The following is a 57,339-nucleotide window of genomic DNA, read 5'->3' as shown; positions in this document are numbered from 1 at the left end:
CAAGGCCGTGGGCAAGACGCCACTCAAGGCCGGTCTGCATATGGGCAGCTACCTCAAGGAGCTGCGCGATATCCTCGGCGGGACCTCCAGTGTGGCGCCCAATCCCAGGGACAAACGCTTCGCCGACCCGGCCTGGCAATCCAACTTCCTGCTGCGCGCCCTGATGCAGAGCTACCTGGCCGGCAACGACGAGATGAGCCGGTTTATCGCCTCGGCCAGCCTCGATCCGCTGGACAAGGGCCGCGCCCAGTTCATCGCCTCGCTGCTGGGTGATGCGCTGGCGCCGAGCAACCTGCTGCTGACCAACCCGACGGCCCTGCGCAAGCTGGTCGATACCGGTGGCATGAATCTGGTGCGTGGCGTGCGACAGTTCTCCCACGACCTGCTGAACAACCGCGGCATGCCGGCGCAGGTCGACAGTGAGCCCTTCAAGGTGGGCGAGAACGTCGCCACGGCCAAGGGCCAGGTGGTGTTCCGCAACAAGATGTTCGAACTGCTGCAGTTCGCCCCGACCACGGAAAACGTCCATGCCCGGCCACTGGTGATGTCGCCGCCGCAGATCAACAAGTACTACGCCATCGATCTGTCGCCGGATAAAAGCCTGATCCAGTGGATGCAGGACAGTGGCGTGCAGCTGTTCGTCATCAGCTGGCGCAACCCGACGAGCAAGCACCGTGACTGGGGACTCTCCGAGTACGCGCTATGCCTCGACCAGGCGGTCGAAGTGGCGCGGGACATCACCGGCAGCCCGGATGTGAACATGTGGGGCTCCTGCTCGGGCGGCATCACCCTGGCCGCCTATCTGGGCTGGCTGGCGGCGCGCGGCGAAGGCGAAAAGGTGGCCAATACCTGTTGGGCGGTGTGCGTACTCGACATGCCGGCGGCACTCGACGATACCACCCTCGGTCTCTTCGCCACCCCGGCTGCACTGCGGGCGGCCAAAGCCAGTTCGCGGCGCAAGGGGGTGCTCAGTGGCCAGGAAATTGCGCGCATGTTTGCCTGGATGCGGCCCAACGACCTGATTTGGAACTATTGGGTCAACAACTACCTGCTCGGCAACAAGCCGCCGGCGTTCGACATCCTGGCGTGGAACAACGACACCACGCGACTGCCGGCCCAACTGCACGCGGACTATCTCGATCTGGTGCGGCTGAACCCCTACAGCAACCCGGGGACGATGCAGATCGCCGGCATTTCGATCGACATGAGCAAGGTCAAGGTCGGCGCCTATGTGGTCGGTGGTAGCACCGACCACATCACGCCGTGGCAGGGGTGTTATGGCACTGCCCGGCTGTTCGGCGAGGACACGACCTACGTGCTGTCCAACGCCGGCCACCTGCAGAGCCTGGTCAACCCACCAGGCAATCCCAAGTCGTATTTCTACGCGGCGCCCGCGACCGCCCGCGATCCGGAAACCTGGCTGCAGAACGCCGGCGAGCGCCACAGCGGCAGCTGGTGGCTGCACTGGCGGGAGTGGATCCAGCAGCGTTCGGGAGCCAGCCAAACGGCTCCGCTGCAACTCGGCTCAAGCCAATACCCGCCCCTGTGCGCGGCCCCCGGCAGTTACGTACTGCAGCGCTGAAGCAGCCGGCTCCCATTCAAGCAGAGGAACTTCATGAACAAGATTTATCCTGATGCCCATGCCGCGCTGGCTGGCATCACCCACGACGGCATGACCATCGCCTCCGGCGGCTTCGGCCTGTGTGGCATTCCCGAGGCGCTGATCGACGCCCTGCGCGAAACCGGCAAGACCGGCTTCACCATCATCAGCAATAACTGCGGGGTGGATGACTTCGGTCTCGGCCCGCTGCTGTTCAGCCGGCAGATCAAGAAGATGATTTCCTCCTACGTGGGCGGCAACAAGGAGTTCGAGCGTCAGTACCTGGCTGGCGAGCTGGAGCTGGAGTTCACCCCGCAAGGCACCCTGGCCGAGAAGCTGCGTGCCGGCGGCGCCGGCATCCCGGCTTTCTACACCCGTACCGGCTACGGCACGCTGATCGCCGAAGGCAAGGAGACCCGCCAGTTCGATGGCCACTGGTACGTCATGGAGCGTGCGCTGACCGCTGACGTGGCGCTGATCAAGGGCGCCAAGGCCGACAAGGCCGGCAACCTGATGTTCAACAAGACCGCGCGCAATTTTAATCCGTTGGCGGCCAAGGCTGGCCGGGTGTGCGTCGCCGAGGTCGAGGAAATCGTCGAGATCGGTGAGCTGGGCCCGGATCAGATCCACCTGCCGGGCATTTATGTGCAGCGGCTGGTGCTCAACCGCCATCCTGAAAAACGTATCGAAGTCCGTACGGTGAGGAACTGATCATGGCCTGGACCCGTGAAGAAATGGCGCAGCGCGCCGCCCAGGAACTGCAGGATGGTTTCTACGTCAACCTCGGCATCGGCCTGCCGACCCTGGTCGCCAACTACATTCCCGAGGGCATGGATGTCTGGCTGCAGAGCGAGAACGGCCTGCTCGGCATCGGTCCGTTCCCCGGCGAGGAAGAGCTTGACGCCGACCTGATCAACGCCGGCAAACAGACCATCACCACTCTGCCGGGCAGCAGCTTCTTCGACAGTGCCGAGAGCTTCGGCATGATCCGCGGCGGCCATATCAATTTGGCCCTGCTCGGTGCCATGCAGGTGTCGGAGGAGGGCGACCTGGCGAACTGGATGATCCCCGGCAAGATGATCAAGGGTATGGGCGGCGCCATGGACCTGGTGGCTGGGGTCAAGCGCGTGGTGGTGCTGATGGAGCACACCGCCAAGGGTGGCACGCACAAGATTCTCGAGCGCTGCGACCTGCCGCTGACCGGTGTCGGCGTGGTCGACCGCATCATCAGCGACCTGGCCGTGCTGGATGTCACCTCGGACGGTCTGCGCCTGGTGGAAATGGCGCCCGGCGTGAGTTTTTCGGATCTGCAGGCCGCCACTGGCTGCGAGATCCGGCGTTAAGAGTCGCGCCCCGTTATTCCATGGCGGTGCGTGGCACTTTTCCGGGGGGGTATTTCCCCGGAACCTTTACGGCGGCTGTTTCGGCAGTCGACCGTTTTTTATTTCAGCGCGACGCCCCGCCTGGCGCGGCTTCGCCTTCATCCCGGGTCTGGCAACCGCTTGCCGTACCGCAAGCCAACTTCATTCACCACTGAGGGAGTAAACCGAAGCAACCGAACCGATTCGTCATAGCACCCGCCATAACAATAAAAAAGCGAGGAGAGGGAAGATGCGAACGATAGTGTTGGTGTGTCTGTTGTGCCTGCAAAGTTCACTGGCCTGGGGGGAGGGGCGCAGTATCCAGCAGTTGAGTGAACTGGGCAGTCGCAGCCAACTGCTGTGCGCCAGTGCCCTGCTGTATTTCAATCCGCTGGAGCGCGAACCCGATCCGCGCGGCCTGACCGCGGTGTTTTACCACCTGCAGAGCCTGGATACGACCATTGTGCAGCTCGGCCAACCGGCAGCGCTGGTGTCGCCGCTGCGGGTCATGCAACGCGTCTTCAGCGAGCTGGACGGCCTGCCCAGGAGCCAGCGCCAGCGCTATCCGCAGCTGGTTCAGGAGTTGCTGGCGCAACAGCGGCAATTGCGCAAGGCCGCCGCCGATCTCCAGGCGCCGCTGAGCCCGTCCGAGGTAGAGGTACGTCTGCCCCTCAACGCGCAGAGCAATGCGCTGGCCAGCTTGTTGCTGGATTACCAGCTGCGCCATTACCCCTTGCCGGACAAGATGCAGCTGCCCATGTCGGGCGAGGCGTTGCAGGCACTCGACCGGAGCATCGAACAGGGCTTCGATACCCTGCTGGCGCGCTATCCCGAGCACGTCGATGTGCTGCGCAAGCTCAAGAGCAACTACCATTTCGTGCGCGCCGAACTGCAGCAGAGCACGAGCCAGACCCATGGCGGTGCCGAATTCTATCTCGGGCGCGCCGTCACCGATCTCGATGAGCTGGCGCAAGCCGTGCTGGTGGCGGGGGAGGCGTCCGCCGTTGCTGCCCAGGCAGATCCGCTGCACCCGTCCAGCAACTGACAAGGAACCTATGCACGGATCGTTTTGTGCGGATTACCGGTGTGTCATCGGGCAGCGGTCTGGACAGCGCTCGCTCCCAGGGTAGCGGCGCCGTATCGCGGTCCAGGGGTGGCGCGGACTGAAGTCCGCGCTACGGCCTGCAAGTTCCGTTGGCGTTGTTCGGCTCGCCCTACTTGCGCGGCACGATCTTGTTCGCGTTACGCCAGGCCGCGGGCGGCATGCCGAACTGCGAAATGAACCAGCGGGTAAATGAGCTCGGCAAGGAGTAGCCGAGCATGTCCGCGATACTCCCCAGGGAGTAGCCGGGGTTTTCCATGTAGCGAATCACCAAATCGCGGCGCACGCCATTGATCAGTTCGCTGAAGGTGCTCCCCCCTTCTTCCTCCAGACGACGTTGCAGGGTCCGCACGTTCATGCCCTGGGCCTGGGCAATCTGTTCGATGGTGGCACGCCCCATCGGCAGCAGCAGGTAGATGGCCTTGCGCACGTCCAGCTCCAGCGAGTGTTCGTTGGTGCTGTTCAGTGAGTCCAGGTAGCGCTGCGCATGCCGTGCCATGGCCGCATTGGCCAACGGGTTGGCGGCGTCCAGGTTGGCGGAGGGACAGACGATGCCGTTGAACTCGCTGCCGAACTCCAGCTTGCAGGCAAAGATACGCCGGTGCACGGAGAGATCCGTGGGGGCCTCATGGGTGAAGTTGGCGCTGGTCGGATGCCAGTGCGCGCCCAGCAGAGCGGCGCAGAAGCGGTACATCACGCCGATGGCCAGCTCGATGGCCTGGCGGCTATGCGTGGGGTACTCGGTGACCACCTCCTCGCGAATGATCACCGTCTTGCCGGCTTCCTCGATGAAGATCGCCAGCGAATCATTGAGCAGATGACGGTATTGCACGATTACCTGCAGGGCTTCGCGCAAGCTGTGTTGATGGCTGAGCAGCAGGCTGACCTCGCCGAAATCGGAGAGCTGGCGCAGCTCGGCCATGCGCAGGCCGAAGGTTTCGCAACCGCTCTGGCGGGCCGACTCTTCCATCAGGCTGACGGCGGCCTCGACCGGAATGCGCTGCTTGGGGTCGTTCAGCATGGCCAGGCTGAGGCCTGCCTGGGACAGCAGCGGTTGCACGTTCAGGCCGCAGTGGCGGGCCACTTCCAGGTAATTGGTCAGTACGGCGGAACGGGCTAGGACGGTCATGGTGTGGCTCGCTTGCGGGAGGTTACAGATCAGTTCGCAGGAATCGGACGAGCTTTTAGTTTATAGAAGCATTGTCGTGAAATGAAAAGTGTCTGACAGCAAAAGCGAAGCGAGCGGGTAGGCGCGTTTTTACACTCCAGAACATTCTGCTGGGTTAATCCCCCCGGCATAGCTAGCCCCAGGAATCCGCTGATTCGTGATTTGCCCTGCCTTGCGCGGTTCAGTGACGGTTGGGCCGTGCTTCGAGAATGTCATCCCGATGGCCAATACCGCGGCCCCATTCCAGGAGTTCAGATGCGCATCAACATGCCCCTCAGTGGTCGGGAATGTACCTACCCGGTCAATCAACGTCTGATTTCAACCACCGACACCCACGGCAAGATCACCTATTGCAACGACGAGTTCGCCCTCGTTAGCGGCTTCAGTCGTGAACAGCTGATTGGCAGCCCGCACAACCTGGTGCGCCACCCGGACATGCCGGCACAGGTGTTCGCGCAAATGTGGGAATACCTCAAGGCGGGCAAGAGCTGGATGGGGATCGTCAAGAACCGCTGCAGCAACGGCGACCACTACTGGGTCAATGCCTACGTCACGCCGATTTTAGACAACGGTCGGGTGGTGGGTTTCGAGTCGGTGCGGGTCAGGCCGGATGCCGATCAGGTGCGCCGCGCCGCAGCCCTCTACGCCCGCCTGAATCAGGGGCGGCCAGCGGCGCCGGCGGGGGAGCGCCTCGGTGTGGCGGCGCGCTTCTTGTTGCTGCCCCTGCTCGCCCTCCTGCTGGGGCCGGCGCTCTACACCATAGGCCATGCGGGGCTCGGTGTCGGTCTGCTGGTGTTGATGACGCTGGGGCAGACCATGGCTACCCTGGGTTTCGTCAAGCGTGCCCTGCGCCGGGTGGCCCTGGCATCCCCCAAGGCCTTCGACAGCGAGCTGGTGGCACGTACCTATACCGACGACACCGGTGCCGTGTCGCGTCTACAGCTGGCGCTGATCAGCGAGGGTGCGCGGATCCGCACGGCCCTCGGTTTGCTCGGCGACTGTGCCACGCGCACCGCCAGCCAGGCCTCGCAGAATGGCCAGCTGGTGCAGCAGGCCGAGCGGGCCCTGCAGGCGCAGCGGGTCGAGGCCGACATGGCGGCTACCGCCATGCAGGAGATGGCCGCCTCGATCAGTCAAGTCGCCGTGCATGTGCAGCAGACCGCCGAGGAGGCGCGCCAGGTCAACCAGCTGTCGCTCGATGGCGCCCGCCAGGCGCAGCAGAGCCGCACGGTGGTGGAGAAGCTCGCAAACACGGTGGAGAGCATCAGTGCCTCGGTGGAGGGCTTGGCCAGCGAGGCGCGGTCGATCCAGCAGGCGGCCAACATGATTCGCGCCATCGCCGAGCAGACCAACCTGCTGGCCCTCAATGCCGCCATCGAGGCGGCGCGTGCCGGCGAGCAGGGCCGCGGCTTTGCCGTGGTGGCGGACGAGGTGCGGGCGCTGGCGTCCAAGACCCAGGAGTCCACCGCAGTCATCCAGAGGATCATCGCCAGCCTGCAAAACGTTGCCGGCCAGGCCGTGCAGATTGCCCGTCAGGGTAGCGAAGAGGCGCGCTCCGGTGTGGAGCGGGTGGTCGAGACCGAGGCGGCGCTGGGTGGAATCACGGCTGCGGTCGAGCGCATCCATCAGATGGCCGAGCAGATGGCTGCCGCCGCCGAGCAGCAGAATCTAGTGGCCGAGGATGTTTCGCGGCAGATCAACACCATCTCCATGGCTTCCGAGCAGAACGCCGAAGTCACCGCGCGTTCCGCACACCTGGGGGGCGAGCTGGAAGCCACCGCACATTCGCTGCACGCGCTGGTCGCGCGCTTCAATACTTGAGTTGGCGTCGATCATCGATAGGCGCATGACGCCCGAGGGCGCCGACTTCGGTCTGGGGCTGGCCAGTGCAGCCAGTGAGCGCCGCCCCCTGTTGACTCGGCCGACCAATCCTCACACGCGTGGATGCTCATTTGAACGGCGCATGGCCGGCCTGGTTGCGGGGCTGCGCGCTACCGCTAGTCGGCGAGGTGCGCTGTCGTTGGGGGTATTTGACGCTTGTCATCAAATGAAAAGCGACTGACGTTCAATGAAAAGCGCGCCTGTAGAGGGGGCTTTACTGTCAACACTATGAAAGGTGCTGGCGACCCAGTCAGCCGAGTCATCGAAAAGGCAATGGTGCTGAAGTGGATAAACAACAAACAGCCGCAACTGTTCTGATCGTGCCTGGCCTGCGTGAGCATGTCGCCGAGCATTGGCAAACGCTGCTTGAGGCTAAGTTGAGCAAGGTGCGCAGCGTGCCACCGCTGGAAGCCGACAAGCTCAGCTGCGCCGCTCGGGTCGACGCTATTCAGCGCGAGTTGGAGCAGATCGAAGGGCCGGTGATTCTGGTTGCGCACAGTGCCGGTGTACTGATGGTGGTGCACTGGGCTGCCCTGCACAACCGCCCGATCAAGGGTGCCTTGCTGGCCGCTCCGCCGGATCTCGATGCCAGCTGGCCGGAAGGTTATCCGGCCCCGGAAACCCTGCGCGCCAATGGTTGGGATCCGCTGCCGGACAGTGCGCTGCCGTTCCGCAGCGTTGTCGCCGCCAGCACCAATGATCACCTGGCCAGCCTCGAGGCGGCCACCCGCATGGCCAAGGACTGGGGTAGCGAACTGGTCAACCTCGGTGAGGTCGGCCACCTCAACCCGGCCTCCGGCTATGGCGAATGGTCGCAGGCCGAGGCGTTCATTCGCGAACTGGATCGCTAAGGCGAATAGGGCGCGACACGTCAGTCGTAGAGCTTTTCAAGCATGGCGCGCCAGCGTCTAAGGATGGATCAGATCAGTAGAACTCACACCTCACCTATAACCGGGTGTGAGTAGTTTTTAGAGCCATATCCACAACAAGCGGAGACAACCAGTGCACAACAATAATAAGAGTCACAGCCCCATATCCTGGCGTCGCAGCCTGTTGGCTACGGCCATAGTGGTGGCGTCCTTGCCGACTGCCCAAGCCTTCGAAATCGATACCGGTAGTGAGGACTGGGCGGTGCGTTTCGATAACACCGTCAAGTACAACTACGGTGTACGCACTGAAAGTGCCGACAAGCGCATGCTGGGCACGCCGAACAACAACGACGGCGACTACAACTTCCGCAAGGCCGGCACCAACATCACCAACCGGGTCGACCTGCTGACCGAGATGGACGTGGTCTACCAGGGCAGCATGGGTTTCCGTGTCAGTGCTGCCAGCTGGTACGACAAGGCTTACGACAACACCGGTTCCAACTCCAATCCGTTCGTCAACGGTAACGGCGCCTATTCGAAAATTGCCGGCTTCCCCAGTACGAGCGATCCCGATTTCGGTAGCCCGCACCTGAGCAACTATGCCCAGCGCTACTACAGCGGCCCATCCGGTGAGATTCTCGATGCCTTCGTGTTCTATAGCACCGAAGTGGGCGAAGAGTCCCTGCTTGGCGTCAAGGCCGGCCAGCACAACGTGTTCTGGGGCGAGACCCTGCTCAACCCGGTGCACTCGGTCAGCTACGGCCAGTCCGGCCTGGATCTGGCCAAGTTGGCGGCGTCGCCGGGTACCGAGGCCAAGGAGCTGTTCGTTCCGCGCGACCAGATTTCCACCTCCTTCACCGTCAATCCCGAACTGACCCTGGCGGCGCAGTATTTCTTTAAGTGGGATGCCGCCCGTCTGCCGGAGGCCGGCACCTATTACGGCGGTTCCGATCTGGTCGGCGAAGGCGCGCAGTCGTTCCTTCTGGGCCACACCGGCGGTCCGGGGCTGGCCGGGCCGAATGGCACGTTGAGCAATATCCGTCGTGGCGATGATCTCACTCCCGATGACCGCGGCGACTGGGGGCTGATGGCCAAGTGGTCGCCGGAATGGCTGGACGGCACCCTGGGCGTCTACTACCGCAATACGTCGGATATCTTGCCGCAAGCCGTACTGGATGGTCGCGGTTTGACCCGTGTGGGGCCGTTGGGGCCTGTTGGTAACGTGCAAAACTCCATCAGCACGACCTCTTACAACTTCGCCTATGGCGACGATATCGATATCTATGGTTTGAGCCTGTCCAAGGATGTCGCCGGCGTCAGCGTCGGCAGCGACCTGAACATCCGTCACAACATGCCGCTGGCCAGCATTCCGGCCATTCTCAGCGCCAGCGGTCCTGGGGGCCTGCAGGCCGGCCTTGGCTTGCTGCCTGCACGTATTCCGGGTACCGGCGTGATTACCGATGTGCCGCGCGACGGCGACAGCCTGAGCGCCACCGGCGATACCCTGCACTGGACCCTCAATGGCCTGATGACTATCGCCGACACGCCGCTGTTCGATTCGGCTGTGCTGCTGGGCGAGTTGTACTACAGCAACCTGCTGGAGCTCGATAGCCATAACGAGGCGCTGTACAAGGGCAAGGACACCTACCGCGGCGTCGACAAGCCGACCCGCGACAACTGGGGTCTCGCCGTCAACTTCACGCCGACCTGGTACCAAGTGTTCCCGGGTGTCGACATGAGCATGCCGATGTCGGTCAACGTCGGCCTCGACGGCGTTTCGCCGGTGGCGGGTGGCGGTGCGGAAGATACCGGCAACTATGCGGTCGGTGTTGGCGCGGCCATCTACAACCAGTACTTCGTCGACCTGAAGTATGTGGATGCCTTTGGTGAATCCGATAAGTGCGAAAACGGTGCGACCGACGGCTCCACGCCGAACGCTCTTGATGCCACCCAGCGCTACACCTGCTACGCCGGTGGTTACTCGGCCTTTTCCGGTGGCGGCGCCACCACCGAAGACCGCGGCGCCCTTTACCTGACCCTGAAAACCACCTTCTGATTTACGAATTGCTTAGTAAGTAAGCAAGGAGATAAACACGATGAAATTCGTACAAACTCTGCTGGCCGCTTCACTGACTCTGGCCGTTTCCGGCCACGCCCTGGCGGCAGTATCCGCTCCGGAAGCTGCCAAACTGGGCAGCAGCCTGACCCTGCTCGGCGCCGAAAAAGCCGGCAATGCCGATGGCTCCATCCCCGCCTATGAGGGCGGTCTGACCACCGCCCCGGCCAGCTTCAAGGCCGGCGACAGCATGCGCCCCGACCCCTATGCCGGCGAGAAGCCGCTGCTGGTGATCGACGGCAAGAATGTCGACCAGTACAAGCAAATGCTCAGCGCCACCACCGTGGAGCTGGCCAAACGCTTCCCCAGTTACCACGTCGACGTCTACCCGACCCACCGTAGCGTGGCCATGCCCCAGGCTGTGCTGGACAACAGCGTGAAGAACGCCACGGGTGCCAAGTCCTCCAATGGCGGCCTGGCGATCGAGAACGTGCTGCCGGGTGTGCCGTTCCCGATCCCGCAGTCGGGTAACGAGGCGATGTGGAACTTCCTGCTGCGCTTCCAGGGTGTGACCATCAACTCCAAGTACGACTCCTGGAACGTGGATTCCGCTGGCGTGCCGAGCTTGGCCACCACCGGGCAGGCGTTCATCAACTACCCGATCTACGAGAACATGTCGCAGCCGATCAACAGCTCTGACGTCTACTACCAGATGAAGCTGTACTACACAGGCCCGGCGCGCCGCGCCGGCGAGGCGATCATGCTCAAGGACGCCGCCGACGCGGTGGAGCAGCCGCGCCGCGCCTGGCAGTACCTGCCCGGTCAGCGCCGGGTGAAGCTGGCACCGAACCTCGCCTACGACACCCCCAACCCCGGGACTGCCGGCGCCGGCACCTACGACGACGTGTTTGTCTTCAACGGTGCACTGGACCGCTTCGACTGGAAGCTGGTGGGCAAGCAGGAGATGATCGTCCCCTACAACACCTACAAGCTGACCTACGCCTCAGATCCCAAGGTGCTGACCACGCCTAACCACCTGGCGCCCGACTACGTGCGTTGGGAGAAGCACCGCGTCTGGGTGGTCGAAGGCACTCTCAAGGCTGGCGCTCGTCACATCTACGCCAAGCGCCGCTTCTACCTCGACGAAGACAGCTGGGTGGCTCTTGCCTCCGACCAGTACGACGCCGGTGGTCAGCTCTATCGCGGTTCCTTTGCCTTCCTCAGCCAGAGCTATGACAAGCAGGTTCCGGACTCCACGCCTTTCATGATCTACGACCTGGTGGGCAACTCCTACAACATCAACGGCGTCGTCGGCCCTCACGGCGGCATTCGGTATATCGACTCGCTGTCGAAGGCTCAGTGGTCGCCAGAGTCCCTGGCGGGGACCGGTATCCGCTAAGCGTGATGTGACAAGAGCCCCGGCCGGTCCACTGTCGTTTCCAACGACAGCGTGATCGGTCGACGGTCGGCGTAGTGGCCGATTGTCACGGGCGGCTGATTTCGACGCCGGGCTGCACCATGCGTGCACCCCGGCGCAGTTTTCTCAAGAGGACGCAGTATGTGTTCATTCAAGAAGTGCATCCTGCTGGCGCTGGGCGCCACGCTGGCACTGTGGCAGGGAGTCGCTCAGGCGGCCAGCTACGTTGACGTGCTGGATCTGCCGGCCAAACCGAGTGCCTTGGCGGTGCGCAGCCCCTTGCTGGACATGGCCCGCGCGGGAGAGCGTCTGGTCGCCGTTGGCCAGCGTGGGCACATTCTTTATTCCGATGATGCCGGCAAGAATTGGCAGCAGGCCGGTGTGCCGGTCAGCGCCGACCTGAATGCCGTGTATTTTCCTTCCGCCAAGCAGGGCTGGGCGGTCGGCAACGATGGTGTGGTGCTGCACAGCAGCGATGCCGGCAGCACCTGGACCAAGCAACTGGACGGCCGTGAAATCGGCGCCTTGCTGGTCAAGCATTACGGCGCGCTAGCCAGCGCCGATTCGGCCAACGAACAATGGGCGCTGTTCGTCGGTGAGGGCCAGCGGCTGATTGAGGAGGGCGCCGATAAGCCGCTTCTCGACGTCTGGTTCGCCAACGACCAACTCGGTTATGTGGTCGGTGTGTTCAACCTGATCCTGCGTACTGAGGATGGTGGCCGGAGCTGGACGCCTTTCCAGGACCGCACCGACAACCCGCAAGGCTTTCACCTCAACGCCATCGCCTCTACCGGCGATGCGCTGTACATCGCCGGCGAACAGGGCCTGCTGCTCAAGTGGGATGACATCCTCGAGCGTTTCATGGCGATGCAGACGCCCTATCAGGGCAGCTACTTCGGTGTCATCGGCAAGCCCGGTGAAGTGCTCGCCTATGGCCTGCGCGGCCATGTGTTGCGCAGCACCGATGGCGGCTACAGCTGGAGCCAGCTCGACAGCGGCCTGCAGGTCAGCATCAGTGCGGCGGTCCTGGATGGCAGCGGTCACTACCGCCTGTTCACCCAGGCCGGGCACATGCTGCTGACCGGTGTTGGCAATACCCCGTTGCAGCTCGTGCCGCAGCATAGCCAGTCAGCGGTGGCCGGTGCCGCCCTGGCCACTGACGGCGCGCTGGTGCTGGTCGGTAGTCGTGGCGTACGTACGCTGCCCGTCGAATAACCAGAAGAATTAGAGCGAGTACCCAGACATGGCCACTATCAAGCAAGACACCATGCCGGTGATCCGCGACTTGCGCGACTTCGACCGGAACTCCGGCAACCTGCTGGAGCGGCTGGTGTTCAACTACCGCCCGCTGTTCATGTTGCTCATGACGCTGGCCACCCTGGTGCTCGGCTACATGGCGGCGACCCGCCTGGAGCTGCGCCCCAGCTTCGAGAAGATGATTCCGCAGAGCCAGCCGTACATCCAGAACTTCCTGGAGAACCGCAAGTCGCTGCGTGGCCTTGGCAACTCGGTGCGGGTGGTGGTGGAAAACACCCAGGGCGACATCTTCGACCCCGAATACCTGGCCGTGCTCAAGCAGGTCAACGACGCACTGTTCCTTACCCAGGGCGTCGACCGCGCCTGGATGAAGTCGCTGTGGAGCCCGGGGGTACGCTGGACCGAAGTGACCGAGGAAGGCTTCCAGGGTGGCCCGGTGATGCCCGACAGCTACAAGGGCTCGCCCGCGGACATCGAGCAGCTGCGGCAGAACATCACCCGCGCTGGCGTCGTCGGCAGCCTGGTGGCCAGCGACTTCAAGTCGACCATGCTGATCGTGCCTTTGCTGGACAAGGCCTCGGCCACCGGCAAGGGCATCAACTACTACGAGTTTGCTCAGACCCTGGAAAAACAGCTGCGCGACACGATCGAATTCGCCGGCGACAGCGATGCGCGCAAGTCTGGGGAGGAAGGCACAGGCAAGTACAAGGTGCGTGTGATCGGCTTCGCCAAGCTGATCGGCGACCTGATCGACGGCCTGATCCAGGTGATGATGTTCTTCGGTCTGGCTGTGGTCACCTCGGTCGTCATCATCTACCTCTACACCCGTTGCATCCGCAGCACCCTGCTGGTGGTCACCTGTTCGCTGATCGCGGTGGTCTGGCAGTTGGGCATCGTCGCGTGGCTGGGTTACGCCATCGATCCCTATTCGGTCTTGGTGCCCTTCCTGATCTTCGCCATCGGCGTGTCGCATGCGGCGCAGAAGATGAACGGCATCATGCAGGACATCGCCCGCGGCACCCACAAGCTGGTGGCGGCGCGCTACACCTTCCGCCGCCTGTTCATTGCCGGCGTCACCGCGCTGCTGGCCGATGCGGTCGGCTTCGCCGTGCTGATGCTGATCGACATCCCGGTGATCCAGGATCTGGCTATCACCGCCAGCATCGGCGTGGCTGTGCTTATCTTCACCTCCCTGCTGATGATGCCGGTGGCGCTGTCCTACGTGGGTGTCGGTGCCAAGGCCGCCGAGCGCGCGCTGAAGATCGACACCCGCGCCGCCGAGCATCGCGGCTTCGGCAAACTGTGGGACATGCTTGACCGCTTCACCACGCGCAAGTGGGCCACCGGTGCCGTCCTGGTGGCGGTGCTGATGGGCATCGGCGGCTTCGTGGTCAGCCTGCAGCTGAAGATCGGCGACCTCGACAGCGGTGCCCCGGAGCTGCGTGAGGACTCGCGCTACAACCGCGACAACGCCTACATCACCAGCCACTACGCGCTGTCCAGCGACCTGTTCGCGGTGATGATCAAGACCCCGCCGGAAGGCTGCCTGAGCTACCAAACGCTGATTCTCGCCGACCGCCTGGCTTGGGAGCTGCAACAGCACCCGGGGGTGCAGGCTACTGTCTCGCTGGTCAACGCGGTGCGCCAGATCACTGCCGGCACCTACGAGGGCAACCCCAAGCTGAATAGCATCCAGCGCAACCAGAACGTGCTGAACTATGCCGCGCAGCAAGCCTCGGTCAATGCCCCCGAGCTGTTCAACACCGACTGTTCGCTGATGCCGGTTATCGCCTTCCTCAAGGATCACAAGGCCGAGACACTGGACGCCGTGGTGGCCATCGCCGACAAGTTCGCCAAGGAAAACAGCACCGAGGATCGCCAGTTCCTGCTGGCCGCCGGTACCGCCGGCATCGAGGCGGCGACCAACATCGTCGTGCGCGAGGCCAACCGCACCATGCTGCTCTACGTCTATGCGGCGGTGATTCTGTTCTGCCTGATCACCTTCCGCAGCTGGCGCGCGACGCTGGTGGCGCTGCTGCCGCTGGTACTCACCTCGATCCTCTGTGAGGCGTTGATGGTGGTCATGGGCATCGGCGTGAAGGTGGCGACCCTGCCTGTGATCGCCCTGGGCGTGGGTATCGGCGTGGATTACGCGCTGTACCTGCTCAGCGTGCAGTTGCACTACCAGCGCCAAGGCATGCCGCTCACCGAGGCCTACCGCAACGCTGTGGCCTTCACCGGTCGGGTGGTGGGACTGGTTGGGATTACCCTGGCGGCTGGCGTGGTGTGCTGGGCCTGGTCGCCGATCAAGTTCCAGGCCGACATGGGTATCCTGCTGACCTTCATGTTCATCTGGAACATGCTCGGCGCGCTTATCTTGATTCCGGCGCTGTCGCACTTCCTGCTGCGTAGCCCCGCTCCCCTCTCAAAGGAGGGGGCGTTGCCGAGCGAGAAAGCGTTGGCTTCAGCCTCTTCGGCGTCGGGTTCGAACCCTTGTAAAGCCGTTGCTCTGTCTACAGATGGCTAAGTATCCGAAGTGAATCTGACGGGTTACTCGGGCGTGGTGTCCTGTTTTGTGCTGCGTGAGCCAAGCCGTTTTATAGAGTGGATTTGGCTGCGCCCTATCGGCCTGCTGCGCGTGCTGGTCTTCCTGGTCGCTCCGGTTCAAGCGGGGACCTTTTCGGTTTGCATCAGCGATAAGGCATTTTCACCCTTCACCTTTCCCACCCGTGAGGGCGATAGCCAGAGACTTATCCGCCTGGCTGTGGAACACCAGGGATGGGGCGCGGAGTTCGTCGCCTTGCCCTGGGTATCACCCGCCTGGTGGTCTACCGCCCATTGGGCAGCCTGGCGATTGACCATGATTACCAGGTTGCTCCGCTGTTGGCCTTGCCGGAGTTCCAGGGGCGCTTCGAAGTATTGCCGGTACCTTTTGGCGAGAGGCCCATCTATTTGGGCCTGGGGCTTTGTCTGTCTGATGGCCTTGGAGATTGCTTCGATGTCTGCCGGATCGAGGAACCGTCCTGTCCGCAGTCTCTCGGTGAGATTAACGTTGCGGGATCGGAGTACGAGGTAGAGCACAGTGTGGCTTCGAAGTCGGGGAGCCCGGTCGTTCCGTCCACCAGCGTGGGAAGCCGTTCTCCATTTGCACAACGACCCGTTTTGACATAGAAGGTGGGACCTTGTTTACACATCTAATAGGTACCCAATAAGCTGATGCCCGCCAATTAGTTCCAAGCTAAGTAAATAGTAATTTTTACCATATCTATCATATGCTTGGATTTTTTTTACGTTCTTCAGTGAGGTCTTCATTTTGGCTCAATACGTCTACACCATGCATCGGCTGGGCAAAGTTGTGCCGCCGAAGCGGGAAATCCTCAAGAACATCTCCCTGTCCTTCTTCCCGGGCGCCAAGATCGGTGTGCTCGGCCTGAACGGTTCCGGTAAATCCACCCTGCTGAAAATCATGGCGGGCGTGGATACCGAGTTCAACGGCGAGGCGCGGCCGATGCCGGACCTCAACATCGGCTACCTGCCGCAGGAGCCGCAGCTGGACCCGGAAAAGACCGTGCGTGAGGTGGTCGAAGAGGCCGTCAGCGTGATCAAGAACGCCCAGGCGCGCCTGGACGAGGTCTACGCCGCGTACGCCGAGCCGGATGCCGACTTCGATGCGCTGGCCGCCGAGCAAGGCAAGCTCGAGGCCATTCTGCAGGCCGCCGATGGCCACAACCTCGAGCGCCAGCTGGAAGTCGCCGCCGACGCGCTGCGCCTGCCGGCCTGGGATGCCAAGGTTGCGGTGCTTTCCGGTGGCGAAAAGCGCCGGGTCGCACTGTGCCGCCTGCTGCTGTCCGCGCCGGACATGCTGCTGCTCGACGAACCGACCAACCACCTGGACGCCGATTCCGTGGCCTGGCTGGAGCACTTCCTGCACGACTTCCCCGGCACCGTGGTGGCGATTACCCACGATCGGTACTTCCTCGACAACGTCGCCGGCTGGATTCTCGAGCTCGACCGCGGCGCCGGCATTCCGTACGAAGGCAACTACTCCGGTTGGCTGGAGGCCAAGTCCAACCGCTTGGCGCAAGAGTCCAAGCAGCAGTCGGCCCACGAAAAAGCCATGAAGGAAGAACTGGAGTGGGTGCGCCAAGGCGCCAAGGCCCGCCAGTCGAAGTCCAAGGCCCGTCTGCAACGTTTCGAGGAAATGCAGTCGCAGGAATTCCAGAAGCGCAGCGAAACCAACGAGATCTACATCCCGGTTGGTCCGCGCCTGGGCGACAAGGTCATCGAGTTCAACAACGTCAGCAAAGGCTATGGCGACCGCATGCTGATCGACAACCTGTCGTTCAGCATGCCCAAAGGCGCGATCGTCGGCGTGATCGGCGGTAACGGCGCGGGTAAATCGACCCTGTTCCGCATGCTGATGGGCAAGGAGACCCCGGACTCGGGCAGCATCGACGTCGGCGAAACCGTGCAACTGGCCTGCGTCGACCAGAGCCGCGACGACCTCGACGGCAGCAAGAGCGTGTGGGAAGCGGTGTCCGGTGGCTCCGACATGATCCGCATCGGCAACTATGAAGTCCCGTCGCGCACCTACGTTGGCCGCTTCAACTTCAAGGGCGGCGACCAGCAGAAGTTCGTCAAGGACCTTTCCGGTGGTGAGCGTGGCCGCCTGCACCTGGCGCTGACCCTGAAAGAGGGCGCCAACGTCCTGCTGCTCGACGAACCGTCCAACGACCTTGACGTGGAAACCCTGCGTTCGCTGGAGGAGGCGCTGCTCGACTTCCCAGGCGCGGCCATCGTGATTTCTCACGATCGCTGGTTCCTCGACCGCGTCGCCACGCACATCCTGGCGTACGAGGACGACTCGCACATCGAGTTCTTCGAGGGCAACTACACCGAGTACGAAGCCGACCGCAAGAAACGCCTCGGCGATGCCGCTTCGCAACCGCACCGGGTGCGGCACAAGAAGCTCGTGCAGTAAGCGTCAGTGGAATGAGAAACGGAGCCTTCGGGCTCCGTTTTTTTATCGGCGCGGGTGATCGGCATGCTCGGCCGCCTGCACGGCGCTCAGCGTGCTCTTAACGCCTTGGCCATGGCGCGGTCCTTGTCGCGTTGCCAGGCTTCATCGCGTTCATCGTCGCGGCTCCTTTCATAATCCTGACGTTCAGCGCTCTCGGCCATGGCCTGGCATTGGCGAAAGCCGTCGCTCCAGCCCTCGGCATAGTTCGGCTCCGCCAGGTAGCGCGGCACATTCTTGCTGAAGCTGCCGGTAATGGCCCCGGCGGCCTGCCGGCCACTGTCGCAACCCTCCGCAAAGCCATCGGCGAAGGCGGCCGGGTAGCCTTGGCTGAGCAGGTAATCGTGGCTGCTCTGGCAGCCGGCCAGCGCGAGCAGAACGAGTAAAGCGGGAACGCGCGGCATGCAGACTCCTGCACCCCGGTAGGCGGCTCAGGGCCGGGCACCCATGCAGGGCCAGGTTGGGGTGATGGTCGAAGTCTGCGCGCCGGCTTGTGAGAAATTCGTCAAAGCAGGGTGATGAACATGTTGATCATGCGCCGCCGGCCGCTCAGTAGTGATACCACTTCACTTCCAGGCGAACCTCATTCTCCGGCGAACTCAGCTGGCTGAACGCGCGCTGGGCCGAGAGCCGCAGGCCGAGGTTGGGCGAGAGTTCCCACTGCTGGTTGAGGCTGAGCTTGCGGCGCACTTCGCCATTGTGGAAGTAGTCGCCGGCCGCTTCGAGGCTCAGGTTGCCGAGCGGGTTGTGCCAGAGCAGGCCGCTGTTGAAGCCGGCGGCGGGGGCGATGAAGCTGGCGAAGTCGCTGTTGTTTTCGATCCGCAGCGTACCCAGGGCAAAGCCGAGCAGTTCGTCGCTCAGTTGCCAGGTGCCGCCGGCGCCGCCATTCAGGTGGGTGACCAGGCGCTCGTCGCCGTCTTCGCCGAGAACCCGCTCCAGGCCGCTGGCAACTTGCCAGGACCAGGGATTGAGCAGCTCGTTGCGCGGCGTCAGCGAGCGGATGGTGGCCAGGTCCAGGCGTTGCAGTTGCCAGTGGTTGCCCTCGTATTGGCGCAGCTTGAGCTGCAGGATCTCGATCTGTGCCCCCAGGGGGAAGCCGTAGAGGTTGTCGTTGAGGTCGTGATAGGCCATGCGCAGACCGTACTCGGCGAATGCGCGGTCGTCACGGCTGCCGGCGCCCAGTTGCCAGGTGCGCGATTGGTGGCCGTCTTCCGGCAGGCCGGGGCGCGCCACCTCAAGTGGCGGCGGCGGGTTGCGGTTGATCGACTGCAGCAGGGCGAAGCTGCGCTGGGCGCTCGTGCTGTCACGCACCTTGCCGTTGGCGCGGTAGCGCGTCAGGCGGAACGCGGCGTCCTGGATCAGTGCCCGGCGCTCTTGTGGCAGGCCGAGCAGCTCGGGGTTATTCAGCTGGTTCTGGTCGTCGGCGAGCAGCAGCACCCAGCTCTGCTCCTCACTGCTGAGCGGTTTGGCCCGGCTCAGCAGTTCATGCTCGCGGGACGGGCGATAGTCGATGCGCTCCACCAGGCCGGCGTCCTTCACCGCACGCACGGTGTCGGTGGGGATGGCGGTGATCGGGAACTGTTCGGTGAGTTCCAGGCCCGGGCGGGCGACTTCCAACAGCTCCAGCAGGCGGTAGGAGCAGTTCTCGTCGAAGAAGAAGTAGTCGAACTGGATCTGTTTCAGCTCCCAGACATGCTCGACCATGCGTGCGGTTTCTTCCGGCGTGAGGTTCAGCCGGTACTCCCACAGGTCGCGGTTCTCCAGGTTGCGGTATTCGGCGAGCTTCTCGCGATAGGGCACCAGGGCGAACAGCCCCGGGTAGCCGCCCATCAGGCCTTTCCAGGCATACAGGAGGCTGTTGTCCATGCCCTCGATAAAGGCGCCGAAATTCAGCGCATAGCTGAGCAGCGCGGTGTTGTTGCGCTCGACGTCGGCCTGGTCGATGCGCAGCAGGGTGTGGCCGAACATCGACGAGGGGCTGTTCAGGTACGCGGCCGGGAAGATCAGCACGCTGCTGTGCGGGGCGATGTCCTTGAACCAGGCGCTGAATTCGCCACAGGTCGGTTGCGGCAGGTCCTGCAGTTGCAGCTGCTGGCGCAGCCAGCGGGTGCGCGCGGGGTACACGCACTGGGCGTGTTTATCGCCACTGCCCGCCGGGGCGTAGAGGGCGTCGAGCGTGGCGCGCAGTTCGGCGGCCGGGTCGCTGTCGCCGTTGTCGGCAAGGAAGAACTGCTCGTCATCGACGTAGCTGCGCCAACCACCGAACTTGCCGGTTTCATAATGGCCGAGGGCGATCCAGTACGGATTGGCAGCCAGCGCGTTCAGGCGTTCGTTGGGTTGGGTGGGGGCGGCCTGCGAAGCGCCGCAGATACTTAGGGCCAGAGAGAATAAAATCCGTTTCAAGGTCAGCGTTCTTCTTCTAAGGCAATGCGCCGAGCTTTGTGGATGCCGGGTGCGGGTGTCAAGGCTGTTCAACTCAGGTATTTGCGCAAGTTTTTTCTGGGTTGCGTGCAGGCAGTGCGGCAGCGTCCACACTAATAAAAGGCTTTGTTTCAGGAGTGCATAGCATGATTGCCTTCGACCCTCGGGCCGCACTGGACACTTTGCTCGCTGAGTATGGCGCGCGCGCGAATGCCATCCGTCAGGACTTGGCCCGTAGCCACTCGCCGGATTTTGCCGAACAGGCCCTCCAGCGGCAGAACGACGAAGTGCTGGAGGCCTTGCTGGCCGAAGCTGACAGCGCCTTGCGGCTGGTCGGCTTGGCCAAGCTGCGGTTGGCCGAAGGCACATACGGCTACTGCCTGCGTTGCGGCGAACCTATCCAGGCGGCTCGCCTGGCGGTGATGCCGGCTGCCGAGTACTGCTTGAAGTGCGCCGACCTGGGTAATTGAAGCGCTGCGCGGAACGCCTTGCCAGGTGTAATCGGCCAGCGCCAGAATGAGTTCATCTTCCCGCGGTTCTGCCCCGCCCGATGTAAGGACTCCCGATGCCTGATCCCGTTGCTGCCGGCCTGCGCCTGGCGCCCGATGCCTTGACCCGACCCTTCGACTCCAGCCAATTCAATTTCACCATCACCGATGATCTGGAGCCCTTTCGCGGCGTGCTCGGCCAGGAGCGAGCGGTGGAGGCTTTGCAATTCGGCGTGGCAATGCCGCGTCCAGGTTACAACGTGTTTGTCATGGGGGAGCCGGGCACCGGGCGCTTCTCTTTCGTCAAACGCTACCTCAAGGCCGAGGCCAAGCGCCTGGAAACGCCGGCGGACTGGGTCTACGTCAACCATTTCGACGAGCCGCGCGAGCCGCGTGCGCTGGAACTGCCGCCGGGCACCGCCAGTGCCTTCATCACCGATATCGAGGTATTGATCGACAACCTGCTGGCGACCTTCCCCGCGGTGTTCGAGCACCCGGCCTACCAGCAGAAGAAGAGCGCCATCGACCGCGCGTTCAACCAGCGCTACGACCGTGCGCTGGATGTGATCGAGCGGCTGTCGCTGGAAAAGGAAATTGCCCTCTACCGCGACAGCACCAACATCGCCTTCACGCCGATGAAGGAGGGTAAGGCCCTGGACGAGGCCGAGTTCGCGCAGTTGCCGGAGGTCGAGCGGGATCGCTACCACGCCGATATTTCCACTCTGGAGGAGCGCCTCAACGAAGAGCTGGCCAGCCTGCCGCAATGGAAGCGCGAGTCGAGCAACCAGTTGCGCCAGCTGAACGAGGAAACCATCACCCTGGCCCTGCAGCCGCTGCTCGCGCCATTGTCGGAGAAATACGCCGAGAACGCCGGGGTTTGCGGCTATCTGCAGGCCATGCAGGTCAATCTGCTGAAAACCGTGGTCGAGCAACTGGTCGATGTGGAAAAGGTCGATGCGCAAGCGCGCAAGTTGCTGGAGGAGCAATACAGCCCCAGCCTGGTGGTCGGCCATCACGCCAGCGGCGGCGCACCCGTGGTGTTCGAGTCGCACCCGACCTACGACAACCTGTTCGGGCGCATCGAGTACAGCACCGATCAGGGTGCGCTCTACACCAGTTATAGGCAGCTGCGGCCGGGAGCCTTGCACCGCGCCAATGGCGGCTTCCTGGTGCTGGAAGCGGAGAAGATGCTCGGCGAGCCGTTCGTCTGGGATGCGCTCAAGCGCGCCCTGCACGCGCGCAAGTTGAAGATGGAGTCGCCGCTCGGCGAGCTTGGGCGTCTGGCTACGGTGACCCTGACCCCGCAAGTAATCCCGCTGCAGATCAAAGTCATCTTCATCGGCTCGCGCCAACTGTATTACGCCCTGCAGGATCACGATCCGGACTTCCAGGAGATGTTCCGCGTGCTGGTGGACTTCGACGAGGACATCCCGCTGGTCGACGACAGCCTTGAACAGTTCGCCCAGCTGTTGAAAACCCGCACCTCCGAAGAGGGCATGGCGCCACTGACGGCCGACGCGGTGGCGCGCCTGGCGACCTACAGCGCGCGCCTGGCCGAGCACCAGGGGCGCTTATCGGCGCGGATTGGCGACCTGTTCCAATTGGTCAGCGAGGCCGACTTCATCCGCCAACTGGCCAACGATACGGTGACCGACGCCGGGCATATCGAGCGGGCGCTGAAAGCCAAGGCCACCCGCACGGGTCGGGTCTCGGCGCGGATTCTCGATGACATGCTGGCCGGCATCATCCTGATCGATACCGCTGGCGCCGCGGTCGGCAAGTGCAACGGCCTGACGGTATTGGAGGTTGGCGACTCGGCCTTCGGTGTGCCGGCGCGGATATCCGCCACGGTGTACCCGGGCAGCAGCGGCATCGTCGACATCGAGCGCGAGGTCAATCTCGGCCAGCCGATCCACTCCAAAGGCGTGATGATTTTGACCGGCTACCTCGGCAGCCGTTACGCCCAGGAATTTCCCCTGGCAATTTCCGCCAGCATTGCCCTGGAGCAGTCCTACGGCTACGTCGACGGCGACAGCGCCTCGCTGGGCGAGGTCTGCACACTGATCTCCGCGCTATCGCGTACACCCTTGAAGCAGTGCTACGCCATCACCGGCTCGATCAACCAGTTCGGCGAGGTGCAGGCGGTCGGAGGGGTCAACGAGAAGATCGAGGGCTTCTTCCGGCTCTGCGAAGCGCGCGGTCTGACCGGCGAGCAGGGGGCGATCATCCCGCACGCCAATATCACCACCCTGATGCTCGATGAGCGGGTGCTGCAGGCGGTGCGCGCCGGGCTGTTCAACGTCTACGCGGTGCATCAGGTCGACGAAGCGCTCAGCCTGCTGGTGGGCGAGGCCGTGGGTGCGCCGGACGCCGAGGGCCGGTTTCCCGAGGGCAGCATCAATGCGCGGGTGGTGGAGCGCCTGCGTGATATCGCCGAGCTGGGGCTGGAAGACGACGACAAGGAGGCTGAAGCCGAAACCGCAGTGGGCAAACCCGCCGACAGTCCGGCAGCGGCCGCCAAACCCTAGCGCGGCGGTGTCGCTGGCTGACGTTCGAGGTCGCGGCTGACCCGCTTGGCTGTTCAGTGGCTGGTCAGTCATTGAGCAGCTTGGCGCCAGCCGCGGCGGCGGGCATCCGGTACGCTTTTCCCACCCTTCGTCCACAGAGTTATCCACAGCAAATGGGGATAACCGCGGGCTTCCCTGAAACACCCGGCGAGGTGTAGTCTGAAGCTCAGACCTCGGGAGGGCCGCTGTTATGCCGCGCAGCCTCTGCCTCACCCGCCAATGCCTGGGACTGGATACGCGCATCGAGTGCGTGATTCGTCCACTGGCTGGCGAAAATGGACTCTGGACTCTCCTTTGCGCCGCCGGGATGGCCGGCGCTCAGCCCTCTGTGATTAAGGCGCAGGGTCCATTTCACGGGCCTTTCGTGGCCGAGTCGGTACTCTCGGCAATCGCCGAGAACCTCACAGTGCTGGGCTATGTCGAAGCCTCTGATCCTTCAATCTGGTGCTTGCACATGCAGGCCGAATTGCGGCGTTTGAACGCTGACCGGGTTCACCATCTGGGCGACTACCAGTTCCGCCCGGAGACCTGAGCGCCCGTATTGCTCGGCTTTTGCGCAACCCTCGCCAGCCCCCGTCGCAGGGGCTGCGGCGCGCTCTATCCTGAGCTCTTCCACAAGGTTATCCACAGCAACTGTGGATAACCGCACGGCTCAACAATGGGTAGGGGGCGGCAAGGCTCTATTGCTTGTCTCGTCGAAGCGCCTGGGTATACTCGCGGTCAATTTTGACTTGGCTGCGAGGCTCCATGGAACGCTTAATCGAAAACGCGCTGTACGCCTCCCGTTGGCTGTTGGCGCCAATCTACTTTGGCCTGTCCTTCGGGCTATTGGCGTTGGCGCTGAAGTTCTTTCAAGAGATTTTTCATGTACTGCCAAACATTTTTTCCTTGGCAGAGGCCGATCTGATTCTGGTGCTGCTGTCGCTGATCGATATGGCCCTGGTCGGTGGCCTGCTGGTGATGGTGATGATTTCCGGCTACGAGAATTTCGTCTCGCAACTGGATGTCGATGACGGCAAGGAAAAGCTCAACTGGCTGGGCAAGATGGATTCCGGCTCGCTGAAAATGAAGGTGGCCGCCTCCATCGTGGCGATCTCGTCGATTCATCTGCTGCGGGTATTCATGGATGCGCAGCGCATCGAGAACGACAAGATCATGTGGTACGTGATCGTGCACATGACCTTCGTCATCTCCGCCTTTGCCATGGGTTACCTGGATAGGCTGACCAAGCACGAGTACCCCTGACCGCCACGGCGCCAGTCCACCCGCCGCCTTGAAGTGGACGGGCGGTTGGCTGGTTGCCTTGTGCTTCCTGGCTGTTGCGCAAAGACTGTAGGTGTATGAATTTTGTACACCCTGTCAGCGCGAGGTACAGCCATGAACCTGCACGACCTTTCCGCCCATGCCCGGGCCGGGCATATCGACGAATTGAGCCTGATCTCCCTCGAAGGTGGCATCTATGTGCTGGAGGCGCATATGGACGGGCGGCTGCATCCGCTGCATGACGGTCATGGTCAGATCATGCACCTGCGCTCAGTGGAGCATGCGCGCGAACTGTTGCACGAACTGTCGAAGCTGCCCCTGAACCTGGTGCATGCAGTGGTGCACGATGAAATGTGTGGAATGCAGGCAGCGCCCCAGGATGTGCTGCGCCTGCCGATCTCGAACCTTTCCGCCAGCTAGGGCGCGGCGGCGCTGAGCCAGGGCAGCCCGTTGTCGGGGCGCCTGCGCGGGGTGGGTGGGGCGGCATAGCCATCTGTGCTAGTCTTGCCGACCTTTTTTGGCCTCAGCGGAGCCCTGCCATGTCCGAACTCAATCTCTCTACTGACGAAACCCGCGTCAGCTACGGCATCGGCCGTCAGCTGGGTGACCAACTGCGCGACAACCCGCCGCCGGGCGTGAGCCTGGACGCCATTCTGGTGGGGCTGACCGACGCTTTCCGTGGCCACGCCAGCCGGGTCGGTCAGGAGGAAATGTCCGCCAGCTTCAAGGTGATCCGCGAAATCATGCAGGCCGAAGCGCAGGCCAAGGCTGAAGCCGCTGCTGGTGCCGGTCTGACCTTCCTGGCGGAAAACGCCAAGCGTGCCGGCATCACTCAGTTGGATTCCGGCCTGCAGTACGAAGTGCTGAGCGCTGGCGAAGGCGCCAAGCCGTCCCGCGAAGACAGCGTGCGTACCCACTACCACGGCACCCTGATCGACGGCACCGTGTTCGACAGTTCCTATGATCGTGGTCAGCCGGCGGAGTTTCCGGTGGGCGGCGTGATCGCAGGTTGGACCGAAGCCCTGCAACTGATGCCGACAGGCAGCAAGTGGCGCTTGTACGTGCCGAGCGAGCTGGCCTACGGTGGCCAGGCCGTCGGCAGCATCCCGCCGCACAGCGTGCTGGTGTTTGATGTCGAGCTGCTGGAAATCCTCTAAGGATTCAGTCGCTCAGTAGTAAAAGGCCGGGTGTGCATCTGCATTCCCGGCTTTTTGCATTCTGGGCCCGGGGCTTGCTCAGTGCGCCTCGCCGGCCGGGCGCAGGGCGCGGGCGTAACAGAACAGGAACAGGTTGCGCACCAGCTCCTTGAGCACCAGGGGCTCGCTGGAGTTCAGGCCGGTCAGATCCAGGTCACCCTGTTCGCGCAGCTCATCGAGGGCTTCCTCTTCCAGTACGGCGCAGACTTCGCCAGTGTCGCGGTGCAGGATGCGCAGGTAAGGGTGCGGGCGGTCCAGCCAAGCGTCGATCAAATAGGTCATGGCTCATCTCCTTTTCTTGATTTGATGAGAATAATTCCTATTCAATTAATAGCAAGGCGTAATTTGCTTTTTCTGACGGGAAACAAAAAGCCCGTCAGTGAGACGGGCTTTTTTTGCCGGGTACAGCGGTGCACGAGCCGGTTTCAGTGGGTGCGGGCCACGGCGAACTCGCTCAACTCGACCAGCGCATCGCGGTATTCGCTGGCCGGCAGAGCGTCCAGGCAGGCAATGGCGCGGGCGGCATAGTCGCGGGCTTGTTGGGCGGTGTAGTCCAGGGCGCCAGCGGCTTCGACGGCGGCGCGAATACTTTCCAGGTCTTCTAACCCGCCTTGCTGAATGGCTTTGCGCACCAGGGCGGCTTGCTCGGCACTGCCTTCGCGCATGGTGTAGATCAGCGGCAGCGTCGGTTTGCCTTCGGCCAGGTCGTCGCCGACGTTCTTGCCCAGGGTGTCGGCATCGCCACGGTAGTCGAGCAGGTCGTCGACCAACTGGAATGCCACGCCGAGATGGTCACCAAAGGTGCGCAGCGCTTCGGTCTGCTCGGCGGATGCGCCTACCAGGGCCGCGGCGCTGTGGGTGGAGGCCTCGAAGAGCATCGCGGTCTTGCCGCGGATGACTTCCATATAGGTCTCTTCGCTGGTGCTGGCGTCGCGAATCTTTGACAGTTGCAGCACTTCGCCCTCGGCGATTACGCGGGTGGCGCGGGATAGAATCTGCATCACGGGCAGGGAGCCGAGTTCGACCATCATTTCGAAGGAGCGCGAATAGAGGAAGTCGCCGACCAGCACGCTCGGTGCGTTGCCCCACAGTGCGTTGGCCGTCGAGCGGCCACGGCGCATGCCGGACATGTCGACCACGTCGTCATGCAGCAGGGTGGCGGTGTGCAGGAACTCGATGGTGGCGGCGAGCAGGCGCAGATCATCGCCCTGATGGCCCAGGGCTTTGCCGCAGAGCAACACCAGTAGCGGGCGCAAGCGTTTGCCCCCCGCGGAGATGATGTAGTCACCGATTTTTTCCACCAGCGGAACGCGGGAAACCAGTTGCCGCCTGATAATGCCATCGACAGCGGTAAAATCGTCCGCTACCACGTGATAGAAGGCCTGTGGTTGCATCAGTGACAAGTGCTCCTCGAAGGTTGCGCGGCATGCTAGGGGGCGGGGTGGGGGCTGTCAAGGCAAGCGCGGGTGGTGCTTGCGCGGCGGGCGCGGCTTGCGTACAATCGCGGCCCCTGAACTTCCCTGGGCAGCACCTGCCTTACGCAATTGCAAGGGCGTCCTTCCGGCCCCAAGCAGCCATGCCAGCCGACGACTATTCCTATAAAGCGCTGGGTGAGCAGGATTTAACGGAGCAAAATTATGTACGCAGTAATTGTTACCGGTGGCAAGCAATACAAAGTCGCCGAAGGTGAATACCTCAAGATCGAAAAGCTCGAAATCGCCACTGGCGAAGCCGTAACTTTCGATCGCGTTCTGCTGATCGGCAATGGTGACGACGTGCAAATCGGCGCCCCGGTTGTTGAAGGCGCTAAAGTCGTGGCCGAAGTGATTGCACAAGGCCGTCACGATAAAGTGACCATCATCAAGTTCCGCCGTCGTAAGCATCACATGAAGCGTCAGGGCCACCGCCAGTGGTACACCGAGATCAAAATTACCGGTATTCAGGCTTAATTTCAGCCTAATCCCCCCTTTTGGAGTATTGAACTCATGGCACACAAAAAAGCTGGTGGTAGTACCCGCAACGGTCGCGACTCAGAATCGAAACGCCTTGGCGTGAAGATGTACGGCGGCCAGGCTATCAAGGCAGGCAACATCATCGTGCGTCAGCGCGGCACCCAGTTCCACGCCGGTTACGGCGTTGGCATGGGTAAGGATCACACCCTGTTCGCTAAAGTCGAAGGCGTGATCAAGTTTGAAGTTAAAGGCGCCTTCGGTCGTCGCTACGTGAGCGTCATCGCGGCTTAATCGCGACGTTGCTGGAAAAGCCCTGTCTCGCGACGGGGCTTTTTTGTTTCTGTATCCTTGAGGCTTTTGCAAAATTGTCTGGGTGCTGTTGCTCCTTCTGGTCTTGATCATGAGGAGGCTCGAGCAGGGCTGTGTAGCTGAATTTTGCAAAAGTCTTATGTCCTTGTGTTATCTAGCCCGCTATTGCGGCGGGAGGCGTGCCGATGAAATTCGTCGATGAAGTATCGATTTTTGTAAAAGCGGGTGATGGTGGTAACGGTTGCATGAGCTTCCGTCGTGAGAAGTTCATCGAGAACGGTGGGCCGAACGGCGGCGACGGCGGTGATGGCGGCTCCATCTATATGGTGGCCGACGGCAACCTGAATACCTTGGTCGATTACCGCTACACGCGGCGTTTCGATGCCGAGCGTGGTTCCAACGGTGGCAGTGCCGATTGCACTGGGCGCAAGGGTGAGGACTCGGTGCTGCGTGTGCCGGTCGGCACCACGGTGATCGATGCCGGTACCCAGGAGATCATCGGCGACCTGACCAAGGACGGTCAGCGGTTGCTGGTGGCGCATGGTGGTTGGCACGGGCTGGGTAACACCCGGTTCAAGTCCAGTACCAACCGCGCTCCGCGCCAGACCACGCTCGGCAAGCCGGGTGAGTCGCGCGACATCAAGCTGGAGTTGAAGGTGTTGGCGGATGTCGGTCTGCTCGGTTTGCCGAATGCCGGCAAGAGCACATTCATTCGTTCGGTTTCCGCGGCCAAGCCGAAAGTGGCGGATTATCCGTTCACCACGCTGGTGCCGAACCTGGGCGTGGTCAGTGTCGACCGTTATAAGAGCTTCGTGGTCGCGGATATTCCGGGCCTGATCGAAGGCGCTTCCGATGGTGCGGGCCTGGGGATTCGCTTCCTCAAGCACTTGGCGCGTACGCGTCTGCTGCTGCACCTGGTGGATATGGCGCCGCTGGATCTGACCGATCCGTGCGATGCGGCTGAAACCATCGTCAATGAGTTGACCAAGTTCAGCCCGTCTTTGGCTGAGCGCGATCGCTGGCTGGTGCTGAACAAGTCCGACCAGATCCTGGAAGAAGAGCAGGATGCGCGGATCAAGGAGATTACCGAGCGTCTGGAGTGGACTGGGCCGGTGTATGTGATTTCCGCCATCGGTAGCGAAGGCACCGAAAAGCTCTGCTATGACATCATGCGCTACCTGGAAGAGCGTACCCTGCGTCTTGCGGAAGATCCGCAATACGCCGAAGAGCTGGCTGAGCTGGATCAGCGCATCGAGGATGAGGCGCGCGCCCAGTTGCAGGCGCTGGATGATCAGCGTGCGCTGCGTCGGGCTGGGGTGAAGAGCGTCGATGATCTCAGTGATGATGATTTCGATGATGATGAAGACGATGACGATGATGGCCCGGAAATTATTTACGTCCGGGATTGAGTGAAACCACAACGCCGCTGATTAGCGGCGTTGTGCTGACTAATCGCAAGGGCGGCGCCAGGCTGGTCGCGTCGCTCGCTGACCAAGGTTGGACGATGATGCGGGACAAGGTGACGGGCGCACGGCGCTGGGTGGTGAAAATCGGCAGCGCGCTGCTGACGGCTGATGGGCGTGGCCTGGATCGGGCGGCTATGGCGGTGTGGGTCGAGCAGATGGTCGCGCTGCGCGAGGCGGGCGTAGAGCTGGTGCTGGTGTCCTCTGGGGCGGTGGCGGCGGGTATGAGCCGGCTGGGCTGGAGTTCGCGCCCCAGCGCCATTCACGAGCTGCAGGCGGCGGCGGCGGTGGGGCAGATGGGGTTGGTGCAGGCTTGGGAGTCCAGTTTTGCCCGGCATGGTCGGCATACCGCGCAGATTCTGCTGACCCATGACGATCTGTCTGATCGCAAGCGTTACCTGAATGCGCGCAGCACCTTGCGTACCCTGGTCGATCTCGGCGCCATTCCGGTGATCAACGAGAATGACACGGTGGTCACCGACGAGATCCGTTTCGGCGACAACGATACCCTGGCCGCGCTGGTGGCCAACCTGGTTGAGGCTGACCTGCTGGTTATCCTCACTGATCGCGATGGCATGTTCGATGCCGATCCGCGACACAATCCCGATGCTCAATTGATCCACGAAGCCCGTGCCGATGATCCGGCGCTGGATGCGGTCGCGGGTGGCACGGGTGGTGCATTGGGGCGTGGCGGCATGCAGACCAAGCTGCGCGCGGCGCGCCTGGCGGCGCGTTCCGGTGCGCACACGATTATCGTCGGTGGCGGCATTGAGCGTGTCCTGGCTCGGCTCAAAGCGGGCGAGCTGCTCGGTACGCTGCTGACGCCGGAGCGCGGCTTGCTGGCGGCACGCAAGCAATGGCTGGCGGGGCATCTGCAGACGCGCGGCACCCTGGTGTTGGATGCGGGGGCGGTAAAGGCCTTGCTGCAGGGGCACAAGAGCCTGCTGCCGGTTGGCGTGAAGACCGTGCAGGGCAGCTTCCGGCGTGGCGAAATGGTGGTATGTGTCGGGCCGGATGGGCGGGAAGTGGCGCGCGGCCTGGCGAACTACAGTGCGAGCGAAGCGCAGAAGATCGTCGGCCAGCCGTCGGATGCTATCGAAAAGCTGCTGGGTTACGTCGATGAGCCGGAGTTGGTGCATCGCGATAATTTGATTCTGGTTTGAGTGAGCCGGCCTGCGGGCGGCAAGGAGTTTGCTGATGCGATTGGCCAATGGATTGCTGGGCGCGGTGTTGCCGCTGCTGTCGTTCGGGGTGAGTGCGGAGGAGGTTGGTCAGGTCTCCACGGTGTTCAAGTGGGTGGGGCCGAACGACAAGATCGTCGTCGAGGCGTTTGACGATCCCAAGGTCGAGGGCGTGACCTGCTACTTGTCGCGGGCCAAGACCGGCGGCGTCAAGGGTGGCTTGGGCTTGGCGGAGGATCGGGCCGAGGCTTCGATCGCTTGTCGCCAGGTCGGAGCGATTCGCTTCGTGTCCGAGTTGAAGGATGGCGAGGTGGTGTTCCAGGAGCGCACCTCCCTGGTGTTCAAGACCATGCAGGTGGTGCGCTTCTTCGATCGTAAGCGCAATACCCTGGTCTACCTGGTCTATAGCGACCGGGTGATCGAGGGTAGCCCGCAGAATGCGGTGACGGCGATCCCGATCCTGCCGTGGGTGCAATAGTCCCGTAGGGCGTGCTCGCGCAGCGGTACGCCAGTGGTTTGTGGGTTTTTCGTTTGCTTGCTCGTCGCTCGGCGGCGGGCTGTTCGCTTCGCTCTGGGGTGTTCTGCATGGGGGGTTGTGGTTGGCTTTATCGCAGGCAATAAAAAACCGACCATCAGGTCGGTTTTTTTAGCGCGTCACACTTAGGCTGCAGCAGCTTCGCTGAGTGCCTTGATGTGGCCGTTCAGGCGGCCTTTATGACGTGCTGCTTTGTTCTTGTGGATGATGCCTTTGTCGGCCATACGGTCGATTACTGGCACAGCCAAGGTGTAGGCAGTTTGAGCAAGTTCGAGATCTTTGGCGTCGATAGCCTTGACCACGTTCTTGATGTAGGTACGAACCATGGAGCGCAGGCTGGCGTTATGGCTACGACGCTTCTCAGCCTGTTTAGCGCGTTTTTTGGCAGAAGGTGTATTGGCCACCGTCGAGCTCCTCGAAAAACTTTGGGGAATGACTAAACAAATAAGGCCGCGAATCATGCCGATCTGTTCCGCCCTTGTCAAGCGTGGTTCGGCTATCTGACGGAGTGCAGCGACATGAGGGCGTGATTTATTTATGTGCCGGTTCTACACTCGCCGGCTTTGGCTTGGCCCTGATGCCCGGGCGGCGCGAGTGGTTGAGCCCAAGTGGTGTGGCACCTAATCGAGTGGTAGCAATCCAGTCCTATGAATTTACTCAAGTCGCTGGCCGCAGTCAGCTCCATGACGATGCTGTCCCGTGTGCTGGGCTTTGTGCGCGACACCATAGTGGCGCGTATTTTTGGCGCCGGCCTGGCCACCGACGCTTTCTTCGTCGCCTTCAAGCTGCCCAACCTGCTACGGCGAATATTTGCCGAGGGCGCTTTCTCGCAGGCCTTCGTGCCGATCCTGGCGGAATACAAGAGCCAGCAGGGCGAGGAGGCGACCCGCACCTTTATCGCCTATGTGTCGGGCCTGCTCACCCTGGTGCTGGCGCTGGTCACGGCGCTGGGGATGCTGGCGGCGCCCTGGGTGATCTGGGTCACCGCGCCGGGCTTTACCGATACCCCGGAAAAGTTCGAGCTGACCTCGGCCCTACTGCGCGTGACGTTCCCTTATATATTGCTGATTTCGCTCGCCTCGCTGGCTGGCGCGATACTCAATACTTGGAACCGCTTTTCGGTGCCGGCCTTCGTGCCGACTTTACTGAACCTCAGCATGATCGTTTTCGCCTTGTTCCTGACCCCTTATTTCGACCCGCCCGTGATGGCGCTGGGCTGGGCGGTGCTGGTCGGCGGCTTCCTGCAGTTGGTCTACCAGCTGCCGCACCTGAAGAAGATCGGCATGCTGGTGTTGCCGCGCCTGAATTTGCGCGATCGCGGTGTCTGGCGGGTGTTGAAACAAATGGGGCCGGCCATTCTGGGTGTGTCGGTGAGCCAGATTTCGCTGATCATCAACACCATCTTCGCCTCGTTTCTGGTGGCGGGCTCGGTTTCCTGGATGTACTACGCCGATCGCCTGATGGAGCTGCCTTCGGGGGTGCTGGGGGTGGCGCTGGGGACGATTCTGTTGCCCGTGCTGTCGAAAACCTTTGCCAACAAGGACGTGCCGGAGTTTTCCCGGGTGCTGGATTGGGGGTTGCGCCTCTGTCTGCTGCTGGTGCTGCCCTGTGCCTTGGCGCTGGCGCTGCTGGCGGAGCCGCTGACGGTGTCGCTGTTTCAGTACGGCAAGTTCACCGCCCATGATGCACAGATGACCCAGTTGGCGCTGATCGCGTATGCGGTCGGTTTGACCGGCATCCTGTTGATCAAGGTCCTGGCGCCGGGCTTCTACGCTCAGCGCAACATCAAGACGCCGGTCAGGATCGCGTTGTTCACCCTGGCGATGACGCAGGTCATGAACCTGGCCTTTTTCTTCACCTTTCCTGTGGGCTCGCAGCATGCCGGGTTGGCGCTGGCCATCGGCCTGGGGGCTTGCATCAATGCCGGGCTGCTCTATTGGCAGCTGCGCAAGCAACAGCTGTTCACGCCGCAGCCGGGCTGGGCACGGTTTTTCGGTAAATTGATGCTCGCGGTGCTGGTCATGTCGGCGGTGTTGCTCGGCATCTTGCACTGGATGCCCGCCTGGGATCAGGGCGGCATGCTCGAGCGTTTCATGCGCCTGGGCCTGCTTGTCGCAGGTGGGGGCGTGAGTTATTTCGGGATGTTGGCGTTGCTGGGGTTCCGTCTGAAAGACTTTTCCAGAAAGGCGGTGCTGTGATTTACGGCGCTTGCCGGTCCTGGTTTTCCGCTTCCGGCTTTTGCGCATACGGCGTCTGTCACTCCCGCTAGGGCTGTCGCCTGTTGTCTGGCGCCGGGTGTGCGTATAATCGGCCACTTTGTGAGCAAGAAGCATCCTATGCAGCTGGTTCGAGGCCTACACAATTTGCGGCCCCAGCACCGGGGCTGTGTTGCCACCATCGGCAATTTCGACGGAGTGCACCGCGGTCATCAGGCCATTCTGGCGCGCCTGCGCGAGCGTGCGGTCGAGTTGGGCGTGCCCAGCTGCGTGGTGATTTTCGAGCCACAGCCTCGTGAGTACTTCGCCCCTGACCTGGCGCCGGCGCGTTTGGCGCGCCTGCGCGACAAGTTGGCGTTGTTCGCTGCCGAAGGGGTCGACCGGGTGCTGTGCCTGTCGTTTAACCGTCGGCTGCGCGAGTTGAGTGCGGCCGAGTTCGTTCACGCCGTGCTGGTGCAAGGGCTTGGCGTGCAGCACCTGGAGGTCGGTGACGATTTCCGCTTTGGTTGCGACCGTGCCGGTGATTTTGCGTTTTTACTGCAGGCCGGCGCGGCCGAAGGCTTCAGTGTCGAGGCGGCGACCACGGTCGAGGTCGATGGCTTGCGGGTCAGCAGTACGCGGGTGCGTGAGGCGCTGGCGGCGGCCGATTTCCCGTTGGCCGAGCGCCTGCTGGGGCGGCCATTCCAGATCGCCGGGCGGGTGCTGCATGGGCAGAAACTGGCTCGCCAGCTGGGTACGCCAACCGCCAATGTGCAGCTCAAGCGTCGTCGCGTGCCACTGTCCGGGGTTTACCTGGTCAGTACCGAAATCGACGGGAAACCCTGGCCGGGTGTCGCCAATATTGGCGTCAGGCCGACCGTGGCAGGTGATGGCAGTGCCCACCTTGAAGTGCATTTGTTGGATTTTACCGGCGATATTTATGGCCGGCGTTTGACGGTGGCATTCCACCACAAGCTGCGTGATGAGCAGCGTTTCGCCTCCCTGGAGGCGCTGAAGTCGGCGATAGACGCGGATGTCGCCGCTGCCCGTGCCCATTGGTGCCCTTAAAACAAGTAGCGCCAATCGCTAATGAAGAGCCTGAGATGACCGACTACAAAGCCACGCTAAACCTCCCGGACACCGCCTTCCCGATGAAGGCCGGCCTGCCGCAGCGCGAGCCGCAGATTCTGCAGAGCTGGGACAGCATTGGCCTGTACCAGAAGCTGCGGGAGATCGGTAAGGATCGTCCGAAGTTCGTTCTGCACGACGGTCCTCCGTATGCCAACGGCAATATTCACATCGGTCACGCGGTCAACAAGATTCTCAAGGACATGATCATCCGCTCGAAGACCCTGTCGGGTTTCGATGCGCCTTATGTTCCGGGCTGGGACTGCCACGGTCTGCCAATCGAGCACAAAGTCGAAGTGACCCACGGCAAGAACCTGCCTGCCGACAAGACCCGCGAGCTGTGCCGCGCCTACGCCACCGAGCAGATCGAAGGGCAGAAGGCCGAATTCAAACGTCTCGGCGTGCTTGGCGATTGGGCCAATCCGTACAAAACCATGGATTTTGCCAATGAGGCCGGAGAAATCCGTGCCCTGGCGGAAATGGTCAAAGGCGGCTTCGTGTTCAAGGGCTTGAAGCCGGTGAACTGGTGTTTCGACTGCGGTTCGGCCCTGGCTGAAGCGGAAGTCGAATACGCCGACAAGAAATCCGCCACCATCGATGTCGCGTTCCCGCTTGCTGACGACGCCAAACTGGCAGCGGCTTTCGGTTTGTCCGCACTGGGCAAGCCGGCGTCCATCGTGATCTGGACCACCACCCCGTGGACCATCCCGGCCAACCAGGCGCTGAACGTTCACCCGGAATTCAATTACGCGCTGGTCGACGTCGGCGACAAGTTCCTGGTCCTGGCCGAAGAGCTGGTCGAGTCCTGCCTGGCGCGCTACAACCTGCAAGGTTCGGTCGTGGCCATCGCCAAGGGCGAAACGCTGGAACTGATCAATTTCCGGCACCCGTTCTATGATCGTCTGTCCCCGGTGTATCTGGCCGACTACGTCGAACTGGGCGCCGGTACCGGCATCGTGCACTGCTCGCCCGCCTATGGCGTGGACGACTTCGTGATCTGCAAGCGTTATGGCATGGTCAACGACGACATCATCAACCCGGTGCAGAGCAACGGCGTCTATTCCGAATCGCTGGGGTTCTTCGGTGGTCAGTTCATCTTCAAGGCCAACCAGAACATCGTCGACAAGCTGGCCGAAGTCGGCAGCCTGCTGTTCACCGAAACCATCAGCCACAGCTACATGCACTGCTGGCGCCACAAGACCCCGCTGATCTACCGTGCCACCGCGCAGTGGTTCGTCGGCATGGACAAAGAACCGGCCACCGGCGAGACCCTGCGCAAGCGTGCGGTCAAAGCCATTGAAGAGACGCAGTTCGTACCGGCCTGGGGGCAGGCGCGTCTGCACTCGATGATCGCCAGCCGTCCGGACTGGTGCATCTCCCGTCAGCGCAACTGGGGCGTGCCGATCCCGTTCTTCCTGAACAAGGAAAGCGGCGACCTGCACCCACGGACCGTCGAATTGATGGAAGAAGTGGCGCAACGTGTTGAACAGGAAGGCATCGAGGCCTGGTTCAAGATGGACGCCGCCGAACTGCTCGGTGACGAAGCGCCGCAATACGACAAGATCAGCGACACCCTTGACGTCTGGTTCGACTCCGGTACCACGCACTGGCACGTCCTGCGCGGTTCGCATCCGATGGGCCACGAGACCGGCCCGCGTGCCGACCTGTACCTCGAAGGTTCCGATCAGCACCGTGGCTGGTTCCACTCATCGTTGCTGACCGGTTGCGCCATCGACAACCACGCGCCGTACCGCGAGTTGCTGACCCACGGTTTCACCGTCGACGAGAACGGCCGCAAGATGTCCAAATCCTTGGGCAACGTGATCGCGCCACAGAAGGTCAACGACACCTTGGGCGCCGACATCATGCGTCTATGGGTTTCGGCTACCGACTACTCGGGTGAAATGGCCGTGTCGGAAACCATTTTGCAGCGTAGCGCCGATGCCTACCGGCGGATCCGCAACACCGCACGTTTCCTGCTCTCCAACCTGACCGGCTTCAACCCGGCCAGCGACATCCTGCCGGCTGAAGACATGCTCGCGCTGGATCGTTGGGCGGTGGATCGCGCCTTGCTGCTGCAGCGCGAGTTGCAAGAGAACTACGGCGAATACCGCTTCTGGAACGTCTACTCCAAGGTGCACAATTTCTGCGTGCAGGAACTGGGCGGTTTCTACCTGGACATCATCAAGGACCGGCAGTACACCACGGCCGCCGACAGCACCGCACGGCGCTCCTGCCAGACCGCGCTGTTCCACATCTCCGAAGCGCTGGTGCGCTGGATCGCGCCGATCCTCGCCTTCACCGCCGACGAGCTGTGGCAATACCTGCCGGGCGAGCGTAACGAGTCGGTGATGCTCAACACCTGGTACGAAGGCCTCAGCGAACTGCCGGCAGGCTTCGAGCTGGACCGCGCCTATTGGGAGCGGGTCATGGCGGTGAAAGTGGCGGTGAACAAGGAGCTGGAAAACCTCCGCGCGGCCAAGGCCATCGGTGGCAACCTGCAGGCGGAAGTGACGCTGTATGCCGAAGAGGCGCTGGTCGCCGATCTGGCCAAGCTCAGCAACGAGCTGCGCTTCGTGCTGATCACCTCCACCGCCAGCGTGGCGCCGTTGCTACAGGCGCCGGCGGATGCGGTGGTGACCGAGGTCGCCGGCCTCAAGCTGAAAGTGGTCAAGTCCGGCCATGCCAAGTGCGCCCGTTGCTGGCACTGCCGCGAGGACGTCGGGGTCAATCCCGAGCATCCGGAAATCTGCGGTCGCTGCGTCGACAACATCAGCGGTGCCGGTGAGGTGCGTCACTATGCCTGAGGTTAGCCGTATGGGACGCTTGGCCTGGCTGTGGCTGAGCGCGCTGGTGTTCGTGCTGGATCAGGCGAGCAAGTTCTATTTCGAGGGCGCGTTGACCCTGTACCAGCAGATCGTGGTCATTCCCGACTACTTCAGCTGGACACTGGCGTACAACACCGGCGCGGCGTTCAGCTTCCTGGCCGACAGTTCGGGTTGGCAGCGCTGGTTGTTTGCGCTGATCGCCATTGGCGTCAGCGCCGTTCTGGTGGTCTGGCTCAAGCGCCTGAAGGTCGAAGAAACCTGGCTGGCCGTGGCGCTGGCATTGGTTCTGGGCGGCGCGCTGGGCAATCTGTATGACCGCGTCATGCTCGGTCATGTGGTCGATTTCATCCTGGTGCATTGGCAGAACCGCTGGTACTTCCCGGCGTTCAACATCGCCGATAGCGCCATCACGGTTGGCGCCATCCTGCTGGCCTTGGACATGTTCAAAAGCAAAAAATCCGGAGAACCCGCCCATGACTGAGTCACTCGTCACTGAGCAGCGTATTGGTCCGGACAAGGAAGTCACCCTGCATTTCGCCCTGAATCTCGACTCGGGCGAAGTGGTGGACAGCACCTTCGATAAACGGCCGGCCACCTTCAAGGTCGGCGATGGCAATCTGCTGCCGGGTTTCGAGGCCGCCTTGTTCGGCCTCAAGGCGGGCGACAAGCGCACCCTGGAAGTCGAGCCGGAGCGCGGTTTCGGTCAACCCAACCCGCAGAATGTGCAGGTCATGCCGCGCACGCAGTTCCAGGATATGGAGTTGTCCGAGGGCTTGCTGGTGATCTTCAACGACGCCGCGAACACCGAGTTGCCGGGTGTGGTCAAAGCCTTCGACGAGGCCCAGGTGACCATCGATTTCAATCACCCGCTGGCCGGCAAGACGCTGAGCTTTCAGGTCGAGATCATCTCCGTCAAACCTGCCTGAGTCGGATGGCTGATGGTTCCCATGCTCCGGTGTGGGAGCCCCGCCGGGGGCGCTCCGCGTCCCATTACACTCCGAGTCGGGGGCTCTGCTCCCTTGCCGGGGGGGGGCGTGGTTCGCCTGCCAGCCGGCCCTTGCAGGTGCCGATTCGCCCTTGGGCGGCCGGCGGCGTTAAACTCCCACTTCCAGGCCATGCGAGCCGAGACCTATACCCATGCAAATCAAACTCGCCAACCCCCGTGGCTTCTGCGCCGGTGTCGATCGCGCAATCGAAATCGTCAACCGCGCGCTGGAAGTCTTCGGCCCGCCGATCTACGTGCGCCATGAAGTGGTGCACAACAAGTTCGTGGTCGAGGATTTGCGCGCCCGTGGCGCGATCTTCGTCGAAGAACTGGATCAGGTGCCGGATGACGTCATCGTCATCTTCAGCGCCCACGGCGTGTCCCAGGCGGTGCGCCAGGAAGCCGAACAGCGAGGTCTCAAGGTGTTCGACGCGACGTGCCCGCTGGTGACCAAGGTACACATCGAGGTGGCTCGCTACAGCCGCGACGGACGCGAATGCATCCTCATCGGCCACGCCGGCCATCCCGAAGTGGAAGGCACCATGGGCCAGTACGATGCCCGCAACGGCGGCGCCATCTACCTGGTGGAAGACGAGGCAGACGTCGAACGCCTGCAGGTGCGTAACCCGGAGGCCCTGGCCTTCGTCACCCAGACCACCTTGTCGATGGATGACACCAGCCGCGTCATCGACGCCCTGCGCAGCAAGTTCCCCAGCATCGGTGGCCCACGCAAGGATGACATCTGCTACGCCACCCAGAACCGCCAGGACGCGGTGAAACAACTGGCCAGTGAATGCGATGTGCTGCTGGTGGTCGGCAGCCCGAACAGCTCCAACTCCAATCGCCTGCGCGAACTCTCCGAGCGCTTGGGCACACCGGCCTACCTGATCGATGGCGCCGAGGACCTGCAACGCAGCTGGTTCGACAATTGCCAACACATCGGCATCACCGCCGGCGCATCGGCGCCGGAGGTGTTGGTACGCGGTGTGGTGGAGCGCCTGCGCGAGTGGGGCGCGGTTGGCGCGCAAGAGCTCGATGGCCGCCCGGAGAACGTGACGTTCTCGATGCCGAAGGAGTTGCGGGTGCAAACAATTTCATAAGCACTCGGCTTGTCTCTTGTGGCTTCTAACCCGGCCTGCGCGGTTAATAATGAGTCGCCACTGCTCGCTTAGCTGGCTGTGGCATACCGTGATAGTTGCTGCAAGAAAGGCGCCTCCAGGTTGACGCGCCGCGCCGTCGCTGAAATAAATTGCGCCATTCCTCAGCGGTGAGTTGTGTTTGACTCGCAGACCAGTGGCGGCGGCAGACATGTTCAATATCTCACGCTCACCCTCATCAAGCCGGGCATTAGCGTTCGAGTCCTCTATCACGCGGTATCCACACTGCCAGCAATTGGCTTGGTGCGGAACAATGCTGACTGGTGCCCCGCGCTCGACAGCCAGGGTACGAGCAAGGGCAAAGCCCTGTCGCAAGGACTCTACATGGCTGTAAGCCAAATATTGGGCACGGAAGTTATGCCAGGCTGGCACCGCCCAGAAGCTGAGCAGCGTAATAAGGCACAGGCATATTAGTGCCTCCAGTAAAGAGGTTCCTTTCTGCATTTTGCACGTCCGTGTGCTGGGTTAAGAGAGCCTAGAAGCCTTTTCCTGAGAACGCCAATGACCTGTGGTCCGGTGATCCGCCGCGGCTATCGGGGTGTAGGTGACTGGCAAAGCTTGTCGGGCTAGGTTCTGTTCAGATCTTGGAGGAGAGCGCTCGTGAAGTGGGATAAAGGTTTCACGCTGATAGAGTTGATGGTCACCTTGACGGTGCTGGGTGTGCTACTTGCAGTGGGCGTGCCGAGCTTCGCCGATATTGTGCGCAACAATCGCTCGCAGGCTGCCGCCAACGAGCTGGTTTCGGCGCTCAACGCTGCGCGGGTTGAGGCGGTAAAGCGCGGCACCCGCGTTAGCCTGTGTCCGAGCGCTAACGGCACATCCTGCTCTGGAACTGCATGGCAGTCGGGTTGGATTGTTTTTGTCGATACGGCGGCCAGTGACACGACCAGCACCGCCACTGTTGGCACCGTTCTCAACCGCCGTACCGCGATGCCATCGGGCGCTACGGCCGCTGGCACCGCAACCTTTATCCGTTATTCGGGCCTGGGCTTCGCCCCGATCCGCGCGAATATCACAGTGCGGACCACATCCTGCACCGGCGCGAATGCCCGGACTATCTCGTTTTCGGCATCCGGTAGGATTTCCGTGCAGAAAGTGAACTGCACCTGAGGAGACGAAATGAAGCACGAAAAAGGCTTGTCCCTGATCGAGGTGTTGGTGACCTTGCTGATTACCTCGGTGGGCCTGCTCGGGCTTGCCGCCCTGCAGGCGCGCTCATTGCAATTCAATCACGGCGCCTATCTGCGCTCGCAGGCCAATATCCTCGCCTATGACATGGCCGACCGCATGCGCCTGAACAAGGATGATGCCCGCGCGAACCTGTACAACATCAGCCTTTCGGCCGACACGCCTTCGGCCTCCAATACAGTGACGACGGACCAGAGTCAGTGGTTGACGCTGATTGCCACAACGCTGCCGGCCGGCGATGGTGCCGTGAGTTGCGCCTCGAATATCTGCACGCTGACCATTCAATGGCGTGAAGCCGGGCGCGATGCCGATGACAGTTTCACTTATAAGACGCAGATATAGGGGCCTGCTATGCAAAGTTCGCAAAAAGGCTTGTCGCTGGTTGAACTGATGGTGGCGATGGTCATCGGGCTTTTCTTGATTGCCGGGGTGTCCAAGATATTCCTTGATAGCAAGAAGACTTACAGCTTCCAGCAATCGCTGGCACGTATCCAGGAAAATGGCCGCATGGCCCTGGAGTTCCTCGGGCGTGATATCCGCATGGCGGGTTATACCGGGTGCGCCAGTGGAGATTATTCTTCGACGACCAATACATTGAATAATCCCACCTCAATCAACTATGACTTTTCCCGGGGGGTGCGCGGCTATGATGTTGGGGCGAGTGTGCCGACTGAACTTTCTGCCTTGAGTCCTGCGCCTCTGGCCAATACCGACGTATTGGTAATCAAGGGGCCGGTGGGTGATGGGGTAAAGATTATTCAGAATAATAACTCTGCACAGCTGTTTGCCGAGGATAAGGGGGTCGAGGCGGGCGCCTGCACGGATGGCACTGCCAGAATCAGCGGAATCTGTCAGGGCGATATCTTGATGGTGGCGGATTGCACTAAGGCCCGAATTTTTCAAGCGGGCAACATTCAGCAGACCGGCCAGCCCAATGAGTTCAACCTGACCCACCCCGCCTCGGGTACTCCGGGTAATGCCATCAGTTCCTGGGGTGGCGCGAGTGCGCCGGACTCTGAGAGATTCGGCGCCGACTCTGAAATCATCAAGATGAATACGGTGTATTACTACATCGCCAACGGCGCCAGTGGGCAGCCTGCGCTCTGGCAGTCGATTGTTCCGGGTGTGGCTCAGGAGATTCTCGAGGGTGTGGAGAGTCTGCAGCTGCTCTATGGGCGCGATACCGGGACGGATTTTGTGCCCGATCAATATGACACCGCCACCGCTGTAAGTTCAGCGACTGCTTGGGACAAGGTGGGTGCCATTCGCGTGCAGTTATTAATGCGTAGTATCGAAGACAATGTGACGGACGCTGTCCAGCCATATAGCTTCGATGGCGCCAGCGTAACTCCAACGGACAAACGCTTACGCCATGTCTTTGTTTCTACTATCGGTGTGAGGGCGAAAATGCCATGAATCAATCTATCGCAAGCCCTTATGGCCGTCAGCGTGGCGCCACCCTGATTGTGGCGCTGGTGCTGTTGCTGATATTGACCCTGATCGGCGTGGCGGGCATGCAGGACACCACCCTGCAGGAAAAGATGGTCGGCAATATGCGTGACCGTAACTTGGCCTTCCAGGCGGCCGAGGCAGCCTTGCGTGGTGGCGAGAGATATCTGCAGTCGGCTACCTTGCCAGGGTTCAATAATACGGGCGGGCTCATTAATAAGAATTATGTTATTCCCACGTTAAATATTCGTCTGCGAGCAGGTGACCCAACTTTCTGGGAATCCTATCCCTGGTCGTCAAATTCGCGCACCTATTCCTCGACTTCGACCTACAGCGAACTGAGCGCTGCGCCGCGTTATGTGGTTGAAGAAGTACCCACGGTATTTTCCACGCCGGGCGAAAGCATGAAGTTCGGCGTACTCAAGGAAGTTAAAAGTTATCGGGTGACTGCGAAGGCCGTGGGCGGCACGACCGATGCGGTAGTGATTCTGCAGTCGACTTATCGTCGGCAGGGAGGCTAGATCGTGAACAAAATCAAATCTTTCGCACTGGGTGCTGTTCTGGCCGCTTATGCCGCCTCTCCGGCGTGGGCTTTGGATATTGCCGATGTGCCGTTGTTTCAGTCGACGACTGTTGCCCCTAATGTGGTCATGTTGCTGGATGACTCGGGAAGTATGCGGCATGCCATCTGGGCGGATGGCTACGACAATAATCATAACTATATATTGAATGGTGGTTCTGGTTCTGCTCAATATTCCAATGACGATAACTTCTACGATCTTGCTGCTCAAGGTAGTCAAATTGCGAAGTCGACCATGTGGCGCGGTGGCTGTGCCAGCGGATTCGACAAGATCCGGCTGGATGGCGTCACGGAGAAGTGTCTGAAGTTTCCTGATCCGATTGGCAATGATGAGACTTGGTTTGTGCCGAATTATGTGGCCTATCTGGCTAGAACCTATACCGATGGCACTGATCTGACTGCGGTGGCGGCGGTTCCAAATGATTATCGGATGAATGTTCTTAAAAGTGCTGCTAAGGGTATTGTGACTAACAATCCCAGTATGCGCTTCGGTGCATTCAGTTTCGCTGGTCGGGAGGGTGGAGAGTTGGAAGCAGCGGTTGGCTCTACGCAGTCAACGCTAGCGTCTAAGATTGATGGGTTGAGTCCGAGCAGCTCTACGCCGCTGGCCGAAGCCTATTATGAAGTGACCCGCTATATGCGCGGCCTGGACAGCTACACCAGTCCGCAGCAATACCGCTGCCAGAAGAACTTTGGTGTGGTGATCACCGACGGCCTGCCAACTTATGACACAACCTTTCCGACGGGTGATCCCGATGATGTTCTGGATACCAGCAAGGCACTTCCAGATTGGGATGGTTTGTCCCCGACCACCACTACGCTGACCCCTGCGCCGCAATATTCGGATGGCTATCGCCCCTCCGGGTCAGGTGAGAATGATGAAGGCTATTCACTGTATCTGGACGATCTGGCCAAGTTCGCCTACGACATAGACTTCAAGCGCACAGGTAATGACACTTTTAATGTCAGCTACGAAGATCCAGCCTTTGTCAAACAGAACATGCAGACCTACACCGTTGGCTTCTCGGTAGCCAACCAGATGCTGCAGGACGCCGCCGAGTATGGCCATGGGCAGTACTTTACGGCCAACAACGCAGCGCAGTTGAGTACGGCGCTGAGCCAGGCGATTCAGTCGATCAAGAACCAGACCAGTTCCGCCGCCGCCATCGCCACCAACTCCACCCGTCTCGATACGGACACGCTGATTTACCAAGCGAAGTTCAATAGTGGCGACTGGAGTGGCGAGCTGATCGCCTACGGCATCAACAGCAACGGCACCGTGGGCGCTGCGCGCTGGCGGACCGGCACTTCCGGACTTATCCCCTCTTCTACGAGCAGAAATGTGTATACCTACACGGGCGCCGCAGGTGTGCCCTTCTTGTGGACCAACCTGACCGCTGCGCAGAAAACGGATCTGAGCGTGGTCGATGCGGACAATGATGGTCCGAAGGTAGTGAACTGGCTGCGCGGTGGCAGTTCGGGCGCCACCTTGTCCGACAACGAGGTGTTGCGCACCCGCAGCACCGTGCTTGGCGATATCGTCAACTCGGACCCGGTGTTCGTGGGTGCACAGAATTATGGTTATACCGTGCCCAACGTTGTAACAGATACTACCGAGCCGGCGGACAGTTACCAGGCGTACCTGGACAGCAAGGGCGCGACGGGTGCTACCAAACTGGTCATGGTCGGTGCCAACGATGGCATGCTGCATGCCTTCGACGCGGAAACCGGCAGTGAGCAGTTTGCCTATGTGCCGGCTTCGCTGTTCAAGCAAAGAACCGGCACTCCGGGTGACACCCCCGGCCTGCGTCACCTGACCAAGAGCAATTACACCCATAAGTACTATGTGGATGGCTCGATCGGCGTGGGCGATGTCTATGCGGGCAGTGCCTGGAAGACTTATGCGATCGGCGGCTTGGGCGCCGGTGGGCGGGGTATTTATGGGCTGAACATCACCAGTCCGGGGAGTTTCTCCGCCAGCGATGTGCTATGGGAAATCACCGCGCCGGATACCAATGACAGCAACAATAACTGGAATGACCTGGGTTACACCTATGGTCCGCCGGTAATCGCCCGCACCCAGGACGATACCTGGGTGGCTATCTTCAGTAACGGCTATGACAGCAACACCGGCCGTGCGGCGCTCTATGTGGTCAATGCGACGACTGGGGCGTTTATCAAAAAAATAGTCGTTGATACCGACACCATCGCAGATACTGCTAATGGGCTTTCCGCGCCAGCGGTGATGGTGGATGCCAATCGTCGTGTTACCTATGTATATGCCGGCGATTTGCAAGGCAATCTGTGGAAGTTTGATCTTTCAAGTACCTCATCGGCAAGCTGGGGTGTTTTCAAAACCTCGGGAAATGGTACTAGTACGGTCAGTGTTCCGCTGTTTACCGCCAAGAACGCATCGAATCAGCTTCAGCCCATCACCTCGGGTCTCGAAATCGGTTCGCATCCTACCAGCGGTGGGTTGATGATCTATTTCGGCACCGGCAAGTACTTTGAAAATGCCGATAATACGGTGGGTGGCAGTCCGCAGATGCAGAGTTTCTATGGCATCTGGGATAAACCGGCTTCCGGTAATAGCCTGAATGGCTGGGAGATTAGCGCTCGGAGTGAGTTGCAGGCACAGCGGATTCAGTATGAGTCGGGCGACTACCGGACGGTTAGCAAGACAGCGATCACCTGGACGAACAAGCGCGGCTGGTTTATGGATTTGGGCTCTCCGTCGGGGGCAAGTAACGTTGCCTCGGGCGAGCGGGCAGTCAGTCTGCCCTTGCTGCGCGCCGGGCGGATCATCTTCACCACGGTGATCCCCTCCGCCGACCCGTGCCTGGCGGGCGGTACCAGTTGGCTGATGGAGCTGGATGCCTTTACCGGTGGCAATTTGAACTATGCGGTGCTGGATACCAATGGCGATGGCGAATTCAACAGTGCCGATAAGGTAGCCTGTGGCACGGCTACCTGTGATCCTGGCGGCATGCGCTCGCGGGAGGGCATCATCAAGACCCCGGGCATCGTCTCCGCGGGCGACACCGAGTACAAATACTCGGGTGGCTCATCGGGTAACATCTTGGTGATTACCGAGAAGGGCTCAAGCAAAGAAGGAAGAATGTCATGGCGGCAATTACGGTGAGTCCTAGCTCGCGCGGCTTTACCTTGATCGAGTTGATGATCGTCGTAGCTATCGTCGGGATACTGGCGGCTATTGCTTACCCGAGCTACATGGACTATGTGCGCAAGGCCAATCGTACGGACGCTAAAACAGCGTTGCTGCAAACGACGCAAACGTTGGAGCGTTGCTTCACCCAATACAGTGCCTATGACAATGCCAACTGCTCGGTGGCCAATGGCGGAACGGTCAATTCAGCCGAGGGGTTTTATACGGTGGGTGTGGTTAGTGCAGCCACGACCTATACCCTCACCGCCACCCCTGTTGCAGGCAGAGCACAGGCCAGCGATGCGAAGTGCACGACCCTGACGCTCAATAATCTGGGGGTGAAGGGCGCGACGGGAACGGCTACAACTGAGTGTTGGTAGTATCCATGAGTCCAGGGGCCTGCTTGTCAGGCCCTTCTTTATTGGAGAGTCGCAAGGGTGAAGGCGGTTTGCGTTGGTGGTGGGGTTATTGGCCTGTTGAGTGCCTTGAATCTAGCGAAATCTGGAGCGGAAGTTTGCGTGCTGGAGTGTGCTGCTGTGGGCCGGGAGTCTTCCTGGGCCGGTGGCGGCATCGTTTCTCCGCTTTACCCCTGGCGCTATAGCGCAGCCGTTACGGCATTGGCGCATTGGTCGCAGGATTTTTATCCGCGCTTGGGTGAGCAGTTGCTGGCGCAAACGGGCGTTGATCCCGAGGTGCGTGTCACGGGGTTGTACTGGCTGGATCTGGATGACGAGGCCGAGGCGCTCGCTTGGGCGCAGAGCCAGGGGCGGCCGCTGATGGCGGTGGATATCGCCTCGGTGTATCAGGCGGTGCCGGTGCTTGGTGGTGGTTTTTCCCGTGCGGTGCATATGAAGGACATCGCCAATGTACGCAACCCTCGGTTGATCAAGGCACTGCGTGCAGCCTTGTTGCGCATGCCGAACGTAACCTTGCGCGAGCAGTGTGCGGTCAGCGGTTTTGTGCGTGAGGGTGGGCGCATCAGCGGTGTGCGTACCGCTGATGGCGATATCCATGCGGATCGGGTGGTGATCGCAGCGGGGGCCTGGAGCGCTGAGTTGTTGTCCAGCCTCGGGGTCGAGCTACCGGTCGAGCCGGTCAAGGGGCAGATGATTCTCTACAAGTGCGCTGAAGATTTTCTGCCGAGCATGGTGTTGGCCAAAGGGCGTTATGCCATTCCGCGTAAGGACGGGCATATCCTGATTGGCAGCACGTTGGAGCATGCCGGCTTCGACAAGACGCCCACCGAGGATGCGTTGGCCAGTCTCAAGGCGTCGGCGGTCGAGTTGTTGCCGGCGTTGGCCGATGCCGAGGTGGTGGGGCATTGGGCCGGGTTGCGGCCGGGTTCGCCGGAGGGGATTCCCTTTATCGGGCCGGTGCCCGGTTTCGATGGGCTTTGGTTGAACTGCGGGCATTACCGCAATGGTCTGGTCCTGGCCCCGGCATCCTGCCAGTTGTTGGTGGACTTGATGCTGGGGCGCGAGCCGATTGTCGATCCTGCGCCCTATGCGCCGGAAAAGCGGATTGGTTTGTCCTCTTGCCAAGCTTCGTTCTGAGGGGGGGCGGTAGTTGATCTCGCAGCGGTGGATTACGCTGCGCTATTCCACCCTGCGTATGGGCTCCCTGGAGGGGCTCAATCCACGCCCAGTTTCTTCAGGCGGTAGCGCAGCGAGCGGAACGTCAGGCCCAGGCGTTGTGCGGCTGCGGTGCGGTTCCAGCGGGTTTCTTCCAGGGCCTGCATGATCAGTTTGCGTTCGATGTTTTCCAGGTAATCTTCGAGGTTGTCGATTTGCGCCAGGCTGGCTTCGCCGCTATCGGCACTGCCGGCAGTGTCCGCCAGGCGCAGGTCACTGGCCTGGATCTGGTCGTCTTCGCAGAGGGTGTAGGCGCGCTCGAGCATGTTCTCGAGTTCGCGCACGTTGCCGGGAAAACGGTAGTTCTTCAGTTTTTCCAGGGCGTCGGCGTCGAGCTTGGCGGCGGCCAGGCCGGTACCTTCGGCCAAACGTTTGAGCATGACTTCGGTCAGGTGGGCGATGTCTTCGCGGCGCTCGCGCAGGGGCGGTACGCGCAATTCGATCACGTTCAGGCGGTAGTAGAGGTCCTGGCGAAAGCGCCCGGCGGCGACTTCGGCAGCGAGATCCTTGTGGGTGGCGCAGAGGATGCGCACGTCCACCACCAATTCCTGCTGGCCGCCGACGGCGCGCACCGCCTTTTCCTGAATCGCGCGCAGCAGCTTGACCTGCATCGGCAGTGGCAGGTCGGCCACTTCGTCGAGGAACAGGCTGCCGCCATTGGCGGCCTGGAACAGCCCCTGTTTGTCCTCGATGGCGCCGGTGAAGCTGCCTTTCTTGTGGCCGAAGAACTCGCTTTCCATCAGTTCCGAGGGGATCGCGCCGCAGTTCACCGGCACGAACGGCTGCTCGATGCGCGGCCCTTGTTCGTGGATCAGACGCGCAACCAGTTCCTTGCCGCTGCCCGACTCGCCACTGATATACACCGGCGCCTGGCTGCGGGCGAGTTTGATGATCTGCTTGCGCAGGGCGCGCATGGGCGGCGAGTCGCCGAGCAGGCGGTTGTCTACCGGCATTTCTTCATCGGCCGGCGTGCGCAGGCGCAGGGCGGTGGCGACCAGTTCGCGCAGGCGGCCAAGGTCCACCGGCTTGGTCAGGAAGTCGAACGCGCCGGCCTTCAGGGCGTTGATCGCGGTATCCAGGCTGCCGTAAGCGGTGATCATCGCCACCGGCACCTGCGGATGGCGCTGGAGAATATGCTGCACCAGTTCCAGGCCCGTGCCATCGGGCAGGCGCATGTCGGTCAGGCACAGGTCAAAGGGTTCGCGGGCCAGCCACTCGCGGGCTTCCTTGACGTTGCGCGCGCTACGGGTGTCGAGCTTCATCCGCCCCAGGGTGATTTCCAGGAGTTCGCGGATATCGGGCTCGTCGTCGACGATCAGGGCTCTCTGCCGTGCGGTCATGGTCAGCTCAGTTTGCGCGGGTGGGCGAAGGTGATGCGGAAGCAACTGCCGCCGACCTCACGGGTTTTGTAGTCGAGCCGGGCTTGGTTGCTCTCGCACAGCTCGCGTGAAATATACAGGCCCAGGCCGGTGCCTTTGTTTTCCGTGGTGTAGAAGGGCTCGAAAATATGCTGCAGCTGTTCGGGCGGCACACCGGGGCCATTATCCAGCACCTCGAGCACGGGCAGGTCGCTGTCTGCGTCGCGAAACAGCTTGAGCCAGACCTGGCCCTGTTTGTGTTGTAGCGCGCTGTAGCGCAAGCCGTTTTGTACCAGATTGGTGAGTACCTGAGTGAGTTGATGCGGGTCCATGCGGGTCTGGATAGTGCTACCGGCGGTTTCCAGGTGCAGCAACTGATTGGCGTTGGCGGCACTGCGAAATTCGCTGGCAAAACGGTGCAGCCAGTATTTCAAATCCAGTAGCTGCGGTTCGGCCTGGCGGCGCCGCGAGAGTTGCAGGACGTTCTCGATGACCAGGTTCATGCGCCGCGAATGATCCTGAATGATTTGCGCCAGGCGCTGGTCCGGGCCCTCCAGCGCTTCCGACTCCTGCAGCAGTTGCGCGGCGTGGCTGATGGCGCCGAGCGGGTTGCGGATCTCATGGGCGATGCCGGCGGTCAAGCGGCCGAGCGAGGCGAGCTTGAGTTGTTGCGCTTGCTGGGCGATTTGCGAGATGTCATCGAGAAACACCAAGGTGTGGCGCTGCTCGCCGCGTTGCAGGGTGACGAAACTGGGTTGCAGGACCGGGCCGTCGGCGAACGCTTGCAGGCTGGCGGGGCGCAGTGTCGGGTTATGCAGCCATTGCTGTCGGCGTTTGACCAGCTCGGGGCAGAGTGGGTCAAGCACTTTGCCGACCAGCGCATCGCGGCCCAGCAGGTTCAGTGCGCCCTGGTTGGCCAGCAGTACATGATGCCGGGCATCCAGAACCAGGATGCCGGTACGCATGCGTTGCAGAATCTGTGCGTTGAGCGCTTCCAGGTTGGCGACATCGGCGGCGCGCTGTTCGGCCAGGCTCTCGCTGACTTGCAGGCGGCGGGTCAGGCCCTGAACGAAGAGTGCGGCGGCAAAGCACAGCGCGCCCAGCGCGCCCGCTTGTAAATATTGCGCGCTGGCGGCGGGATTCCTCAGGCTGAGGTAGAAGGTCAGGTAGATCAGGCCAATGGTCGCGATCGCGGCGATCAGCAGGCCGATCCGCCCGCGCAGCAGGATATTGGCGATGGCGACCGCAACAATCAGCAGGTTGCCAATCCCGCTGGGGGTGCCGCCGGCGGCGTAGAACAGCCCGGAGAGCAAAATCACGTCGACCAGCGCCAGGCTGAAAACCTGCAGCAGGTGTTGTGGCCGGCGCACCAGCAGCGCGAACAGGGCATTGAGGCCCAGATAGAGCCAGCTGCCGTAGCGGAACAGCTTGTCATTGGCGAGGTCGAGCAGTTGATCGTCGAGGTTGCTGGAAATCAGCAACACCAGCGCCAGACCAATCAGCAGTCGGTAGAAGTGGTACAGCCGCAGAACGCGCAGGCCCTGTTGGCCGCTCAGTGCCAGTGCTTCAGCGACCACCGTGCTGGGCGCCTTTTTCGAGGTGGGCCTGGCTGCAGAACCATTGCTGGTCGTGCTGGAGGGCATGGGCGCTAGGCACATGCACGCCGCAATGGGCGCAACGCACCATGGGCGTGGCGGCATCCGCTTTCGGCTTGGGGCGGGCAGGGCGATTGAAGCGGCGCCATAGCCAGAAGGCGATAGCGATCAATGCGATCCAGAACAACAGGCGGCCCATAATGCGCTCTTCTTTTATAGAAGCTGGCAGTTTAGCCAAGGACGACGCGCCAGCACAGCTGCCAAGTCGTATGCTGTGCGTTGTTTCCGCTAGTGCCGATGCGGGAGAATGACAGATCTGTAGCGTGCACTTGTCCACTGGATGAGGGGTGCGTGCAACTTTATCTGTGGAGGCCATGATGAGCCAAACCCTGCGGGTCGTAATGGCCCAACTGAATCTGCGAGTGGGTGATGTGCACGGCAATGTCGAACGCCTCATCGAGGCCGCCTGCAGTGCCCGCGATCAGTGGCAAGCGGATGTCATCGTGTTCCCGGAGCTGGCGCTGTGCGGCTATCCGCCGGAAGACTTGCTGCTGCGTTCGAGCATGCAGCGCCGGATCGAGCAAGGCCTGCAACGTCTGAAGGATGAGGTGCGCGGTATCTATCTGGTGGTCGGCTACCCCTGGCTGGAGGGCGAGCTGCGCTACAACGCCTGCGCGGCCATCGCCGACGGCGAGTTGCTGGCGACTTACTACAAGCAGAAGCTGCCAAATTATCGGGTGTTCGACGAGAAGCGCTATTTCGTCCCCGGTAACGAGGTCTGCGTGCTGGAGATCAAGGGCATCCCGCTGGCGCTGACGATCTGCGAGGACATCTGGTTTACCGAACCGGTCGCGCAGGCGCGGGCGGCCGGCGCCAAGCTGATGCTCAGCCTGAACGCCTCGCCTTTCCATCTGGACAAGCAGCGCGAGCGTGAAGAAGTGCTGGCCGAGCGGGCAGTCGAAGGCGGCATGCCGATTGTCTATGTCAACCAGGTTGGCGGGCAGGATGAATTGGTGTTCGACGGCGGCAGCTGCGTCATGGGCGCCGATGGGCAGATCAGCCAGCGCGCGCCGGCCTTCAGCGAAGGCCTGTATCCGGTTGACCTGGCTTTCGATGGCGAGCTGGTGACGCCGCGGCCCGCCAGTTGTGCGCCGCTGCCGGAGCTTGAAGCCAGTGTCTATCAGGCGCTGGTCACGGGCGTGCGTGACTATGTGCAGAAAAATGGCTTCAAGGGCGTGATCCTTGGCTTGTCCGGCGGTATCGACTCGGCGTTGACCCTGGCCGTGGCGGTCGATGCCCTCGGCGCCGAACGGGTCGAGGCGGTGATGATGCCGTATCGCTACACCGCGCAAATCAGCCTGGAGGATGCCGAAGCCGAAGCCAAAGCGCTGGCGGTGACTTACCGCGTGCTGCCGATAGCGCCAATGGTCGAGGCCTTTATGGGCACGTTGGCGCCGGTCTTCGAGGGGCTGGCGCGCGACACCACCGAAGAGAACCTGCAGGCCCGCTGCCGCGGCACCCTGCTGATGGCGATTTCGAACAAGAAGGGCTACCTGGTGCTGACCACGGGCAACAAGAGCGAGATGGCGGTGGGTTACGCGACCCTCTATGGCGACATGGCCGGCGGTTTCGATGTACTCAAGGATGTGCCCAAGACCTTGGTGTTCCGTCTCTGCGAATACCGCAACACGCTGGGTGCGGTGATCCCGCAGCGGGTGATCGACCGCCCGCCGTCCGCCGAACTGGCGCCCGATCAGAAGGACGAGGACTCGCTGCCGCCTTATCCGGTGCTCGACGAGATCTTGAAGTTGTACGTCGAGTACGACCTGTCGGCCAATGCCATCATTGCCGAGGGTTTCGATGAGGACACGGTCAAGCGGGTGCTGCGCCTGGTCGATCTCAACGAGTACAAGCGCCGGCAGGCGGCGGTGGGTGTGCGGGTGACCCAGCGCGGTTTCGGTCGCGATCGACGTTATCCGATCACCTCGGGCTGGCGGCTTGGCGACTAGTTTTGTAGGGGGGTTAGCCGCTCAGCGGCGTAACCCGCCACCGCTGCCGCCAGGCAACGCCACGTACCGGCTGCTGGTGGGTTACGCCTACGGCTAACCCACCCTACGGATAAAGCAAAACAAAAAAGGGAGGCCAATGGCCTCCCTTTTTTACTTCGGTTACTTCAATCGAAGACGCCGAAGGTCATGTAGCTGAACCACGAGCGGTCGTCATTGTTGCCTTCCGCTTCGCGTTCTTCTTCCACTTCGCTGCTCTGGTTTTCCGGCTGCAGTTCGTCCGGGATTTCTTCCTCGGCATCTTCGTATTGCTTGATCACGTCCTGGCTGGCGCGGGTTTCGCCCGGTGGCAGGGGGGCATCGCTTTCGATCAGACCGAGGGTGGCTTTGCTCAACCAGGAGCGATTATCGGCTTCGTCTTCCAGCGGGACGAACTGGCCGTCGACCAGGCTCGGGTGATCCGGGTAGTTCAGTTTCAGGGTTTCCAGGCTGGTCGTTGCCAGGTCGTTCAGGGCCAGGCGCTGGTAGGCCTCGGTCATGATCGCCAGGCCATCGCCGACGGCCGGGGTTTCCTGGAAGTTTTCGACCACATAGCGGCCACGGTTGGCGGCGGCGACATAGGCCTGACGTTTCAGGTAGTAATGGCCGACGTGCACTTCATAGGCGGCCAGCAGGTTGCGCAGGTAGATCATGCGCTGCTTGGCGTCCGGCGAGTAACGGCTGTTGGGGTAGCGGCTGGTGAGTTGGGCGAACTCGTTGAAGGAGTCGCGCGCAGCGCCCGGGTCGCGCTTGGTCATGTCCAGCGGCAGGAAGCGCGCCAGCAGGCCGCGGTCTTGGTCGAAGGCGGCCAGGCCCTTCAGGTAGTAGGCGTAGTCGACGTTGGCGTGCTGCGGGTGCAGGCGGATAAAGCGCTCGGCGGCGGACTTGGCGGCCTCCGGCTCCATATTCTTGTAGTAGGCGTAGATCAGCTCCAGTTGCGCCTGCTCGGCATAGCGCCCGAACGGGTAGCGCGACTCGAGTGCTTTCAGCTTGTTGACTGCGCTGGTGTAACTTTTATTGTCCAGATCGGCCTGTGCCTGCTGGTACAGCTCGGTCTCACTCAGGTTCTCATCGACAACATCATTGGAAGAACAAGCAACGTTGAGTGCGAGGATGGCGATCAGCAGCAGGTGTTTCACTTGCATGGCGGCTTGCGTCCCTGTGACGGCTGGCTGTCTTGGGCAGAGCCGTCCTGTTATGATGGGCGCCCCGGTACCCCGGGACAAAGACGCCGTATTTAACCACAAGCGCGTAGCTGAAACCAAAGGCTACGCCGCGCTGTTACCGAGCATGCCCCCAATTAATACACAAGCGATTGAAATGCGCGCCGAGGTGCCGTCCGAACTGGGCGGGCAACGTCTCGATCAAGTGGCCGCACAACTCTTCTCCGAGCACTCGCGTTCGCGCCTATCCGCCTGGATCAAAGACGGCTGCCTGACGGTCGACGGTGCGGTGCTGCGTCCGCGGGATATCGTGCATGGCGGCAGCGTGCTGCAGTTGGCGGCCGAGCAGGAAGCCCAGGGCGAATGGATTGCTCAGGACATCGAACTGGATATCGTCTACGAAGACGAGCACCTACTGGTGATCAACAAGCCGGCAGGCCTGGTCGTGCACCCGGCGGCCGGGCATCAGGACGGCACGCTGCTGAACGCGCTGCTGCACCATATCCCGGAGATCATCAACGTGCCGCGCGCCGGCATCGTCCATCGCCTGGACAAAGACACCACCGGGCTGATGGTGGTGGCCAAGACCCTGCAGGCGCAGACCAACCTGGTCGATCAACTGCAAAAGCGTTCGGTCAGCCGGATCTACGAGTGCATCGTGATCGGCGTGATCACCGCTGGCGGCAAGATCGACGCGCCGATCGGTCGGCATGGTCAGCAGCGCCAGCGCATGGCCGTGATGGAAGGCGGCAAGCAAGCCATCAGTCATTACCGCGTGCTCGAGCGCTTCCGCTCGCACACCCACGCCCGGGTCAAGCTGGAAACCGGCCGCACCCACCAAATCCGTGTGCACATGGCCCACGTGAACTTCCCGCTGGTCGGCGACCCGGCCTACGGCGGACGTTTCCGTATTCCGCCGGCCGCGAGCCCGACCATGGTTCAAGCGCTGAAGGATTTCCCCCGCCAAGCCCTGCACGCGCGCTTCCTGGAGCTGGATCACCCGGTCACCGGCCAGCGCATGAAGTGGGAGTCGCCGTTGCCGGATGACTTCAACTGGCTCTTGACGCTGCTGCGTCAGGATCGCGAAGCCTTTGTCGGCTGAATGAACGACCGGGCGAGTGACTGGCTGACGCCGGATTGGCCTGCCCCGGCGCGGGTCAAGGCCTGTGTCACCACCCGCGCCGGTGGCGTCAGCCGTGCTCCTTTCGATACCTTCAATCTCGGCGATCACGTCGAGGATGAGCCCGCCGCCGTCGCGCAAAACCGTCAGCGCCTGACTGCGCAACTGGGCTGTCAACCTGCCTGGTTGCGCCAGGTGCACGGGATTGCCGTGGCGCCGGCTGATCCGCGCCTGGTGGTTGAGGCCGACGCCAATTGGACGAGCACGCCGGGCATCGCCTGTACGGCGATGACCGCCGATTGTCTGCCTGCCCTGTTTTGCGACCGCGCCGGTAGCCGTGTGGCAGCGGCGCATGCCGGTTGGCGTGGGTTGGTCGGCGGGGTGCTGGAGGCCACACTGGATACGCTGGCGCTGCCGGCCGACGAGGTGCTGGTATGGCTGGGGCCGGCGATTGGCCCACAAGCCTTCGAAGTCGGGGCGGAGGTGCGCGAGGCTTTCATTGCGCTGCATCCGCTAGCCGCGGCGGCGTTCCTGCCGAGCCACAATGCCGGGCGCTTCATGGCGGATATCTATGCCTTGGCACGCGTGCGGCTGGCGGCCCGTGGCGTCACCGCCGTGTATGGCGGCGGTTTCTGCACGGTCAGCGACCCGCGCTTCTATTCCTACCGGCGCAATCCGCGCACCGGCCGTTTCGCCTCGTTGGTCTGGCTGGCGCCCTGAACCGGTCCGCCTGCTGACGAAGCCCAGCCGTTGCTTGCCGGGTTTCGGCAAAACGCTGCTTGCGCCCAGTCTGGGATTGATCCTCGTCAATCCGCCTTACCTTGAATCCCGCACAATCGGCCTCATCTACTCTGGTATCTCGGCAGGCTTTCATCAGAGGCACGCTCATCGCGCCGGCCTGCTCTTTTAAAGGAAGGATGAATCCATGCGAATTGACCGTTTAACCAGCAAGTTGCAATTGGCGTTGTCCGATGCCCAGTCCATTGCGGTCGGCCTTGATCACTCGGCGATCGAGCCGTTGCACCTGATGCAGGCGTTGCTCGAACAGCAGGGTGGCTCGATCAAGCCGCTGCTGATGCAGGTTGGCTTCGATGTCAACAGCCTGCGCCAGGCGCTGACCCAGTCGCTCGACCAGCTGCCGAAAATCCAGAGCCCGACTGGCGATGTGAACCTGTCGCAGGATCTGGCGCGCCTGCTCAACCAGGCGGATCGCCTGTCGCAGCAGAAGGGTGATCAATTCATCTCCAGTGAGCTGGTGCTGCTCGCCGCGCTGGACGATAACACCAAGCTCGGCAAGCTCTTGCTTGGCCAGGGTGTGAGCAAGAAGGCCCTGGAAAACGCCGTCAGCAACCTGCGCGGTGGCGATGCGGTGAATGACCCTAACGTCGAAGAGTCGCGCCAGGCGCTGGATAAATACACCGTCGACCTGACCAAGCGTGCCGAAGACGGCAAGCTCGACCCGGTCATCGGCCGCGACGATGAGATTCGCCGCACCATCCAGGTGCTGCAGCGGCGAACCAAGAACAACCCGGTATTGATCGGTGAGCCGGGCGTCGGCAAAACCGCGATCGCCGAAGGGCTGGCACAACGGATCGTCAACGGCGAAGTGCCGGATGGGCTGAAAGACAAGCGCCTGCTTTCGCTCGACATGGGCTCGCTGATCGCCGGCGCCAAGTTCCGTGGCGAATTCGAGGAACGCTTGAAAGCGGTGCTCAATGAGCTGTCCAAGCAGGAAGGCCGGATCATTCTGTTTATCGACGAGCTGCACACCATGGTCGGCGCGGGCAAGGCCGAAGGGGCGATGGACGCCGGCAACATGCTCAAGCCCTCGCTGGCGCGTGGCGAGTTGCACTGCATCGGCGCCACCACGCTGAATGAGTACCGCCAATACATTGAAAAGGATGCGGCCCTCGAGCGGCGTTTCCAGAAAGTGTTGGTCAACGAGCCCACCGAAGAGGACACCATTGCCATTCTGCGTGGTCTCAAGGAGCGCTACGAGGTGCACCACCGGGTGGCGATTACCGACGGCGCAATTATCGCGGCGGCGAAGTTGAGCCACCGCTACATCACCGACCGCCAATTGCCGGACAAGGCCATCGACCTGATCGATGAAGCGGCCAGCCGGATTCGCATGGAGATCGACTCCAAGCCGGAAGTGCTGGATCGCCTGGAGCGTCGGCTGATCCAGCTGAAGGTCGAGCGCGAAGCGTTGAAGAAGGAAGACGATGAGGCGACCCTCAAGCGTTTGGAAAAGCTGAAGGAAGAAATCGCCCGGCTGGAGCGCGAGTACGCCGACCTGGAAGAGATCTGGAAGTCGGAGAAGGCTGAAGTCCAAGGCTCGGCGCAGATCCAGCAGCAGATCGAGCAGGCCCGTCAGGAGCTGGAGGCGGCGCGGCGCAAGAGCGATCTGGAACAGATGGCGAAGTTGCAGTACAGCATCATTCCCGACCTCGAGCGCAGCCTGCAGATGGTCGATCAACACGGCAAGACGGAAAACCAGCTGCTGCGCAGTAAGGTCACCGAGGAAGAAATCGCCGAGGTGGTGTCCAAGTGGACTGGCATCCCGGTGTCGAAGATGCTCGAAGGCGAGCGCGACAAGCTGCTGAAGATGGAAGGCTTGTTGCATCAGCGGGTGATCGGCCAGAACG

50 protein-coding genes and 1 pseudogene (2 of these 51 running past the window's edge) are annotated in these 57,339 nt (G+C 61.8%); 40 read left to right on the top strand and 11 right to left on the bottom strand.

Going from position 1 to position 57,339, the window contains the following annotated elements; genetic code table 11:
• The 4 genes from AC3IYG_RS18805 to AC3IYG_RS18790 all read left to right on the top strand — a co-directional run.
• Positions 1-1,582 carry the 3' portion of an alpha/beta fold hydrolase gene (locus AC3IYG_RS18805; protein ID WP_489310998.1) on the top strand. The gene continues 212 nt to the left of window position 1, outside the view, so only the last 1,582 of its 1,794 coding nucleotides appear in the window; the start codon falls outside the window, past its left edge; the stop codon is at positions 1,580-1,582.
• Between the two features lie 33 nt (positions 1,583-1,615).
• Entirely contained in the window at positions 1,616-2,311 is a 696-nt protein-coding gene (locus AC3IYG_RS18800) for a CoA transferase subunit A (protein WP_489310996.1), read from the top strand.
• A gap of 2 nt (positions 2,312-2,313) precedes the next feature.
• The gene (locus tag AC3IYG_RS18795; RefSeq protein ID WP_489310995.1) at positions 2,314-2,943 is read left to right on the top strand and encodes a CoA transferase subunit B; all 630 of its coding nucleotides are present in this window, start codon (positions 2,314-2,316) and stop codon (positions 2,941-2,943) included.
• 268 nt (positions 2,944-3,211) lie between these two features.
• The gene (locus tag AC3IYG_RS18790; RefSeq protein ID WP_489310993.1) at positions 3,212-4,006 is read left to right on the top strand and encodes a hypothetical protein; all 795 of its coding nucleotides are present in this window, start codon (positions 3,212-3,214) and stop codon (positions 4,004-4,006) included.
• A gap of 169 nt (positions 4,007-4,175) precedes the next feature.
• Here AC3IYG_RS18790 and AC3IYG_RS18785 read toward each other — a convergent pair whose 3' ends face one another.
• Positions 4,176-5,192 (bottom strand): AraC family transcriptional regulator, encoded by a 1,017-nt coding sequence (locus tag AC3IYG_RS18785; protein WP_489310991.1) that lies wholly within the window; start codon positions 5,190-5,192, stop codon positions 4,176-4,178.
• A 294-nt stretch (positions 5,193-5,486) separates the two neighbouring features.
• Between AC3IYG_RS18785 and AC3IYG_RS18780 the strand changes: the two are divergent.
• The 8 genes and pseudogenes from AC3IYG_RS18780 to ettA all read left to right on the top strand — a co-directional run.
• A pseudogene (locus AC3IYG_RS18780) lies at positions 5,487-5,816 on the top strand (PAS domain-containing protein); the annotation flags it as partial.
• A 213-nt stretch (positions 5,817-6,029) separates the two neighbouring features.
• On the top strand, positions 6,030-7,052 hold the full coding sequence (locus AC3IYG_RS18775; protein ID WP_489313957.1) for a methyl-accepting chemotaxis protein: 1,023 nt from the start codon (positions 6,030-6,032) through the stop codon (positions 7,050-7,052).
• Between the two features lie 344 nt (positions 7,053-7,396).
• Positions 7,397-7,963, top strand: a complete 567-nt coding sequence (locus AC3IYG_RS18770) for an RBBP9/YdeN family alpha/beta hydrolase (protein ID WP_489310989.1) — start codon at positions 7,397-7,399, stop codon at positions 7,961-7,963.
• Positions 7,964-8,114: 151 nt separating this feature from the next.
• On the top strand, positions 8,115-10,037 hold the full coding sequence (locus AC3IYG_RS18765) for a DUF1302 domain-containing protein (RefSeq protein WP_489310987.1): 1,923 nt from the start codon (positions 8,115-8,117) through the stop codon (positions 10,035-10,037).
• A 40-nt stretch (positions 10,038-10,077) separates the two neighbouring features.
• Entirely contained in the window at positions 10,078-11,436 is a 1,359-nt protein-coding gene (locus tag AC3IYG_RS18760; protein WP_489310985.1) for a DUF1329 domain-containing protein, read from the top strand.
• 159 nt (positions 11,437-11,595) lie between these two features.
• Positions 11,596-12,669 carry a WD40/YVTN/BNR-like repeat-containing protein gene (locus tag AC3IYG_RS18755; protein ID WP_489310983.1) on the top strand — a complete coding sequence of 358 codons (1,074 nt, stop codon included), beginning with the start codon at positions 11,596-11,598 and terminating at the stop codon, positions 12,667-12,669.
• A 28-nt stretch (positions 12,670-12,697) separates the two neighbouring features.
• On the top strand, positions 12,698-15,238 hold the full coding sequence (locus AC3IYG_RS18750) for an efflux RND transporter permease subunit (protein WP_489310981.1): 2,541 nt from the start codon (positions 12,698-12,700) through the stop codon (positions 15,236-15,238).
• Between the two features lie 786 nt (positions 15,239-16,024).
• Positions 16,025-17,692 carry an energy-dependent translational throttle protein EttA gene (gene ettA, locus AC3IYG_RS18745; protein WP_489310979.1) on the top strand — a complete coding sequence of 556 codons (1,668 nt, stop codon included), beginning with the start codon at positions 16,025-16,027 and terminating at the stop codon, positions 17,690-17,692.
• Between the two features lie 86 nt (positions 17,693-17,778).
• On the opposite strand, the gene AC3IYG_RS18740 is transcribed toward ettA, so the two are convergent.
• Entirely contained in the window at positions 17,779-18,132 is a 354-nt protein-coding gene (locus tag AC3IYG_RS18740; protein ID WP_489310977.1) for a hypothetical protein, read from the bottom strand.
• Between the two features lie 145 nt (positions 18,133-18,277).
• Complete coding sequence (locus AC3IYG_RS18735) at positions 18,278-20,131, bottom strand: Lnb N-terminal periplasmic domain-containing protein (protein ID WP_489310975.1); 1,854 nt, start codon at positions 20,129-20,131, stop codon at positions 18,278-18,280.
• A gap of 164 nt (positions 20,132-20,295) precedes the next feature.
• Between AC3IYG_RS18735 and AC3IYG_RS18730 the strand changes: the two genes are divergently transcribed.
• The 6 genes from AC3IYG_RS18730 (at position 20,296) to bamJ (ending at position 25,624) form a co-directional block, all read left to right on the top strand.
• The gene (locus AC3IYG_RS18730; protein ID WP_489310973.1) at positions 20,296-20,619 is read left to right on the top strand and encodes a TraR/DksA family transcriptional regulator; all 324 of its coding nucleotides are present in this window, start codon (positions 20,296-20,298) and stop codon (positions 20,617-20,619) included.
• A 95-nt stretch (positions 20,620-20,714) separates the two neighbouring features.
• On the top strand, positions 20,715-23,165 hold the full coding sequence (locus tag AC3IYG_RS18725; RefSeq protein WP_489310971.1) for a Lon protease family protein: 2,451 nt from the start codon (positions 20,715-20,717) through the stop codon (positions 23,163-23,165).
• Positions 23,166-23,394: 229 nt separating this feature from the next.
• Positions 23,395-23,736, top strand: a complete 342-nt coding sequence (locus AC3IYG_RS18720) for a PA4575 family protein (RefSeq protein WP_489310969.1) — start codon at positions 23,395-23,397, stop codon at positions 23,734-23,736.
• A gap of 215 nt (positions 23,737-23,951) precedes the next feature.
• The gene (locus AC3IYG_RS18715) at positions 23,952-24,449 is read left to right on the top strand and encodes a TIGR00645 family protein (RefSeq protein WP_489310967.1); all 498 of its coding nucleotides are present in this window, start codon (positions 23,952-23,954) and stop codon (positions 24,447-24,449) included.
• A 132-nt stretch (positions 24,450-24,581) separates the two neighbouring features.
• Entirely contained in the window at positions 24,582-24,887 is a 306-nt protein-coding gene (locus tag AC3IYG_RS18710; protein ID WP_489310965.1) for a DUF6482 family protein, read from the top strand.
• A 119-nt stretch (positions 24,888-25,006) separates the two neighbouring features.
• On the top strand, positions 25,007-25,624 hold the full coding sequence (bamJ, locus tag AC3IYG_RS18705; protein WP_489310963.1) for a BamJ family beta-barrel-assembly machinery protein: 618 nt from the start codon (positions 25,007-25,009) through the stop codon (positions 25,622-25,624).
• 78 nt (positions 25,625-25,702) lie between these two features.
• Here bamJ and AC3IYG_RS18700 read toward each other — a convergent pair whose 3' ends face one another.
• The gene (locus AC3IYG_RS18700) at positions 25,703-25,945 is read right to left on the bottom strand and encodes a PA4570 family protein (protein WP_137887337.1); all 243 of its coding nucleotides are present in this window, start codon (positions 25,943-25,945) and stop codon (positions 25,703-25,705) included.
• Between the two features lie 143 nt (positions 25,946-26,088).
• A complete protein-coding gene (locus AC3IYG_RS18695) occupies positions 26,089-27,057 on the bottom strand; it encodes a polyprenyl synthetase family protein (RefSeq protein WP_489310960.1) in 969 nt (322 codons plus the stop codon).
• Between the two features lie 243 nt (positions 27,058-27,300).
• Here AC3IYG_RS18695 and rplU point away from each other — a divergent pair, with 243 nt between their 5' ends.
• The 5 genes from rplU (at position 27,301) to AC3IYG_RS18670 (ending at position 31,046) form a co-directional block, all read left to right on the top strand.
• Complete coding sequence (gene rplU / locus AC3IYG_RS18690; RefSeq protein WP_489310958.1) at positions 27,301-27,612, top strand: 50S ribosomal protein L21; 312 nt, start codon at positions 27,301-27,303, stop codon at positions 27,610-27,612.
• Positions 27,613-27,648: 36 nt separating this feature from the next.
• Complete coding sequence (gene rpmA / locus AC3IYG_RS18685) at positions 27,649-27,906, top strand: 50S ribosomal protein L27 (protein ID WP_122450171.1); 258 nt, start codon at positions 27,649-27,651, stop codon at positions 27,904-27,906.
• 203 nt (positions 27,907-28,109) lie between these two features.
• Positions 28,110-29,333 carry an Obg family GTPase CgtA gene (gene cgtA, locus AC3IYG_RS18680; RefSeq protein WP_489310956.1) on the top strand — a complete coding sequence of 408 codons (1,224 nt, stop codon included), beginning with the start codon at positions 28,110-28,112 and terminating at the stop codon, positions 29,331-29,333.
• Positions 29,334-29,431: 98 nt separating this feature from the next.
• A complete protein-coding gene (gene proB / locus AC3IYG_RS18675; protein WP_489313956.1) occupies positions 29,432-30,550 on the top strand; it encodes a glutamate 5-kinase in 1,119 nt (372 codons plus the stop codon).
• A gap of 34 nt (positions 30,551-30,584) precedes the next feature.
• Complete coding sequence (locus AC3IYG_RS18670; protein ID WP_489310954.1) at positions 30,585-31,046, top strand: CreA family protein; 462 nt, start codon at positions 30,585-30,587, stop codon at positions 31,044-31,046.
• A gap of 182 nt (positions 31,047-31,228) precedes the next feature.
• Here the strand turns inward: AC3IYG_RS18670 and rpsT are convergent, their stop codons facing one another.
• Entirely contained in the window at positions 31,229-31,507 is a 279-nt protein-coding gene (gene rpsT / locus AC3IYG_RS18665) for a 30S ribosomal protein S20 (protein WP_137887328.1), read from the bottom strand.
• Positions 31,508-31,750: 243 nt separating this feature from the next.
• Between rpsT and murJ the strand changes: the two genes are divergently transcribed.
• The 6 genes from murJ to ispH all read left to right on the top strand — a co-directional run bounded on the left by murJ (position 31,751) and on the right by ispH (position 39,339).
• A complete protein-coding gene (gene murJ / locus AC3IYG_RS18660) occupies positions 31,751-33,301 on the top strand; it encodes a murein biosynthesis integral membrane protein MurJ (protein WP_489310952.1) in 1,551 nt (516 codons plus the stop codon).
• Positions 33,302-33,439: 138 nt separating this feature from the next.
• Positions 33,440-34,366 (top strand): bifunctional riboflavin kinase/FAD synthetase, encoded by a 927-nt coding sequence (gene ribF / locus AC3IYG_RS18655; RefSeq protein WP_489310950.1) that lies wholly within the window; start codon positions 33,440-33,442, stop codon positions 34,364-34,366.
• A gap of 35 nt (positions 34,367-34,401) precedes the next feature.
• The gene (gene ileS, locus AC3IYG_RS18650) at positions 34,402-37,233 is read left to right on the top strand and encodes an isoleucine--tRNA ligase (protein WP_489310948.1); all 2,832 of its coding nucleotides are present in this window, start codon (positions 34,402-34,404) and stop codon (positions 37,231-37,233) included.
• Positions 37,226-37,735: a signal peptidase II gene (gene lspA, locus AC3IYG_RS18645; RefSeq protein WP_489310946.1), complete on the top strand. Its 510-nt coding sequence runs from the start codon at positions 37,226-37,228 to the stop codon at positions 37,733-37,735. The genes ileS and lspA overlap by 8 nt, the downstream gene beginning before the upstream one ends.
• Positions 37,728-38,180, top strand: a complete 453-nt coding sequence (locus AC3IYG_RS18640; protein ID WP_489310944.1) for an FKBP-type peptidyl-prolyl cis-trans isomerase — start codon at positions 37,728-37,730, stop codon at positions 38,178-38,180. Before lspA ends, AC3IYG_RS18640 begins: the two co-directional genes overlap by 8 nt.
• A gap of 211 nt (positions 38,181-38,391) precedes the next feature.
• Entirely contained in the window at positions 38,392-39,339 is a 948-nt protein-coding gene (gene ispH / locus AC3IYG_RS18635) for a 4-hydroxy-3-methylbut-2-enyl diphosphate reductase (protein WP_489310942.1), read from the top strand.
• On the opposite strand, the gene AC3IYG_RS18630 is transcribed toward ispH, so the two are convergent.
• Positions 39,334-39,840, bottom strand: coding sequence for a GspH/FimT family protein (locus AC3IYG_RS18630; RefSeq protein ID WP_489310940.1), 507 nt, complete (start codon positions 39,838-39,840; stop codon positions 39,334-39,336). The genes ispH and AC3IYG_RS18630 overlap by 6 nt on opposite strands.
• A 156-nt stretch (positions 39,841-39,996) precedes the next feature.
• On the opposite strand from AC3IYG_RS18630, the gene AC3IYG_RS18625 reads away from it, so the two are divergent.
• Genes AC3IYG_RS18625 through thiO form a run of 7 tightly spaced genes read left to right on the top strand, consistent with a single transcriptional unit; the run spans position 39,997 to position 47,332 of the window.
• On the top strand, positions 39,997-40,506 hold the full coding sequence (locus AC3IYG_RS18625; RefSeq protein WP_489310939.1) for a GspH/FimT family pseudopilin: 510 nt from the start codon (positions 39,997-39,999) through the stop codon (positions 40,504-40,506).
• 9 nt (positions 40,507-40,515) lie between these two features.
• Positions 40,516-40,926: a type IV pilus modification protein PilV gene (gene pilV / locus AC3IYG_RS18620; protein WP_489310937.1), complete on the top strand. Its 411-nt coding sequence runs from the start codon at positions 40,516-40,518 to the stop codon at positions 40,924-40,926.
• Positions 40,927-40,935: 9 nt separating this feature from the next.
• Complete coding sequence (locus AC3IYG_RS18615; protein ID WP_489310935.1) at positions 40,936-42,000, top strand: PilW family protein; 1,065 nt, start codon at positions 40,936-40,938, stop codon at positions 41,998-42,000.
• Positions 41,997-42,554, top strand: coding sequence for a pilus assembly PilX family protein (locus AC3IYG_RS18610; protein ID WP_489310934.1), 558 nt, complete (start codon positions 41,997-41,999; stop codon positions 42,552-42,554). The genes AC3IYG_RS18615 and AC3IYG_RS18610 overlap by 4 nt, the downstream gene beginning before the upstream one ends.
• A gap of 3 nt (positions 42,555-42,557) precedes the next feature.
• Complete coding sequence (locus tag AC3IYG_RS18605; RefSeq protein ID WP_489310932.1) at positions 42,558-45,755, top strand: pilus assembly protein; 3,198 nt, start codon at positions 42,558-42,560, stop codon at positions 45,753-45,755.
• Complete coding sequence (locus tag AC3IYG_RS18600; protein WP_489310930.1) at positions 45,737-46,159, top strand: type IV pilin protein; 423 nt, start codon at positions 45,737-45,739, stop codon at positions 46,157-46,159. The genes AC3IYG_RS18605 and AC3IYG_RS18600 overlap by 19 nt, the downstream gene beginning before the upstream one ends.
• Positions 46,160-46,216: 57 nt before the next feature.
• Positions 46,217-47,332, top strand: coding sequence for a glycine oxidase ThiO (thiO, locus tag AC3IYG_RS18595; protein WP_489310928.1), 1,116 nt, complete (start codon positions 46,217-46,219; stop codon positions 47,330-47,332).
• 77 nt (positions 47,333-47,409) lie between these two features.
• Here the strand turns inward: thiO and AC3IYG_RS18590 are convergent, their stop codons facing one another.
• From AC3IYG_RS18590 to AC3IYG_RS18580, 3 genes are read right to left on the bottom strand one after another with little or no spacing between them, the layout of a single operon-like run.
• Positions 47,410-48,750, bottom strand: coding sequence for a sigma-54-dependent transcriptional regulator (locus AC3IYG_RS18590; RefSeq protein WP_489310926.1), 1,341 nt, complete (start codon positions 48,748-48,750; stop codon positions 47,410-47,412).
• A gap of 2 nt (positions 48,751-48,752) precedes the next feature.
• Positions 48,753-50,345 (bottom strand): sensor histidine kinase, encoded by a 1,593-nt coding sequence (locus tag AC3IYG_RS18585; RefSeq protein WP_489310924.1) that lies wholly within the window; start codon positions 50,343-50,345, stop codon positions 48,753-48,755.
• Complete coding sequence (locus tag AC3IYG_RS18580; protein ID WP_489310922.1) at positions 50,335-50,562, bottom strand: PP0621 family protein; 228 nt, start codon at positions 50,560-50,562, stop codon at positions 50,335-50,337. The genes AC3IYG_RS18585 and AC3IYG_RS18580 overlap by 11 nt, the downstream gene beginning before the upstream one ends.
• Positions 50,563-50,740: 178 nt before the next feature.
• Between AC3IYG_RS18580 and AC3IYG_RS18575 the strand changes: the two genes are divergently transcribed.
• Entirely contained in the window at positions 50,741-52,372 is a 1,632-nt protein-coding gene (locus AC3IYG_RS18575; protein ID WP_489310920.1) for an NAD+ synthase, read from the top strand.
• A gap of 164 nt (positions 52,373-52,536) precedes the next feature.
• Here the strand turns inward: AC3IYG_RS18575 and AC3IYG_RS18570 are convergent, their stop codons facing one another.
• Positions 52,537-53,553: an outer membrane protein assembly factor BamD gene (locus AC3IYG_RS18570; RefSeq protein ID WP_489310918.1), complete on the bottom strand. Its 1,017-nt coding sequence runs from the start codon at positions 53,551-53,553 to the stop codon at positions 52,537-52,539.
• 145 nt (positions 53,554-53,698) lie between these two features.
• Here AC3IYG_RS18570 and rluD point away from each other — a divergent pair, with 145 nt between their 5' ends.
• The 3 genes from rluD to clpB all read left to right on the top strand — a co-directional run.
• A complete protein-coding gene (gene rluD, locus AC3IYG_RS18565) occupies positions 53,699-54,673 on the top strand; it encodes a 23S rRNA pseudouridine(1911/1915/1917) synthase RluD (protein ID WP_489310916.1) in 975 nt (324 codons plus the stop codon).
• Positions 54,674-55,411: a peptidoglycan editing factor PgeF gene (pgeF, locus tag AC3IYG_RS18560; protein WP_489310914.1), complete on the top strand. Its 738-nt coding sequence runs from the start codon at positions 54,674-54,676 to the stop codon at positions 55,409-55,411.
• 205 nt (positions 55,412-55,616) lie between these two features.
• Positions 55,617-57,339, top strand: partial view of an ATP-dependent chaperone ClpB gene (gene clpB, locus AC3IYG_RS18555; RefSeq protein ID WP_489310912.1) — the 5' portion only. 842 nt of this gene lie beyond the right edge of the window; the window shows 1,723 of its 2,565 coding nt (coding positions 1-1,723); the start codon lies at positions 55,617-55,619; the stop codon falls past the right edge of the window.

Source organism: Pseudomonas sp. KH_027, assembly GCF_057838565.1.
Note: the sequence above shows the minus strand (reverse complement) of the source record. Positions and strands in the feature narration are given on the sequence as shown.

Excerpts from the sequence above, each read along its gene's own strand:
- AC3IYG_RS18800 (WP_489310996.1), top strand. The coding sequence starts at position 1,616 with ATGAACAAGATTTATCCTGATGCCCATGCCGCGCTGGCTGGCATCACC.
- AC3IYG_RS18795 (WP_489310995.1), top strand. The coding sequence starts at position 2,314 with ATGGCCTGGACCCGTGAAGAAATGGCGCAGCGCGCCGCCCAGGAACTG.
- AC3IYG_RS18790 (WP_489310993.1), top strand. The coding sequence starts at position 3,212 with ATGCGAACGATAGTGTTGGTGTGTCTGTTGTGCCTGCAAAGTTCACTG.
- AC3IYG_RS18785 (WP_489310991.1), bottom strand. The coding sequence starts at position 5,192 with ATGACCGTCCTAGCCCGTTCCGCCGTACTGACCAATTACCTGGAAGTG.
- AC3IYG_RS18775 (WP_489313957.1), top strand. The coding sequence starts at position 6,030 with ATGACGCTGGGGCAGACCATGGCTACCCTGGGTTTCGTCAAGCGTGCC.
- AC3IYG_RS18760 (WP_489310985.1), top strand. The coding sequence starts at position 10,078 with ATGAAATTCGTACAAACTCTGCTGGCCGCTTCACTGACTCTGGCCGTT.
- AC3IYG_RS18755 (WP_489310983.1), top strand. The coding sequence starts at position 11,596 with ATGTGTTCATTCAAGAAGTGCATCCTGCTGGCGCTGGGCGCCACGCTG.
- AC3IYG_RS18750 (WP_489310981.1), top strand. The coding sequence starts at position 12,698 with ATGGCCACTATCAAGCAAGACACCATGCCGGTGATCCGCGACTTGCGC.
- AC3IYG_RS18740 (WP_489310977.1), bottom strand. The coding sequence starts at position 18,132 with ATGCCGCGCGTTCCCGCTTTACTCGTTCTGCTCGCGCTGGCCGGCTGC.
- AC3IYG_RS18730 (WP_489310973.1), top strand. The coding sequence starts at position 20,296 with ATGATTGCCTTCGACCCTCGGGCCGCACTGGACACTTTGCTCGCTGAG.
- AC3IYG_RS18725 (WP_489310971.1), top strand. The coding sequence starts at position 20,715 with ATGCCTGATCCCGTTGCTGCCGGCCTGCGCCTGGCGCCCGATGCCTTG.
- AC3IYG_RS18720 (WP_489310969.1), top strand. The coding sequence starts at position 23,395 with ATGCCGCGCAGCCTCTGCCTCACCCGCCAATGCCTGGGACTGGATACG.
- AC3IYG_RS18715 (WP_489310967.1), top strand. The coding sequence starts at position 23,952 with ATGGAACGCTTAATCGAAAACGCGCTGTACGCCTCCCGTTGGCTGTTG.
- AC3IYG_RS18710 (WP_489310965.1), top strand. The coding sequence starts at position 24,582 with ATGAACCTGCACGACCTTTCCGCCCATGCCCGGGCCGGGCATATCGAC.
- bamJ (WP_489310963.1), top strand. The coding sequence starts at position 25,007 with ATGTCCGAACTCAATCTCTCTACTGACGAAACCCGCGTCAGCTACGGC.
- AC3IYG_RS18700 (WP_137887337.1), bottom strand. The coding sequence starts at position 25,945 with ATGACCTATTTGATCGACGCTTGGCTGGACCGCCCGCACCCTTACCTG.
- AC3IYG_RS18695 (WP_489310960.1), bottom strand. The coding sequence starts at position 27,057 with ATGCAACCACAGGCCTTCTATCACGTGGTAGCGGACGATTTTACCGCT.
- rplU (WP_489310958.1), top strand. The coding sequence starts at position 27,301 with ATGTACGCAGTAATTGTTACCGGTGGCAAGCAATACAAAGTCGCCGAA.
- rpmA (WP_122450171.1), top strand. The coding sequence starts at position 27,649 with ATGGCACACAAAAAAGCTGGTGGTAGTACCCGCAACGGTCGCGACTCA.
- cgtA (WP_489310956.1), top strand. The coding sequence starts at position 28,110 with ATGAAATTCGTCGATGAAGTATCGATTTTTGTAAAAGCGGGTGATGGT.
- proB (WP_489313956.1), top strand. The coding sequence starts at position 29,432 with ATGCGGGACAAGGTGACGGGCGCACGGCGCTGGGTGGTGAAAATCGGC.
- AC3IYG_RS18670 (WP_489310954.1), top strand. The coding sequence starts at position 30,585 with ATGCGATTGGCCAATGGATTGCTGGGCGCGGTGTTGCCGCTGCTGTCG.
- murJ (WP_489310952.1), top strand. The coding sequence starts at position 31,751 with ATGAATTTACTCAAGTCGCTGGCCGCAGTCAGCTCCATGACGATGCTG.
- ribF (WP_489310950.1), top strand. The coding sequence starts at position 33,440 with ATGCAGCTGGTTCGAGGCCTACACAATTTGCGGCCCCAGCACCGGGGC.
- ileS (WP_489310948.1), top strand. The coding sequence starts at position 34,402 with ATGACCGACTACAAAGCCACGCTAAACCTCCCGGACACCGCCTTCCCG.
- lspA (WP_489310946.1), top strand. The coding sequence starts at position 37,226 with ATGCCTGAGGTTAGCCGTATGGGACGCTTGGCCTGGCTGTGGCTGAGC.
- AC3IYG_RS18640 (WP_489310944.1), top strand. The coding sequence starts at position 37,728 with ATGACTGAGTCACTCGTCACTGAGCAGCGTATTGGTCCGGACAAGGAA.
- ispH (WP_489310942.1), top strand. The coding sequence starts at position 38,392 with ATGCAAATCAAACTCGCCAACCCCCGTGGCTTCTGCGCCGGTGTCGAT.
- AC3IYG_RS18630 (WP_489310940.1), bottom strand. The coding sequence starts at position 39,840 with ATGCAGAAAGGAACCTCTTTACTGGAGGCACTAATATGCCTGTGCCTT.
- pilV (WP_489310937.1), top strand. The coding sequence starts at position 40,516 with ATGAAGCACGAAAAAGGCTTGTCCCTGATCGAGGTGTTGGTGACCTTG.
- AC3IYG_RS18615 (WP_489310935.1), top strand. The coding sequence starts at position 40,936 with ATGCAAAGTTCGCAAAAAGGCTTGTCGCTGGTTGAACTGATGGTGGCG.
- AC3IYG_RS18610 (WP_489310934.1), top strand. The coding sequence starts at position 41,997 with ATGAATCAATCTATCGCAAGCCCTTATGGCCGTCAGCGTGGCGCCACC.
- AC3IYG_RS18600 (WP_489310930.1), top strand. The coding sequence starts at position 45,737 with ATGGCGGCAATTACGGTGAGTCCTAGCTCGCGCGGCTTTACCTTGATC.
- AC3IYG_RS18590 (WP_489310926.1), bottom strand. The coding sequence starts at position 48,750 with ATGACCGCACGGCAGAGAGCCCTGATCGTCGACGACGAGCCCGATATC.
- AC3IYG_RS18580 (WP_489310922.1), bottom strand. The coding sequence starts at position 50,562 with ATGGGCCGCCTGTTGTTCTGGATCGCATTGATCGCTATCGCCTTCTGG.
- AC3IYG_RS18575 (WP_489310920.1), top strand. The coding sequence starts at position 50,741 with ATGAGCCAAACCCTGCGGGTCGTAATGGCCCAACTGAATCTGCGAGTG.
- AC3IYG_RS18570 (WP_489310918.1), bottom strand. The coding sequence starts at position 53,553 with ATGCAAGTGAAACACCTGCTGCTGATCGCCATCCTCGCACTCAACGTT.
- rluD (WP_489310916.1), top strand. The coding sequence starts at position 53,699 with ATGCCCCCAATTAATACACAAGCGATTGAAATGCGCGCCGAGGTGCCG.
- pgeF (WP_489310914.1), top strand. The coding sequence starts at position 54,674 with ATGAACGACCGGGCGAGTGACTGGCTGACGCCGGATTGGCCTGCCCCG.